The sequence below is a fragment of the Nonomuraea sp. NPDC050383 genome, from assembly GCF_044459125.1.
Taxonomy (GTDB): Bacteria; Actinomycetota; Actinomycetes; order Streptosporangiales; family Streptosporangiaceae; genus Nonomuraea.
Genome location: NZ_JBITIP010000023.1, coordinates 1994 through 56337 on the forward strand (window position 1 = coordinate 1994; position 54344 = coordinate 56337).

Annotated in this window: 57 protein-coding genes (1 of these 57 cut by a window edge); 29 read left to right on the forward strand and 28 right to left on the reverse strand. The window is 72.8% G+C overall.

The window, feature by feature from the left end; all coding sequences use genetic code 11:
* Positions 1-175: 175 nt before the first annotated feature.
* The 3 genes from ACIBG4_RS36850 to ACIBG4_RS36860 form a co-directional block, all read right to left on the reverse strand.
* Positions 176-688: an N-acetyltransferase gene (locus ACIBG4_RS36850; RefSeq protein ID WP_310713933.1), complete on the reverse strand. Its 513-nt coding sequence runs from the start codon at positions 686-688 to the stop codon at positions 176-178.
* 80 nt (positions 689-768) lie between these two features.
* The gene (gene rsgA / locus ACIBG4_RS36855; RefSeq protein WP_397206454.1) at positions 769-1863 is read right to left on the reverse strand and encodes a ribosome small subunit-dependent GTPase A; all 1095 of its coding nucleotides are present in this window, start codon (positions 1861-1863) and stop codon (positions 769-771) included.
* A gap of 207 nt (positions 1864-2070) precedes the next feature.
* Positions 2071-2520: a MarR family winged helix-turn-helix transcriptional regulator gene (locus ACIBG4_RS36860; RefSeq protein ID WP_397206456.1), complete on the reverse strand. Its 450-nt coding sequence runs from the start codon at positions 2518-2520 to the stop codon at positions 2071-2073.
* Positions 2521-2654: 134 nt separating this feature from the next.
* Here ACIBG4_RS36860 and ACIBG4_RS36865 point away from each other — a divergent pair, with 134 nt between their 5' ends.
* The 3 genes from ACIBG4_RS36865 (at position 2655) to ACIBG4_RS36875 (ending at position 5015) form a co-directional block, all read left to right on the forward strand.
* Positions 2655-3668 carry an MFS transporter gene (locus tag ACIBG4_RS36865; protein ID WP_397206458.1) on the forward strand — a complete coding sequence of 338 codons (1014 nt, stop codon included), beginning with the start codon at positions 2655-2657 and terminating at the stop codon, positions 3666-3668.
* A 17-nt stretch (positions 3669-3685) separates the two neighbouring features.
* A complete protein-coding gene (locus tag ACIBG4_RS36870) occupies positions 3686-4093 on the forward strand; it encodes a hypothetical protein (RefSeq protein ID WP_397206460.1) in 408 nt (135 codons plus the stop codon).
* A 130-nt stretch (positions 4094-4223) separates the two neighbouring features.
* Entirely contained in the window at positions 4224-5015 is a 792-nt protein-coding gene (locus ACIBG4_RS36875; protein WP_397206462.1) for a class I SAM-dependent methyltransferase, read from the forward strand.
* A gap of 68 nt (positions 5016-5083) precedes the next feature.
* On the opposite strand, the gene ACIBG4_RS36880 is transcribed toward ACIBG4_RS36875, so the two are convergent.
* Positions 5084-5950, reverse strand: coding sequence for an alpha/beta hydrolase (locus ACIBG4_RS36880; protein WP_310713913.1), 867 nt, complete (start codon positions 5948-5950; stop codon positions 5084-5086).
* Between the two features lie 431 nt (positions 5951-6381).
* Between ACIBG4_RS36880 and ACIBG4_RS36885 the strand changes: the two genes are divergently transcribed.
* From ACIBG4_RS36885 to ACIBG4_RS36900, 4 genes are all read left to right on the forward strand, one after another.
* Entirely contained in the window at positions 6382-7545 is a 1164-nt protein-coding gene (locus ACIBG4_RS36885; protein WP_397206464.1) for a methyltransferase, read from the forward strand.
* Between the two features lie 485 nt (positions 7546-8030).
* Positions 8031-9041, forward strand: a complete 1011-nt coding sequence (locus tag ACIBG4_RS36890; RefSeq protein ID WP_397206466.1) for an aldo/keto reductase — start codon at positions 8031-8033, stop codon at positions 9039-9041.
* A complete protein-coding gene (locus tag ACIBG4_RS36895) occupies positions 9041-9640 on the forward strand; it encodes a TetR family transcriptional regulator (RefSeq protein WP_397206468.1) in 600 nt (199 codons plus the stop codon). Before ACIBG4_RS36890 ends, ACIBG4_RS36895 begins: the two co-directional genes overlap by 1 nt.
* 98 nt (positions 9641-9738) lie before the next feature.
* Positions 9739-10674, forward strand: coding sequence for an NADP-dependent oxidoreductase (locus ACIBG4_RS36900; protein WP_397206470.1), 936 nt, complete (start codon positions 9739-9741; stop codon positions 10672-10674).
* Positions 10675-10842: 168 nt separating this feature from the next.
* Here the strand turns inward: ACIBG4_RS36900 and ACIBG4_RS36905 are convergent, their stop codons facing one another.
* The 4 genes from ACIBG4_RS36905 to ACIBG4_RS36920 form a co-directional block, all read right to left on the reverse strand.
* Complete coding sequence (locus ACIBG4_RS36905; RefSeq protein ID WP_397206472.1) at positions 10843-12078, reverse strand: RNA polymerase sigma factor; 1236 nt, start codon at positions 12076-12078, stop codon at positions 10843-10845.
* Positions 12075-12398, reverse strand: a complete 324-nt coding sequence (locus tag ACIBG4_RS36910) for a YciI family protein (protein WP_397206474.1) — start codon at positions 12396-12398, stop codon at positions 12075-12077. The genes ACIBG4_RS36905 and ACIBG4_RS36910 overlap by 4 nt, the downstream gene beginning before the upstream one ends.
* A 52-nt stretch (positions 12399-12450) precedes the next feature.
* A complete protein-coding gene (locus ACIBG4_RS36915; protein WP_397206476.1) occupies positions 12451-13068 on the reverse strand; it encodes a dihydrofolate reductase family protein in 618 nt (205 codons plus the stop codon).
* Between the two features lie 207 nt (positions 13069-13275).
* Positions 13276-13881 (reverse strand): TetR/AcrR family transcriptional regulator, encoded by a 606-nt coding sequence (locus tag ACIBG4_RS36920; RefSeq protein WP_397206478.1) that lies wholly within the window; start codon positions 13879-13881, stop codon positions 13276-13278.
* A gap of 67 nt (positions 13882-13948) precedes the next feature.
* Here ACIBG4_RS36920 and ACIBG4_RS36925 point away from each other — a divergent pair, with 67 nt between their 5' ends.
* A complete protein-coding gene (locus ACIBG4_RS36925; protein ID WP_397206480.1) occupies positions 13949-14875 on the forward strand; it encodes an NAD-dependent epimerase/dehydratase family protein in 927 nt (308 codons plus the stop codon).
* On the opposite strand, the gene ACIBG4_RS36930 is transcribed toward ACIBG4_RS36925, so the two are convergent.
* Entirely contained in the window at positions 14780-15430 is a 651-nt protein-coding gene (locus tag ACIBG4_RS36930; RefSeq protein WP_397206482.1) for a GNAT family N-acetyltransferase, read from the reverse strand. The genes ACIBG4_RS36925 and ACIBG4_RS36930 overlap by 96 nt on opposite strands.
* Positions 15427-16293 (reverse strand): hypothetical protein, encoded by an 867-nt coding sequence (locus ACIBG4_RS36935; protein WP_397206484.1) that lies wholly within the window; start codon positions 16291-16293, stop codon positions 15427-15429. Before ACIBG4_RS36935 ends, ACIBG4_RS36930 begins: the two co-directional genes overlap by 4 nt.
* A 32-nt stretch (positions 16294-16325) precedes the next feature.
* On the opposite strand from ACIBG4_RS36935, the gene ACIBG4_RS36940 reads away from it, so the two are divergent.
* Positions 16326-16925 (forward strand): CGNR zinc finger domain-containing protein, encoded by a 600-nt coding sequence (locus ACIBG4_RS36940; RefSeq protein ID WP_397206486.1) that lies wholly within the window; start codon positions 16326-16328, stop codon positions 16923-16925.
* Between the two features lie 32 nt (positions 16926-16957).
* On the opposite strand, the gene ACIBG4_RS36945 is transcribed toward ACIBG4_RS36940, so the two are convergent.
* Positions 16958-18145 (reverse strand): low temperature requirement protein A, encoded by a 1188-nt coding sequence (locus ACIBG4_RS36945; RefSeq protein ID WP_397206488.1) that lies wholly within the window; start codon positions 18143-18145, stop codon positions 16958-16960.
* Between the two features lie 194 nt (positions 18146-18339).
* On the opposite strand from ACIBG4_RS36945, the gene ACIBG4_RS36950 reads away from it, so the two are divergent.
* The 4 genes from ACIBG4_RS36950 (at position 18340) to ACIBG4_RS36965 (ending at position 21244) form a co-directional block, all read left to right on the forward strand.
* Positions 18340-19095: an SDR family oxidoreductase gene (locus ACIBG4_RS36950; RefSeq protein WP_397206490.1), complete on the forward strand. Its 756-nt coding sequence runs from the start codon at positions 18340-18342 to the stop codon at positions 19093-19095.
* A gap of 28 nt (positions 19096-19123) precedes the next feature.
* The gene (locus ACIBG4_RS36955; protein ID WP_355452465.1) at positions 19124-19546 is read left to right on the forward strand and encodes a cupin domain-containing protein; all 423 of its coding nucleotides are present in this window, start codon (positions 19124-19126) and stop codon (positions 19544-19546) included.
* 99 nt (positions 19547-19645) lie between these two features.
* On the forward strand, positions 19646-20545 hold the full coding sequence (locus ACIBG4_RS36960) for an RNA polymerase sigma-70 factor (RefSeq protein WP_397206492.1): 900 nt from the start codon (positions 19646-19648) through the stop codon (positions 20543-20545).
* A gap of 9 nt (positions 20546-20554) precedes the next feature.
* Complete coding sequence (locus ACIBG4_RS36965; protein WP_397206494.1) at positions 20555-21244, forward strand: hypothetical protein; 690 nt, start codon at positions 20555-20557, stop codon at positions 21242-21244.
* 78 nt (positions 21245-21322) lie between these two features.
* Here ACIBG4_RS36965 and ACIBG4_RS36970 read toward each other — a convergent pair whose 3' ends face one another.
* Positions 21323-21763, reverse strand: a complete 441-nt coding sequence (locus ACIBG4_RS36970; protein ID WP_397206671.1) for an SDR family NAD(P)-dependent oxidoreductase — start codon at positions 21761-21763, stop codon at positions 21323-21325.
* Here ACIBG4_RS36970 and ACIBG4_RS36975 point away from each other — a divergent pair.
* The gene (locus ACIBG4_RS36975) at positions 21757-22383 is read left to right on the forward strand and encodes a TetR/AcrR family transcriptional regulator C-terminal domain-containing protein (protein WP_397206496.1); all 627 of its coding nucleotides are present in this window, start codon (positions 21757-21759) and stop codon (positions 22381-22383) included. The two genes, ACIBG4_RS36970 and ACIBG4_RS36975, sit on opposite strands and share 7 nt — an antisense overlap.
* An 8-nt stretch (positions 22384-22391) precedes the next feature.
* Here ACIBG4_RS36975 and ACIBG4_RS36980 read toward each other — a convergent pair whose 3' ends face one another.
* Positions 22392-23645: an FAD-dependent monooxygenase gene (locus ACIBG4_RS36980; protein ID WP_397206498.1), complete on the reverse strand. Its 1254-nt coding sequence runs from the start codon at positions 23643-23645 to the stop codon at positions 22392-22394.
* A 285-nt stretch (positions 23646-23930) separates the two neighbouring features.
* On the opposite strand from ACIBG4_RS36980, the gene ACIBG4_RS36985 reads away from it, so the two are divergent.
* Positions 23931-24821, forward strand: a complete 891-nt coding sequence (locus ACIBG4_RS36985; RefSeq protein ID WP_397206500.1) for a helix-turn-helix domain-containing protein — start codon at positions 23931-23933, stop codon at positions 24819-24821.
* Between the two features lie 72 nt (positions 24822-24893).
* Here ACIBG4_RS36985 and ACIBG4_RS36990 read toward each other — a convergent pair whose 3' ends face one another.
* Positions 24894-25880 (reverse strand): aldo/keto reductase, encoded by a 987-nt coding sequence (locus tag ACIBG4_RS36990; RefSeq protein WP_397206502.1) that lies wholly within the window; start codon positions 25878-25880, stop codon positions 24894-24896.
* A 98-nt stretch (positions 25881-25978) separates the two neighbouring features.
* On the opposite strand from ACIBG4_RS36990, the gene ACIBG4_RS36995 reads away from it, so the two are divergent.
* From ACIBG4_RS36995 to ACIBG4_RS37005, 3 genes are read left to right on the forward strand one after another with little or no spacing between them, the layout of a single operon-like run.
* Positions 25979-26554 carry a TetR/AcrR family transcriptional regulator gene (locus ACIBG4_RS36995; RefSeq protein ID WP_397206504.1) on the forward strand — a complete coding sequence of 192 codons (576 nt, stop codon included), beginning with the start codon at positions 25979-25981 and terminating at the stop codon, positions 26552-26554.
* A 23-nt stretch (positions 26555-26577) separates the two neighbouring features.
* Complete coding sequence (locus ACIBG4_RS37000; protein ID WP_397206506.1) at positions 26578-26991, forward strand: tautomerase family protein; 414 nt, start codon at positions 26578-26580, stop codon at positions 26989-26991.
* A gap of 23 nt (positions 26992-27014) precedes the next feature.
* Positions 27015-27599 (forward strand): O-methyltransferase, encoded by a 585-nt coding sequence (locus ACIBG4_RS37005; RefSeq protein WP_397206508.1) that lies wholly within the window; start codon positions 27015-27017, stop codon positions 27597-27599.
* A gap of 11 nt (positions 27600-27610) precedes the next feature.
* Here the strand turns inward: ACIBG4_RS37005 and argG are convergent, their stop codons facing one another.
* Positions 27611-29059 (reverse strand): argininosuccinate synthase, encoded by a 1449-nt coding sequence (gene argG / locus ACIBG4_RS37010; protein WP_397206510.1) that lies wholly within the window; start codon positions 29057-29059, stop codon positions 27611-27613.
* A gap of 227 nt (positions 29060-29286) precedes the next feature.
* Here argG and ACIBG4_RS37015 point away from each other — a divergent pair, with 227 nt between their 5' ends.
* The 3 genes from ACIBG4_RS37015 to ACIBG4_RS37025 are packed head-to-tail and all read left to right on the forward strand — an operon-like array spanning position 29287 to position 32129.
* The gene (locus ACIBG4_RS37015) at positions 29287-30285 is read left to right on the forward strand and encodes a hypothetical protein (RefSeq protein WP_397206512.1); all 999 of its coding nucleotides are present in this window, start codon (positions 29287-29289) and stop codon (positions 30283-30285) included.
* Positions 30286-30344: 59 nt separating this feature from the next.
* Positions 30345-31334: an alpha/beta hydrolase fold domain-containing protein gene (locus ACIBG4_RS37020; protein WP_397206514.1), complete on the forward strand. Its 990-nt coding sequence runs from the start codon at positions 30345-30347 to the stop codon at positions 31332-31334.
* A gap of 12 nt (positions 31335-31346) precedes the next feature.
* Entirely contained in the window at positions 31347-32129 is a 783-nt protein-coding gene (locus tag ACIBG4_RS37025) for a helix-turn-helix transcriptional regulator (RefSeq protein ID WP_397206516.1), read from the forward strand.
* Positions 32130-32237: 108 nt separating this feature from the next.
* Here the strand turns inward: ACIBG4_RS37025 and ACIBG4_RS37030 are convergent, their stop codons facing one another.
* The 11 genes from ACIBG4_RS37030 to ACIBG4_RS37080 all read right to left on the reverse strand — a co-directional run bounded on the left by ACIBG4_RS37030 (position 32238) and on the right by ACIBG4_RS37080 (position 42693).
* Complete coding sequence (locus ACIBG4_RS37030) at positions 32238-32708, reverse strand: lamin tail domain-containing protein (RefSeq protein ID WP_397206518.1); 471 nt, start codon at positions 32706-32708, stop codon at positions 32238-32240.
* A gap of 132 nt (positions 32709-32840) precedes the next feature.
* Entirely contained in the window at positions 32841-33167 is a 327-nt protein-coding gene (locus ACIBG4_RS37035) for a hypothetical protein (protein ID WP_397206520.1), read from the reverse strand.
* Positions 33168-33488: 321 nt separating this feature from the next.
* Complete coding sequence (locus tag ACIBG4_RS37040; RefSeq protein ID WP_397206522.1) at positions 33489-35138, reverse strand: Na+/H+ antiporter; 1650 nt, start codon at positions 35136-35138, stop codon at positions 33489-33491.
* An 11-nt stretch (positions 35139-35149) separates the two neighbouring features.
* Entirely contained in the window at positions 35150-35866 is a 717-nt protein-coding gene (locus ACIBG4_RS37045) for a PQQ-dependent sugar dehydrogenase (protein WP_397206524.1), read from the reverse strand.
* 38 nt (positions 35867-35904) lie between these two features.
* The gene (locus ACIBG4_RS37050) at positions 35905-36225 is read right to left on the reverse strand and encodes an Atu4866 domain-containing protein (RefSeq protein ID WP_397206526.1); all 321 of its coding nucleotides are present in this window, start codon (positions 36223-36225) and stop codon (positions 35905-35907) included.
* Between the two features lie 118 nt (positions 36226-36343).
* Positions 36344-37717: an amidohydrolase family protein gene (locus tag ACIBG4_RS37055; protein WP_397206528.1), complete on the reverse strand. Its 1374-nt coding sequence runs from the start codon at positions 37715-37717 to the stop codon at positions 36344-36346.
* A 12-nt stretch (positions 37718-37729) separates the two neighbouring features.
* Complete coding sequence (locus ACIBG4_RS37060) at positions 37730-38299, reverse strand: flavin reductase family protein (protein WP_397206530.1); 570 nt, start codon at positions 38297-38299, stop codon at positions 37730-37732.
* A 60-nt stretch (positions 38300-38359) separates the two neighbouring features.
* A complete protein-coding gene (locus tag ACIBG4_RS37065; protein WP_397206532.1) occupies positions 38360-39139 on the reverse strand; it encodes an SDR family oxidoreductase in 780 nt (259 codons plus the stop codon).
* A 610-nt stretch (positions 39140-39749) separates the two neighbouring features.
* Complete coding sequence (locus ACIBG4_RS37070; protein WP_397206534.1) at positions 39750-40589, reverse strand: SDR family NAD(P)-dependent oxidoreductase; 840 nt, start codon at positions 40587-40589, stop codon at positions 39750-39752.
* 191 nt (positions 40590-40780) lie between these two features.
* Positions 40781-41653, reverse strand: coding sequence for a helix-turn-helix transcriptional regulator (locus ACIBG4_RS37075; RefSeq protein WP_397206536.1), 873 nt, complete (start codon positions 41651-41653; stop codon positions 40781-40783).
* Between the two features lie 107 nt (positions 41654-41760).
* On the reverse strand, positions 41761-42693 hold the full coding sequence (locus ACIBG4_RS37080) for an NADP-dependent oxidoreductase (RefSeq protein ID WP_397206538.1): 933 nt from the start codon (positions 42691-42693) through the stop codon (positions 41761-41763).
* A 272-nt stretch (positions 42694-42965) separates the two neighbouring features.
* Between ACIBG4_RS37080 and ACIBG4_RS37085 the strand changes: the two genes are divergently transcribed.
* The 5 genes from ACIBG4_RS37085 (at position 42966) to ACIBG4_RS37105 (ending at position 50989) form a co-directional block, all read left to right on the forward strand.
* The gene (locus ACIBG4_RS37085) at positions 42966-43937 is read left to right on the forward strand and encodes an NADP-dependent oxidoreductase (RefSeq protein WP_397206540.1); all 972 of its coding nucleotides are present in this window, start codon (positions 42966-42968) and stop codon (positions 43935-43937) included.
* A 72-nt stretch (positions 43938-44009) separates the two neighbouring features.
* Positions 44010-46733, forward strand: coding sequence for an AAA family ATPase (locus ACIBG4_RS37090; RefSeq protein ID WP_397206542.1), 2724 nt, complete (start codon positions 44010-44012; stop codon positions 46731-46733).
* Positions 46734-46760: 27 nt separating this feature from the next.
* Positions 46761-49493 carry a LuxR C-terminal-related transcriptional regulator gene (locus ACIBG4_RS37095; protein ID WP_397206544.1) on the forward strand — a complete coding sequence of 911 codons (2733 nt, stop codon included), beginning with the start codon at positions 46761-46763 and terminating at the stop codon, positions 49491-49493.
* Between the two features lie 78 nt (positions 49494-49571).
* Positions 49572-50402 (forward strand): helix-turn-helix domain-containing protein, encoded by an 831-nt coding sequence (locus tag ACIBG4_RS37100; RefSeq protein WP_397206546.1) that lies wholly within the window; start codon positions 49572-49574, stop codon positions 50400-50402.
* A 74-nt stretch (positions 50403-50476) separates the two neighbouring features.
* Complete coding sequence (locus tag ACIBG4_RS37105) at positions 50477-50989, forward strand: hypothetical protein (protein ID WP_397206548.1); 513 nt, start codon at positions 50477-50479, stop codon at positions 50987-50989.
* Positions 50990-51409: 420 nt separating this feature from the next.
* On the opposite strand, the gene ACIBG4_RS37110 is transcribed toward ACIBG4_RS37105, so the two are convergent.
* Positions 51410-51697, reverse strand: a complete 288-nt coding sequence (locus ACIBG4_RS37110) for a DUF1330 domain-containing protein (RefSeq protein ID WP_397206550.1) — start codon at positions 51695-51697, stop codon at positions 51410-51412.
* Positions 51698-51761: 64 nt separating this feature from the next.
* Here ACIBG4_RS37110 and ACIBG4_RS37115 point away from each other — a divergent pair, with 64 nt between their 5' ends.
* Entirely contained in the window at positions 51762-52175 is a 414-nt protein-coding gene (locus tag ACIBG4_RS37115; RefSeq protein WP_397206552.1) for a MarR family winged helix-turn-helix transcriptional regulator, read from the forward strand.
* 215 nt (positions 52176-52390) lie between these two features.
* The gene (locus ACIBG4_RS37120) at positions 52391-52513 is read left to right on the forward strand and encodes a hypothetical protein (protein WP_397206554.1); all 123 of its coding nucleotides are present in this window, start codon (positions 52391-52393) and stop codon (positions 52511-52513) included.
* A gap of 185 nt (positions 52514-52698) precedes the next feature.
* On the opposite strand, the gene ACIBG4_RS37125 is transcribed toward ACIBG4_RS37120, so the two are convergent.
* A complete protein-coding gene (locus ACIBG4_RS37125) occupies positions 52699-53271 on the reverse strand; it encodes an LD-carboxypeptidase (protein WP_397206556.1) in 573 nt (190 codons plus the stop codon).
* Positions 53272-53776: 505 nt separating this feature from the next.
* Here ACIBG4_RS37125 and ACIBG4_RS37130 point away from each other — a divergent pair.
* Positions 53777-54344, forward strand: the 5' portion of a protein-coding gene (locus ACIBG4_RS37130; protein ID WP_397206558.1) for a dienelactone hydrolase family protein. It continues 158 nt past the right edge of the window; only the first 568 of its 726 coding nucleotides appear in the window; the start codon lies at positions 53777-53779; its stop codon lies off the right edge, out of view.

Here is a 54344-nt window from a genome sequence, read left to right on the forward strand (position 1 = left end):
GGCCAACCCGGCGCGGGGGGGGGGGGGGGGCGGGCCCCCCCCCCGGGGGGGGGGGGGGGGGGGGGGGGGGGGGGGGGGGGGGGGGCGGGGGGGGGGGGGGGGCCGCGGGGGGGGGGGGGGGGGGGGGGGGGGGGGGGGGGGGCCCCCCCCCCCCCCCCCCGCCGTACGGCGGGAATCAGACGCCGAACGCGGCCGGGTAGCGGATGGTGCCGGCCGGCACGGGCCGGGCGGGGTCGAAGACGAGCGCCATCATGTACTTGTCCTCGACGTCGAAGGGCGGCCGGATGGCGTGGCCGGAGGCCGGGACGAAACCGAAGCGCGGGTAGTACTCGGCGTGGCCGAGCACGAGGACCAGATTCTCGTCAGCCTGCCGGGCGGCGTCCAGGGCGGCGCGGATGGCCGCCGAGCCGGCGCCGCGGCGCTGATGCTCGGGACGTACGGCGCACGGGCCCAGGGTGAGGGCGGGGACGCCGTCGACATGGCAGCGCGTGAGCAGCGCGAACCCGGCGATGGCGCCGCCGGGCTGCTGCGCGATCCATGACAGGCCGGGCAGCCAGGCCTCCCGGTCGGCGCGCAGCTCCTCCACCAGGTCGGCCTCGTGGGAGGTGGGGAAGGCGGCGAGGTTGACCTCACGGATCTGGTCAAGGTCCGCGTCGGTCTCGGGTCGGGTGATCCACGGGGTGGTCATGATGGTGCGGGGGTCCGTTTCTGTGGTCGTCACGAGGTGGCCGGTCGAGGAGCGGCCCGGGTCCGGGCTGTGGTGCGCGTTCACGCCTGCCGGTCCCGGAACCGGTAGGTGGCGCGGAGATGACTGGTGATGGATTTCTGCCGGTCGACGCGCTCGTCGCGCAGCCGGGCGTCGGTGCGCGAGGCCTGCCAGGCGGTCTCGCGCTGGAGTTTGCGGTAGCTGGCCAGGCGGCGTTCGGCCAGGTCGCCTGCCTGGATGGCGGCCCGCACCGCGCAGCCGGGCTCCCTGTCGTGGGCGCAGTCGCCGAAGCGGCACAGCTCGGCGAGCCGTTCGATCTCGGCGAAGACCTGCTCCAGGCCGCCGGCGGCGTCATGGAGACTGATCGCGCGCAGGCCCGGGGTGTCGATGAGCACCCCGCCGGTGGGCAGGGGGACCAGCTCGCGGTGGACGGTGGTGTGGCGGCCCTTGCCGTCCTGGGCCCGTACCGCGCCGGTGGCCAGCAGCTCCTCGCCCAGCAGGGCGTTGCCGAGCGTGGACTTGCCCGCGCCCGAGGGACCGAGCAGAACCGCAGTGCCCTCGCCCAGCAGCGCGGCCAGGACGTCGACGTTGTGCCCGGTGGCCGCGCTGGTGGGCACGATGGCGACGCCGGGCGCGAGCGCGTTGACCTCGTCGTGCGCCGCGGAGGCGTCGGCCGCCAGGTCGGCCTTGGTCAGGGCGATCACCGGCTGTGCGCCGCCGGCCCAGGCGAGGGCGAGGAAGCGTTCCAGCCGGGCGGCGTTCGGCGGGGCGGCCAGGGAGACCGCGACGACGGCGGTGTCGACGTTGGCGGCAAGCACCTGCCCGTGGGAGGTACGTGACGCCGACGAGCGCACGATCGCGCCGCGCCGCGGGAGCAGAGCCGTCAGTTCGGGCTCCCGGCCGGGGCGCAGGGCCCCCCAGTCGCCGGTGCACGGCGCGGCCAGGGGATCGGTGGCCTGATGTGCCGGCAGGGCGGCCCGGATCGGGCCGTGCTCGGTGATCGCGTCACACGAGCCGCGATGCACCCGCAGGATCCGCGCGGGCAGCAGACCGGCCCGGCGGTGGCCGGCGAACGCGTCGTCGAGGGCCGGCGTCCAGCCGTACCGGGACAGGTCCACACCGCCGGGGACGGAGGGATCGATGAAGGAGGAATTCAACGTGAGACACCTTGCGGGAAGGGACCCCGGCAGGACTCAGGCGTCACCCGTCCGACGAGCCGGACGGCTCGCGGCAGGAGGGCGGAAGTGGGTCAGACCGGGGCCCGGGACGTGAGGATGGTCCGGGCGCTGCGCGGGGCAGCGGTCTTCACCGCGATCATCAAACCTCACCTCCCTCTTCCGTATCCGACATCGATGGCCGAGATGCTAGCACCTTCCGCCTGAGCCTTCACCGCGTGCCGGCCGCCCGCACACCCGCCCGCCGACGCGCTCCACGTCGGCGTTGAACCGCCTGAGGCAGGCGGCGAACGCGGCGACCTCCTCGGCCGTCCAGCCCGCCAGAACCCGCTCCAGGCCGCTGACGTGCTTCGCGCGCTCCTCCTCCAGGTAGCGCTCCCCCGCCCGCGTGAGGCGGAACTTGCGGGCGATGCCGCCGTCCGGGTCGGGGACGCGCTCGGCCAGCCCGGTGCGCAGCAGGGCCGAGGTGTGCCGGTTCAGGGTGGAGACGTCCAGGCCGAACGCCTCGCTGAGCTGCCCGATCGACATCAGGCCCGCCGTCCGGATGCGGCTGAGCAGGATGTACGCGCTGCGATCGAGGTGACGGTGCCGGCCGAGCAGCATCGTCTCGTACTCGACCAGGTCCGTGGGCTTGTCCATGCCGGTCCTTCTCCCATGGCCGCGCGTCCGCTTTTCTCGCTGATAGATGTGTAACCCCCACATCGTTTGCATGTAACACATTATGTGTAGAGTGCACATCTCCTCCACTGTCGAGAAAAGAAAAGGGGACCCGCGTGGACGACCCCACATCCACCGGCCGGCCCAACGGCATCGTCACCGTGATGGCGGTGGCCGGCATCGTCGCCTCGCTCACCCAGACCCTGGTGGTCCCGCTGATCGGGCAGCTGCCGACCATCCTGAGCACCTCCGCGTCGAACGCGTCCTGGGTGATCACGGTCACGCTGCTGGCCGGAGCCGTCACCACGCCGGTGATGGGACGGCTCGGCGACCTGTACGGCAAGCGCCGCATGATGCTCATCTGCGCGATTCCGCTCATCCTGGGCTGCGTGGTGTGCGCGCTGGCCGGGTCCCTGACCCCCATGATCATCGGGCGGGGCCTGCAGGGGATGGGCATGGGCATGATCCCGCTGGGCATCAGCGCCCTGCGCGACCTGCTGCCGCCGGACCGGCTGGGCCCTTCCATCGCGCTGATGAGCTCCTCCATGGGCATCGGCGGCGCGCTCGGCCTGCCGATCGCCGCCGCGGTCGCCGAGTACGCGAGCTGGCGGGCGCTGTTCTGGAGCACGGCCGCGCTGAGCGTCGTGGTGGCGGCGCTGATCTGGCTGCTGGTGCCGGCCACGCCCGCCCGCGCCGCGGGACGGCTGGACGTCGCCGGCGCGCTCGGCCTGGGCACGGGGCTGGTGTGCCTGCTGCTGGGCGTCTCCAAGGGCGCCGACTGGGGCTGGTCGAGCGGCACCACCCTCGGCATGCTGGGGGCCGCGGTGCTCGTCCTGCTCGTGTGGGGCTGGTGGGAGCTGCGCAGCGGTGACCCGCTGGTGGACCTGCGCGTCACCGCCCGGCCTCAGGTGCTGCTGACCAACCTGGCCTCGATCGTGGTCGGCTTCTCCATGTACGCCCAGTCGCTGATCGTCATGCAGATCCTGCAGCTGCCCGCGGCCACCGGCTACGGCCTGGGTCAGTCGATGCTGGCCGCCGGCCTGTGGATGGCCCCCTCGGGGCTGATGATGATGATCGTCTCCCCGGTCGGCGCGCGCCTGTCGGCGGCCCGCAGCCCCAAGGCACGCTGATCGTCGGCAGCCTCACCATGGCCGCCGGCTACGGCTCCTCGATGGTCCTGATCGGGTCCACCTGGGGCCTGCTGATCGTCTCCTGCATCTGCACCATCGGCGTCGGTTTCGCCTACGGCGCGATGCCCGCCCTCATCATGGGAGCCGTCCCCCGCTCCGAGACCGCCGCCGCCAACAGCTTCAACACCCTCATGCGCTCCATCGGCACCACTGTGTCCGCCGCGGTGGTCGGGCTCGTCCTGGCCCAGATGACCACCCGGTTCGGCACCCACACGCTGCCGTCGGAGGCGGGTTTCCGCACCGGCATGCTCATCGGCTGCGGGGCCGCGCTCGTGGCCGCCGCCGTCACGGTGGCCCTGCCGTCGCGCCAGGCCAAGCACGCGGCCGCCCACGCCGAGTCCCCCGCCCCGGCCGCGCGTCACTAGGGGCGGCCCGTACCAGTGATCTCGACGCCGGGTGCCGCTGAGGTGCGGTCCGGGGGCATGACCCGCTGAGAGACTGGGCGTCCCGGTGGCGGCAGGCCACCGGACGCGGTGCGCGTGGCAGGAGGCGGATGTGACGGAGTCCGGGTTCGCACGGGGCGAGCAGCGATGGCGGGCCGGGCTGGGGACCCTGCGCCAGGTGGTCCGCCAGGAGCTGGTGACCCGGCAGCTCGCCGCGCACCTGCCGGACACGGCGCCTCGGCGGGTCCTGGACGTGGGGTGCGGCCAGGGCACGCAGCTCCTACGGCTGGCGCGGCGCGGGCACGCCATGACCGGGCTGGACTCCTCGGCGGCGCTCCTGGGCGATCTGCAGCGCGCCCTGGCGGACGAGCCGGCGCAGGTGCGGGAGCGGGTCCAGACGGTCCGGGGCGACGCGCGGGACATGGCCGCGCTGTTCGAGCCCGAGAGCTTCGACGCGGTGCTGTGCCACGGCGTCCTGATGTACTTCGACGATCCCGAGCCGCTGCTGGAGGACCTGGCGCGGCTGGCCGTCCCGGGCGGGGTCGTGTCGCTGCTGGTGCGCAACGGTGACGCCCTGGCGATGCGGCCGGGCCTGCTCGGCGACTGGGCGACGGCCGGGCGCGCGTTCGACGAGCCGGCGTACCGGAACCGGATCGGTGTGACGGCCCGCGCGGACCGCCTCGACACGCTGACGGACTCGCTCGCCGGCCGGCGGTTGGAGGTGCGCGCCTGGTACGGCGTGCGGGTGTTCACCGACACCGTGCCGTCGGACGCCGGGCTCCCCGGCGAGGCGGAGCTCGGCGCCCTGCTCGCCTGCGAGGAGCGCGCCGGCGCCACGGACCCGTACCGCCGGGTGGCGGCCCTGATCCACGTCATCGCCGAGCGGCGCGACGCAGGCCGCTGACCGCCCCGGCGTGCGGCACGTTCGCCGAGGCGGTGTCAGGCCCTGGCCGGCCGGCGCGGGCCCGGCGCCTACGCGGTCAGGACCTCGCGCAAGGTGGCGGCGAAGCCGTCCGGGTCGCCCTTCATGCCCATCGTGCCGTCGAGGAAGCCGCCGTGGTGGCTCGGGAACGTCACCGGCTTCGTGCCCAGCCGCTCGGCGACGGCGAGGCCCGCGCGGTGCGCCAGCTCGCCCTCCGACTCGGCCCCCACCCCGATGACGACGCGGGTCGGGGCCGCGCGCAGCGCCTCGAAGTCGGGCACGTGATGCGTGCACGGTACGAGGTTCTGCGCGAACAGCGGGTCGCCACGGGAACCGTCGTCCTCCGCCGGCAGCCCGAACTCGGCCGGGCTCGCGACCGGCCGCTCGGCGAAGTCGGCCGGGATCTCGCCGCGCAGGCTGCTCAGCGCGATGAACTTCACCATCGCCGGCCCGAAACCGTCCCGTTCGTACGTCCGGCGGATGTCCGCCACCGCGGCCAGCGCCTCCTCCCGGTCCGGCAGGGCCTGCGCGGCCGGAGGCTCGTGCGCGACCAGCGTGCGCACCTGCTCCGGGTGCCGGGCCACCAGCGCCAGCCCGTTGACGGCGCCGCCGCTGCTGGCGAAGATGTCCACCGGCCCCGCGCCCAGCGCGTCGATCAGCCGGTGCAGGTCCTCGGCGTGCAGCTCGGGCGTCGACTCGGTGGCGCCGTCGGTGCGCGGGCTGCGCCCGATGCCGCGCGGGTCGTAGGTCACCACCGTACGGTCCTGGAAGTGCCCGGTCAGGCCGCTGAACCCGGTGGCGTCCATCGGGGTTCCGATCATCAGCAGGGCCGGCGCGGTGCCGCCCTCGGCCTGGCGTACGTCGTAGTGCAGAACGGCGCCGGGCACCTCAAGCGTGCGGGTGACGGACTCGGTCATGGGGTCGCTCCTTCTCGAATGCTCGTGAGGGTGGACCGGCGCGGGCGGTGAAACTCATCGCGGGACGGGAGAACCGTCGCCGGACGCATTGTCCTACCCGACGAGCGCCTGGGTGCCGAGCACGGTGATCCGGAGCCGCGTTCGGTGTCCTCGGTGCCGGGCTCCGCCGCGTGGATCATGCTACGCGGATCGCCGCGGCGCCGGGACGGCGCTCGAAGCGTCGAGGGCGACGGGATTTGCCGGTGGACGGGGCGCTGTGCGAGGCTCGGGTGCCACCTGCTCCGAAAGGCTGATCGTGACGCTAGGCATGGTCCTCGGCGACGTCTCCTCTCGCGCTTCGACGCGGGAGCGGTAGCCCTTCCGGCTCCGATCACCGACGTCCGTGCGGCAGCACGGGCGATTTTCCGCTGCTCCTCGTCGAAGTGCTCTTCGTGCCCACCCGCACGTTCGACCACGAGGAGTACGTGGTGTCCACGATCCACTGGACCGAATCCCACACCGTCCGATCCGCCCGCTGGCATTCCGAGAGCGCGGCCCCGCCGCCCGAGCGGATCATCGTCGCGGACGACCGCATGAGAGCCGACACCGCCCACCGCCTCGCCGGCGAGGGTACGGCGTTGCTGTGGCGGGGCGACTTCCCCAACGCGTGTCAGCTTCTCCGGGCGATGAGTCGCCGCCTCGACCGGAACCCTTCCCGGCCGGGAAGCGACGCCCGCGAGTCCTTCCGTCTTCACCGCCGAGCCCGCGGTCACCGCGCCCGGGTCCTGGGCAGGCTCCTCGTCCTGCTGGACGACGGCCACGCCTTGGACCTGCGCAGGGCCCCGGACGTGCGGCAGGCGTGCACCGAGGCGTACGGCCCGCCGTACGCGCCGACGGCGGTCTCCCTCCAGGAGCTGCTGGGGGTGATCGGAGCGCACCAATGGCGCCTCAAGGGCGTCGAGGTGCCCGCCCTCGGCGCTCGCATCCATCCGCACTACGGCGTCTTCTCCCCCGTCAGAGGTGAGTACATCGACCTGGTCGCCCAGGCACCGCTCCCCCGCGCCGGCCGCGCCGCGTTCGACCTCGGCACGGGGACCGGGGTGCTCGCCGCCGTCCTGGCCCACCGGGGGTTCGCCCGCATCACGGCCACCGACATCAGTGCGCGCGCGCTGGCCTGCGCCCGCGACAACGTCCAGCGGCTGGGTCTGGCCGGCCGCGTCGACGTGACGGGTCCCGCCCTGTTCCCCGAAGGTCGCGCCGACCTCATCGTCTGCAACCCGCCCTGGATCCCCGCCCACCCCACCTCAGCCCTCGAACAGGGCGTCTACGATCCCGGCAGCACCATGCTCCGCGGCTTCCTCGACGGACTCGCCGCTCACCTCGAACCGGACGGCGAGGGCTGGCTCATCCTGTCCGACCTGGCCGAACACCTCGGACTCAGGACCCGCCACCAGCTGCTGACCTCGATCGGGACGGCGGGCCTCCGCGTGGCCGGCAAGATCGACACCAGGCCGCGGCACCCACGGGCGGCGGACGCCGCCGACTCCCTCCACGCGGCCCGCGCCGCGGAAGTCACCTCGCTGTGGCGTCTGACCAGCGAACGCCGGCGGGTGTGAAACGGCTGTTTCCCTTGATCGCGAGGCGCGTCGCACGGCCGGCACGGCAGGCGGTGTCATCGACATCGCCGGCCGTGCCGGGCGTGGACCGATGATCGCGGCCGCCCTGACACGACTGTTCCCGCTGTTCATGCCGCCAGGGACGCTCGCCGGAGCGCGACCGGTCGCCGCCGTGGCGTGGGCGGCGGGCTGCGGGACGCCCAGAGTCGTGGCGGTGTGCGTGCGGCGGGGAGCCGTCCTCCGCACGGTGCACATCTTCATGCACACGATCTGCACGTCGTGCCGGCCGTGGCACGGAACACGACACCCATGACCGCGGCGAGCTCGATGAGGGTGGTGCCCGAACTCAGCAACACACTCCGGTGGGCTGGAGAGCCGGGTGGACAACACGACCCGCCCGGCCGGCCGAACAAGCGGCGAGCTCAGATCTTGGTATCAAGTTACAGTCTTTGACATCTGTTACCAACCCGCATAGCGTTCCTCGCATGGAGCAGAGAACGCTCGGCGCCGACGTCTGTGTGGGGGCGGTCGGGCTCGGTTGTGCAGGCATGTCCGGCGCGTACGGACCCAGCCCCGTCGAGCAGAGCATCGCGACGCTTCGCAGTGCGCTCGACGCCGGGATCACGTTCATCGACACGGCCGACCACTACGGGATGGGGCACAACGAGACGCTCATCGGGCAGGCGCTGCGACCCGCCGATCGCGACCGCGCCGTGGTGAGCGTGAAGTTCGGCGCGCTGTTCGGTGTGGACGGCAGCGTGCGCGGCCTCAACGGCCGACCCGACGCGATACCGAACTTCCTGGGCTACTCGCTGCAGCGGCTGGGCACCGACTACGTGGACATCTATCGCCCGGCCCGGCTGGACCCCGCTGTCCCGATCGAGGAGACCGTCGGCGCCGTCGCCGAGATGGTGCGGAAGGGCTACGTGCGCGGCATCGGGCTGTCCGAGGTCGGCGCCGAGACGATCCGCCGCGCCCACGCCGTGCACCCGATCACCGACGTCCAGATCGAGTACTCGCTGTTCAGCCGCGGCGTCGAGGACGAGATCCTGCCAACCTGCCGCGAGCTGGGCATCGGCGTCACCGCCTACGGGGTGCTCGCCCAGGGAATGCTGACCGGGACGTGGCGACAGCCGGCCGGCGACGCACGGCATCGCGGGCACCTGCCCCGCTTCGCCGCCGGCAACATCGAGACCAACCTCGCGCTGGTCGAACGGCTGCGGGAGATCGCCACCTCCCGCGGCGCCACGGTCGCACAGCTCGCGATCGCGTGGGTGCTCGCGCAGGGGCGCGCGCACCGCGACGTCGTCGCGCTGGTCGGGGCCGGCCGACCGCACCGCATCACCGAGGCGGCGGACGCCGCCGGCCTGCGGCTGACCGAGGACGACCTGGACGCGATCGAGCAGGCCGTCCCCCGAGGGGCGGTCGCGGGAGAACGCTACACCCCCGCCCTGCTCTCGCTGCTGGACAGCGAGCGAACGGGCGGCAGGCGCTGATGCCCGCCCGAACCCCGCTGGACGCGAACGCCATCCTGGCGGCCACCGAGGAGATCCTGCGCCGCCACGGACCGGACAAGGCGACCGTCGTCGACGTCGCCCGGGCACTCGGGGTCAGCCACGCCGCCGTCTACAAGCACTTCCCCTCCAAGCAGGCGCTGCGCGAGGCCGTGACCCGGCGCTGGCTCGACCGCAACCGCGATGCCCTCGCCGTCATCGCCGCCGACCGCGCGGTCCCGCCGGCGCAGCGACTGCGTGCCTGGCTGCACGCCGTCCTGGCCGGGAAGCAGGCCAAGATTCGCGAGGACCCGGAGCTGTTCGCCGCCTATGGAATCCTCGCGGCCGCGCACAGCAGCGTCGCCACTGACCACGTCGCCGACCTCTTGGGCCAGCTCGCGGCCATCATCGCCGACGGCGCCGCCGACGGCAGCTTTCGCGCCGAGGACGCGGAGGCCACCGCCCGCGTGGTCTTCCACGCCACCGCCAAGTTCAACCACCTCGCCCATGCCGCCGAATGGCAGAACCCTGGCATCGGCACGGAGCTCGACGAGGTGTGCAGCCTGCTGCTCGAGGGTCTTCGGACCCCCACGTCGCCATAGCCGGATCGGGCTGAGCACACGTCGCGGCTGATGTCGGCGGCGCGGTCAGTCCTGCCCATCACCACCCCGCAGCAACGAACAAGGAGTGACGAACGACCATGGTTCAGGCAATCGGAGTGACGCAGCCGGGCGGACCGGACGCTCTCGGCGAGCTCGACCTGGCGGCCGAACCGATCGGTCCCGGTCAGGTCAGGATCCAGGTCACCAGCGCCACCGTGAACCCGACCGACGCGATGATCCGTTCACGTCCGCGACAGGACGAGGCGGACGCGGTGCGGGTGCCGGGCATGGAGGTAGCCGGCGTGATCACCGAGATCGGCCCCGCCGTCGACCGCGCGTTCGCGATCGGGGACGCCGTCATGGCCATCGTGGTGCCCTCGGGCGAGCACGGCGGCTACCGGGCAGACCTCGTCGTGCCGGCACGCTCGGTCGCGAAGATCCCGGCCGGGCTCTCGGACGTCCAGGCCGCCACCCTCCCGATGAACGGGCTCACCGCGCGGCTCGCGCTCGACACCCTGGCGCTGCCGGCCGGCGCGACGGTCGCCGTCACCGGCGCCGCCGGCACCGTCGGCGGATACTTCGTCCAGCTCGCCACGCTGGCTGGGCTGGTCGTCGTCGCCGACGCGGCCCGGCAGGACGAGACCTTCGTCCGCGACTGCGGAGCGGACGAGGTCGTCCTGCGGGGGGACGATTTCGCCGCGCAGGTCCGCCGCCACCACCCCGGCGGCGTCGACGGGCTCCTCGACGCCGCCGCGCTGGAGGTCGCCGCGCTCCCGGCCGTCAAGGACGGCGGCACCGTCGTCACCGTCCGCGGCTACCAGGGCGACGGGACCGGCCGGGTCCGCGTCGTCCCGATCTTCGTCCGCGACTACGTCGAGGCAGCGGCCGAGCTGGACCGGCTCGCCGAACTCGCCGGCGATGGACGGCTCACCGTCCGCGTGGCCGGCGAACTGCCCGCCTCCCGAGCCGCCGACGCGCATCACTCACTCGAACGGCGCGGCGTTCGCGGGCGGTTCGTCCTGCGGTTCGGCTGACAGTGATGTGGCACGCCTGCTCACCGTCGCAGCCCCACATCGGAGCCCATCGTCATGGGGCCTGCCCTTGGCGCTCCCCCATGTAGTCGTGCGCTGTTTCATCAGCGAGCACCCATGAGACAGCGCACGCGCCCGACCCACGCGAAACGCTCCGATCGAACGCGGGCGTTACCGCAGCTGGGCGCGGCGCCGGGTGAGGTAGGCGGTCTCGCCGGTGTTGCCGGCCAGCTCGATGGCCCGGTCGTAGGCCGCGCGTGACTGCTGGCTGCGGCCGAGCCGGCGCAGCAGGTCGGCGCGGGTGGCGTGGTAGGCGTGATAGCCGGCCAACGCCTCGGCAAGGCGGTCGACGATGGCCAGTGCCACCTCCGGCCCGTCGAGCTCGGCCACGGCGACGGCCCGGTTGAGGGCGATGATCGGCGAGGGGTCGAGGCGGACGAGCTGGTCGTAGAGGGCGAGGACCTGCGACCAGTCGGTGTCGCGGATGTCGCGGGCGGAGGTGTGCACCGCGTTGATCGCGGCGAGGATCTGATAGCGGCCCGGAGCCACCCCGGCAGCGGCAGCGGCCAGGCGCTCGCGCACCAGCCGATGACCTTCGGCGATCAGCTCCGCGTCCCAGGCCCCGCGGTCCTGCTCGTCGAGGGAGACCAGTTCGCCGCCGGCCGAGACCCGGGCGGTGCGGCGGGCCTCGGTGAGCAGCATCAGCGCCAGCAGGCCGGCCACCTCTCCGTCCTGCGGCAGGAGCACGCGGATCAGGCGGGTGAGCCGGATCGCCTCGGTGGTCAGGTCGTGTCGTACGGGGTCGGTGTCGGGGCCGCTGGCCAGGTAGCCCTCGTTGAAGATGAGGAACAGGACGGCCAGGACGCCGGAGACGCGTGCCGGCAGATCGTCGGCGGACGGCATCCGGTAGGGGATGCGAGCCGCCTTGATCTTGGCCTTCGCGCGGGTGATGCGCTGCTCCATGGTGGTCCCCTGCACCAGGAAGGCGCGGGCGATCTCGGGCACGGTCAGACCGCCGACCATGCGCAGCGTCAACGCCACGCGCGCTTCCACCGCCAGCGCCGGGTGACAGCAGGTGAAGATCAGCCGGAGCCGGTCGTCGTCGATGGCGCCCAGCGGCTCGGGCGGGGTGTCGTCGTGCAGCATCTGAGCCTCCTTGTGCTTGTCATCGCGTCTGTTCTCGCGCCGGATCCGGTCGATGGCCTTGCGGTTGGCGGTGGTGGTCAGCCACGCGCCCGGGTTGGGTGGCAGGCCGTCGGCCCGCCACCGCTCGACGGCGGTCGTGAACGCCTCGGCCGCTGCCTCCTCGGCGATGCCGAGGTCACCGAAGCGCCTGGTCAGGGCCGCCACCACCCGCGCCCACTCGTCGTGGTGGGCGCGGGTGATCGCCTTCTCGACGTCGCTCACTGGAACGGCCGCACCTCGATCTTCCGATCGCAGACCTTCGACGCCTCGGCGGCGAGCTTGAGCGCCACATCCAGATCGGGGGCCTCCCACACCCAGACGCCGGCGAGGTACTCCTTCGACTCCACGAACGGCCCGTCGCTGAACACCGCCTGCTCGCCCCGGTTGTCGACGACCGTGGCCGCGTCGGTGTCCGCGAGTCCGCCCGCGAAGACCCAGTAGCCCTCGGCGATCAGTCGTTCGTTGAACGCGCTGATGGCCGGCTGCCTGTCCGTGCTGCCGGGGTTGCTCTTGTCATCGATCACGGAAACCAGGTATCGCATCTGCAGATCATCTCCTGTGGTGTCGGGACAGCGTGGTTCGGTGGCAGGGACTTCAGGCCCCTGCATACCGCGGGCGTCCGGCCGTCCGGTAGACCTGGATCGTCACGCCCTTGGAGTCGGCGCGCGACTCGACCAGGTCGAGCGCGAGATCCGGACCGGTTTCCGGGAACAGTCTCGCGCCCTGGCCGACGATCACCGGGATCACGATCAGAATCATCTCGTCGACCAGATCGTTCTCCAGCAGCCACCGGGTCAGGATGCCACTGCCGTGCACCTGCAGCTCGCCCCCCGGCTTGGCCTTCAGCTCCCTGACGGCGGCCGCGACGTCTCCGGACAGGACGGTCGTGCCCGCCCACTCCGGATCGGTGAGCGTGGCCGAGGCGACGTACTTGGGCCGTGTGTTCAACGATTCCACGACGGACTCCCAGCCGGGGGCGTCCTGGACCGTCATGGAGCCCCAGCCGGTGAACAGCTCGTAGGTCCGCCGCCCGAACAGGAACGCATCGGCGCGCCGGTAGGTCTGGTTGATGAACGTCCTGGTCTCGTCGTCACCCGCCCCCCGGGCCCATCCGCCGCGCTCGAACCCGTTCCTGCGGTCCTCGTCCGACGCGCCGCCGTTTCCCTGCATCACTCCATCGATGGTGACCTGGGTCACGGTCGTCAGCTTCATGATCGCGGTTCCTCTGCCTTGGCGCCGCCCCTTGCGGGCGGCCTCATCCCTGCTACGAACGCCACCGCCCCGATCCGACACCGCCTCCCGGATTTCTTCGAGGAACTTTCCGGGACGCCGGTCGTCAGCGTTCCGGCGGCACGACCGTTTCACGGCGACAGCGCTCCACCTCTTCATCCTGACCAGTGGTGGCGGGCGTCGGACCGTTCAGGATGGATCATCCCCTGCCATTCCCCGCACCATCGCGCCGAAGGCGGCGTCCCAGTGGCGGCTCGCCTGCGCGGCGTCGCCGAGGGCGCCGCGCAGTTCGAGGCCGCACATCCCGTGCGCGAGGGCGTTGAGCCTGACGGCGAGGTCGTGCGGCTCGGCGGGGGCGAAGGCGCCCTCGTCCAGGCAGCGGGCGACGGCGGCGACCAGGGTGTCGAAGGTCGGCTGGATGAGCGCGGCGGTCTCGGCGTCGGGCTGGAACTCCGGGACCGGCCGCCCGAACATGAGCTCGTACAGGTGCGGGTTGGCCAGGGCGCTGGCGCGGTAGGCGCGGCCGAGCGCGAGCAGGTCGGCGACGGGATCGCCGGTGCGGGGAACGGCGGCGAAGGCCGCGGCGAGGCGCTCGAACCCGGCCAGGAACATCTCGCGGACCAGGCCGGCCTTGTCGCCGAACAGGTTGTAGACGGCCGTGGTGGACACCCCCGCCTGCTGCGCCACCCGGCGGGTGGTCAACGCGGACGGACCCTCGGCGGCCAGGAGCCGGCCGCCGGCGTCGACGAGTTCGCGGCGAAGCTCGGCGTAATCGCGGTTTCTGGGTCTTGCCATAACGACGAGAATACCATAACGTTGTTATATAACGACGTTTTGGAACATGGAATTCAGGAGCAACCACATGTCTGACCTGCACGTAGTCCTCGGCGCCACCGGCGCGATCGGCTCCGCCGTCGTGGCCGAGCTCACCGCCCGCGGCCACCAGGTCCGCGCCGTGAGCCGGGGCGCTGCCAGCGGCCCCGGCGAGCTGCGAGCCGATGTCACCACCACCGAGGGCGCCATCGCCGCCTGCCAGGACGCCGCGGTCGTCTACCAGTGCGCCCAGCCGAAGTACGAGCGCTGGGCCGAGGAGTTCCCCGGCCTCATCCGCACGATCCTGACCGGAGTGGAGGCCGCCGGGGCAAAGCTGGTCATGGCCGACAACCTTTACGTCTACGGGCCCGTCGACGGCCCCATGACCGAAGACCTGCCGCACGCCGCCGCCTACCCCAAGGGCCGGGCCCGCGCCGAGGTGGACCAGCTCATCCTCGACGCCCACCGAACCGGACGGATCCGCGCGACCCTGGGGCGGGCCTCCGACTACTACGGCCCCGGCGGCGTCAACACCACCATCGGCCCCACCGTCTTCGCCGCCGCCCTGGCCGGGAAGACCGCCCGCTGGGTCGGCGACCTCGACCAGCCGCACACCGTCTCCTACCTGCCCGACATCGCCGCCGCACTGGTCACCCTCGGCGAACGCGCCGAGGCCGACGGCCGCGCATGGCACCTGCCCGCCGCCGAGCCCGTCACCGGCCGCCAGTTCCTCAACCTCGTACGGGCCGCGGCGGGAGGCGAGCCGAAGGTCGCCGGACTCGGCCGGGGCGCACAGCGCCTCATCGGACTGTTCAACCCGGTCGTGCGCGAGCTCGGCGAGACCTGGTACCAGCGCGACCGCCCGTTCGTCGCCGACGACTCAGCCTTCCGCAAGGCGTTCGGCCCGGTCGAGGTCACTCCGCACGCCGAGGGCGTCGCCGCGACCCTCGACTGGTACCGGCACCACGCGGCTTGAACGCGTCGGCCCGGCGGCTTCGCGGCAGCCGCCGCCGGCGGATCCCGCCGTTGCGAACACCACGATGCCGGCCTCGGGGGCGGTCAGGCGCCGCCAGCCGAGCCGCTCGTAGAGCCTGATCGCGTCGACCGCTCGCGGAGCGGTGAGCAGCCAGCAGGCGTCGTCGCCGTCGCGCAGCAGGTCGAGGATGCGTCCGGCCAGGCCCTGACCGCGCGCGTGCGGGCTCACCGCCAGCTCGTCCACCTCCAGCGCTCCCACCAGGCGGGTCTCCACCGCGTCGCCGAGCGCGGCGCGGACGAGGTCGTAGGAGCGGCCCACGGGGAAGGGGCTCCCGGTGCGCCATGCCGTCCCGAAACCCGCGGGCTCGCCGTGGTCGTGCGCCAGGACCGCCGTGAACCCCGGGCGGCGGACGTCCGTGGTCAGCCGCTCGGCGAAGGCGTCGGCGGCGCGCCCGTCCTCGCACCAGGGCGGCTCGCCGAACGCGGACCGGTAGATCCGCACCAGGTGGGCGGCACGGGCGAGCGCGTCCTGGCCGGTGAGGCGTTCGAGGTTCACGCGGGCACCCGCACCTTGCCGATGCCCAGGGTGCTCGTCATCGGCAGCAGACCGGCCTCGAACACGGCACCCAGCAGGGGACGGTTGAGCTCGGCCAGGCGCTCGGCTCCCGCCTCGCCGAGAGTCTGCCACGGTCCGGCGGCCAGCTCGTCGGTGAGCCGCTCCACCTGGTCGCGCAGGGCGTGCCCGGCCGGGGTGGCGGTGCCGTCCGCGTCGACGAGGCCGCGGGCCGCCAGCCGTTCCCGCGCGGCGGCCCACTCCTCGGCGCTCCAGCCCCGTCCGGCGAAGCCGGCGTCCGGGGCGGCCCCGACGGAGGCGAAGGAGACCAGCGCCTCGCAGGCGTCCAGGCCGGCGGCGCGCAGGGCGGTCAGGTGCCCGTCGCCGCGGTGCTCGCGCAGCACCGTGTACGCCTGCCACAGGGCCAGGTGCGGCTCGTCCGGCCAGGGCAGGTCGAGGTTGGCCGCGGCCAGCGGCCGGTGAGCGAGCTCGGCGCTCCGCGCCGCCTTGACCGCCAGTTCGGCCGCCTCCTCCAGCGCGCCCGCCTGTGCGTACAGCGCGCGGAGCGTGCGGTCCACCGCCCGCCGCCGGGCGTCGAGCACCTGCCGCGGTTTCGCGACGGCCCAGACGGCGGGCACGTACTCGGCGATCATCGACGGGCTGAAGCTGTAGAAGGTGGCGGCCACCAGTCTCGGGCCGGCGGCTCCCATCGGGGCCGTACGCCAGGCGAAGTAGCTCGGCCAGCGCGATCCGACGTCGTAGCCGAGCGCCGCCGCCTCCTCGAACGCCTGGGGGCTGAAGTAGAGCGTCGCGTGCACCGGCTCGATCTGATGCCACATGTGGCGCGCGAGCGATCTGGACGTCATCAAAGTCCTCACTGTCTATATACGCTATGACAGTGACGATAGATCCATGGCGCATCACTGGTCAACTCGAAATAGACAGTTATGTCGGCAGGTGGGTGGAGCTCGCGGTCCTCCTGGTGAACTGTCTGGCCGTCACCACGGCGCACGGCCGGGCCGTCTCCCCGCCGCGATCGGGCGCGGAACGGCTCACCGCGCTCACCGCCCGGCTGCCCGCTTCCGCCACGCTCACCGGCGCCGACGCCGACGGGCTGGCGGAGGTCGCCGCCGAGCTGCGCCCGGTGTTCGGCGCGGACGACGGCATCCACGGCGCCGCCACGCGGCTCAACGACCTCCTGATCCGGCACCGGGCCGTGCCCAACCTGCACGGCCACCCCGATCAGCCGCCCGTGCTCGCCTTCCACCCGGCTGACGCGACGCTCGTCGACGCGTGGGCCGCGGACATGGGCACGGCACTGGCCATGGTCATCGGCGTGGGTCAGTCGGCCCGGCTCGGCGCCTGCCAGGCCGGCACATGCTCGCTGGTGTTCTTCGACACCACACGCAACGCCTCACGCCGCTTCTGCGACCTGTCGTGCCAGAACCGCGCCAAAGCCAGCGCCTACCGGGCCAGGAGGGCAGGCCGTACGCCCTGACACGGGCGCCCGGCATGACGCCCGCCCCTCCCCTACTCGCCGCCGCCTCCCGCGCCGACACTGAGGACGGTCAGCACGACGCAGGCGGCCGCGATCGCCGCGACCACGGCGGGCACCCCCGCCTGCGCCGCAGCCAGCGGCAGGAGCAGGATGACGACGGCGCAGCCCAGGGCCGCGACGGGACGGGGCACCGGCTTGTCCGCGATGGGAGCGTGGACCACCCCCAGCAGGACGAGGAACACCGCGGTCGGGATCGCGACGGCGTAGCAGATGGCGAGGGGGGACGCCTTGACGTCGTGCCCCGTCTGCTCGGCCGCGACCTCGAGTCCGGCGCCGAGGGCGGCCAGGGCCGCGAAGAGACCGTAGTGGCCGTACCCCCACAGGTAGGACCGATGGCGGCGGTCGCCGAGACCCTCGCCGGCCGGGGTGAGGAAGTACAGCCACCAGAGCGCGAACAGCAGGACGAGCCCGGACACGGCCATGACGACGAGGGGAGTGCTCGTACGGGCCGCTTCGAGCGCCCCTTCGACACCTCGCGTCGCGGCGAGGACGCTCTCGCCGAGCAGGATGATCGTGAACAGGCCGTAGCGCTCGGCGATGTGGTGCGGATGCCAGGTGGTCGGTCTGGTCCGTTCCGCCCAGAGCGGCACCGCGAGCTCCAGGACGACCAGCACGGCGAAGAACGGCAGCGCGGCCGGCGACGGCAACGCACCCGTCTCGGCCAGGACCAGGCGCAGTACCCAGCCCGCCTGCATGACGGTGATCCCCACGGCGTACCGCAGCGCGGTACGGCGGCCGGCCGCATCCTCGACGCCGGCCCGCACCCATTGGGCGACCAGCGCGATCCTCATGATCAGGTAACCGATCGTGACGGCGCGGAAGTCGGAGTGCACGGCCGCGGCCGGCACCCCGGCGGCCAGGACGAGCACGCCGCCCATCTGCACCATCGTCAGCAGCCGGTAGGGGACGTCGTCGGTGTCGTACGACGAGGCGAACCAGGTGAAGTTCATCCACGCCCACCAGATCGCGAAGAACACCTGCAGGAACAGCACCAGCCGGGCCAGGCCGTGACCGTCGGCGACGTCATGGGCCAGCTGGGCGGTGGCGGCGGCGACCGCCACCACGAAGGTGAGGTCGAACAGCAGCTCCAGCGGGCTTGAGGCGCGGTGGGGCTCGTCGATCGCCCGTGCGCTCATCCGCACCCGGATCGCTGGTGGCACGGTCTTGCTCCTGTCTGTCCATGGCAGTCCGGTCAACCGGCAAGACAGCGCCGCATTCCGGTCTGTGACACCTCGGTGCCGGGATCAGCGACTTTATAAGACCTTTCATCGAAGCTGTCACAGGCCGGAGTGCTGTCCGGTCTTAGCTGGTGACCGGACGGCAATCGAGGCCCCGGCTTACAGGAAGGCTTCTCATGAAGATCGTGGTGATCGGCGGCACCGGCCTGATCGGGTCGAAGCTCGTGACGAGACTCGGCGAGCACGGCCACGAGGCGGTGGCCGCGGCGCCCGGCACCGGCGTCAACACCCTCACCGGCGAAGGACTGGCCGAGGCCCTTACCGGCGCCTCCGTGGTGATCGACGTATCCAACTCCCCGTCCTTCGAGGACCGTGCGGTGATGGAGTTCTTCGAGACCTCCACGGGCAACCTGCTCGCCGCCGAGGCGGCGGCGGGTGTCGGGCATCATGTCGCGCTGTCGGTCGTGGGAACCGAACGGCACCCCGAGATCGGCTACTTCCGGGCGAAGATCGCTCAGGAGCGGCTGATCGAGAAGTCGTCGATCCCGTTCTCGCTCGTGCACGCGACGCAGTTCTTCGAGTTCGTCCGGAGCATCGCCGACACCGCCGCGGACGGTGACACGGTGCGGATCGCGTCGGTGCTCTTCCAGCCCATCGCGGGCGACGACGTCGCCCGGCAGGTCGGCAGGATCGCGGTGGGGACGCCGTTGAACGGCAGGGTCGAGATCGCCGGGCCGCAGCGGTTCCGGATGGACGAGTTCTTCCGCGACGCCCTGGCCGCCATGGGCGATCCGCGTGAGGTGGTCACCGACCCGCACGCGCGTTACTTCGGGGCCGAGCTGACCGAGCGGACCCTGGTGCCGGGCGACGGCGCCGTTCTCGGCGAGATCACGTACGCCGACTGGCTGGGCCGGACCTCGGCCGGCGGCTGACGCGTCAGATTCCTCAAGGAGGCACATCATGTCCGGCTCCGAGCCCACGTCCCGATCGACCGCGTGGCAGACGGCGCTCACCGTGCTGCAGGAGGCCGAGCCGCCGTTCATCCCGGCGGGAGCGCACGCGATGACCGTGGTCGTCGAGTTCCCGCCCGGTGACCCCGGCACACCGCCGCACCGGCACTCCGGCCCGGCGTTCGGCTACGTGGTGGAAGGCGAGATGCTGCTGGAGATAGAAGGCCGGCCGGAGAGGGTCGTACGCGCCGGCGAGGCGTTCTGGGAGCCGGGTGGCGACGTCATCCACTACCAGGACGGCAACAACCGCGACGACGTCCCGCTCCGTTTCACCGTCACGATGCTGTGCGAGCCCGGCATGCCGATGCTCACCCTGGTCGGTGACGAAGAGCTCGCGCAGCGTCGCGAGCGCCGCGCCCCTCGCCCGTCCTGACCCGCGGCGACGCAGGCCGCGCCGCCGGTGGCGATGCAGGCCGCCGGACGGGCACGTGAAAGGCTGGGCAGGTCCATCCGGCGGACAGGGGTGATCACCATGGGGGATTCCGGACCGGCGGCGAACCACTCCGGTGAGCCGGGCGGCCTCGACCAGGCCGCAGGCGTCTTCGCCGGCGTGCGGCCGCGCCTGTTCGGGATCGCGTACCGGATGCTGAGCAGCTCCACCGAGGCCGAGGACCTGGTCCAGGAGGTCTGGCTGCGCTGGCAGACGTGCGACCGCGACACCGTGGCCGACCCGGCGGCGTTCCTGGCCACGGTGACCACGCGGCTGGCCATCAACGCTCTGCAGTCGGCCCGGGTCCGCCGCGAGACGTACATCGGCCCGTGGCTGCCCGAGCCGGTCGACACCAGCGCCGACCCGTACCTCGGCGCCGAGCGGGGTGAAGCCCTCGGCTTCGCGGTCCTGCTCCTGCTGGAGCGGCTCACGCCGACCGAACGGGCGGCGTACGTGCTGCGCGAGGCGTTCGACTACCCCTATCGGCAGATCGCCGACATCATCCAGGTCAGCGAGGTGGCAACCCGGCAGCTCGTCAGCAGGGCCCGCAAGCACCTGCTCTCCGGGCGCCGCGCGCCGGTGACCGGGGCCGAGCAGCGCAGGTTGCTCGCCGCCTTCGTCGCCGCCGCCCGTTCCGGCGACCTCGCCACGCTGGAGGAGCTCCTCGCGGCGGACGCGATCAGCTACTCCGACGGCGGCGGCGCCGTCCGGGCCTCTCGCATCCCCGTCGTGGGCGGGCTGCGCGTGGCCAAGTACGTCAGAGCGTTCGCGGACCGCTTCTGGGCCGGGGTCGAGGTGGAGTGGGGCAGCGTGAACGGCCAGTCGGCCGCCGTGCTGAGCCGCGACGGCCAGGTGTTCACGGTGCTCACGGTCAACGCCTCCGGCGAGGGCATCGACCAGGTGCTGTGGATGATGAACCCCGCCAAGATCAGCGCCCGCTGAGGCCCGGCCATGACCGACCCGGGCGCCGTCTCCCTGGTGGAGATGCTGGAGGAACGGCAGCACCTGCTGGACATCGCGGCGCGGATGTCGGGCTCCGCCGCCATGGCCGACCGCGTCGTCCGCGAGACCTACCGCCGCTGGTACGCCCTCGGCGACGACGAACGCTCCGGCATCGCGGTGCCGCGTGCCTGGCTGACCCGGGTGGCGCAGGGCATCTGCCTGAGCTCGCTCGCCTCCGGCGTCCCGGAACCCCGCTCGGCGGCGCCGCCCGTGACCGGCGTCCCCGCTCGCCGGCCCGACCCTGTCGCCGGCCCGGCACCACGCGACCCCGGCATGGTGGAGAGCCACGACCGCGTCGCGCGCCGTTTCGCCGCGGCATGCGGCGCGGGAGACGCAGGCGCGCTGAAGGCGGTGCTGGCCGCCGGCGCGGTGGCGGTGAGCGATGGCGGCGGCCGGGTGCGCGCCGCCGCGCACCCGACCCACGGCGCGGCCGCGGTCGCCCGCTTCGTCACGGCCCTGCTGGCCGGCCGCCCGGGGCCCGCCGTGGCCGTCGAGTCCGTGAACGGCCGGACGGGTCTGGTGCTGCGCCGGGACGGCCGGACGGTGGGGGCGGTCAGCGTGAGCGTCGACGGTACCGAGGTCACCGCCGTGTGGATCGTGCTGAACCCCGACAAGCTGCACAGCTGGCACCACCCGTGACCAGCGCGCGGATGGGGTCGGGCGGCATGCTCATGGAGCCCGACGGCGCCGCCGGGAGCCGATGCGCGGCAGCGGAGGCTACATCGTCGTCCCGCCTGAGACGTCCAGCCGGTGTCCGGTGATGTAGCGGCTGTCGTCGGAGGCCAGGAAGGCGACGGTGTCGGCCACGTCCTCGGGCGTGCCCAGCCGCCCGAGGGGCGTCTGCGACGACAGCCAGGCCAGGGCCTCGCCGACCAGGCGTCCTTGGTGCATGTCGGTGTCGATGACGCCGGGGGCCACGAGGTTGACCGTGATGCCGCGTGGCCCGAGCTGCTTGGCCAGGGCGGTGGTCATGACGTCGAGTGCGGCCTTGGACATGGCGTAGTCGATCGCCCTGGGCATGGCCGCGCCCCGGGTCAGCATCGTGCCCACGGTGACGATCCGCCCGCCGTCGCGCAGCCGCGGCAGGGCGAGCTGGGTGATGAAGAACGGGGCCGCGGTTGACCGCGAACAGGCGCTGGAAGCCCTCCCGGGTGACAGCGTCGATCTCGCTAGCCGCCACGACGCGGCGGATCGCGTGCGAGCTGGGCACCGGCGCCATGTCGCTCTACCGCTACGTGCCCCGGCGCGACGACCTGTCCGACCTCATGATCGACTTGGTGATGGGCGAGATCGAGCTGCCCGACGGCCCCTCCGGTGACTGGCGGTCCGATCTGACGCTGCTGGCCTGGCAGATCCGCGCCGCGGGTCTACGCCATCCCTGGCTGATCGGGCTGCTCACCGGCCGGCCGACGCTGAGCCCCCAGCTGCTGCGCGTGCACGAGTTCGCGCTCGGCGCCTTCGACCGGATGGGACTCGACATCGACGACATCACCGGATTCGTCGGCATGGTCGACGACTACATCCACAGCGCGATCCGCGGCGAGATCGGCTGGCTGGAGGAGGCCAGCCGTACCGGCCTGGACCCCGAACGCTGGAAGCGGGACTACATGGGACCGTACGTGCGCCAGGTCGTCGAATCCGGCGCCTTCCCGCTGTTCAGCCGATCGGTTGTCGAGTCCCGCACCGCCCACCTCACCCCCGACGAGCGCTTCCGGCACGGGCTCGACCGCATCCTCGACGCCGTCGCCGCGCTCGTCCCGACGCTCCGCTCCCGCTGAACAGGAAGTCACGGGTACAGCTTCCGCCCATCAGCCCCGGCCCGGCCTCCTGCTGCGGTGAGCACGGGTGAGTAGTCGTCGACGGTCATGGCGTTGTGGAGGCGTGCGCTCCTGGTGGTGAGGCGGAGGAGAGCGCGGCTGGGCCCCGCGGGCAGGGCGGAGATCAGGCGGGCGCCCTGGGCCAGTCCCTGAACGCCGAGGCGGGACGTGGGGATCAGGGTCTTCGCCGCGCTCAGCGCGGCGGCGCGGCTGCCGCGCACGTGCTCGGCCATCGCGCGCTCGTAGGCGGGGAAGGCGCGCTCGTGGTCACCGCCCGCCCGCGCCAGCTCTCCGGCCAGGACGTACGCGCCGACGACCGCCAGGCTGGTGCTGCCGCCCACGGCCGGGCCGGGGCAGTACCCCGCGTCGCCGACGAGCGTCACCCGCCCCCGCGACCAGGTGTCCATGCGCAGCTGGGTGATCGAGTCGAAGTAGAACGCCGGGGTGCGGTCGAGCTCGTCCAGCCAGCGGTCCACCTCAGGGTGCATGCCGCCGAACGCACCGCGCAGCAGCTCCTTCTGCCGGGGCACGTCGCGGTGGTGGTGGCCGAGCTCGCGCTCGCTCCGGAACAGGAACAACGCCCGCGCGTCGCCGAGGTGCCGCGCGCCGTACATGCCGGCGGTGCGGCCGACGCCGACGTGCATGAGGAGCTCGCCGTCGAGGCCGGAGGCGTTGGGCAGGGTCAGCACCCCGAGGTAGGCCCCGACGAAGGCGCTGAAACGGGACTCCTCGCCGAAGACGAGGCGGCGCACGTTGGAGTGCAGCCCGTCCGCGCCGACGACGAGGTCGAAACAGCGCGGCGCGCAGTTCTCGAACCGCACCTCGCCATCGGGCGAGATCGCGGTGATCGAGTCGCCGAAGATGTACTCGACGTCGTCGCGCGCGGCGTCGTGGAAGATCTCGCTCAGGTCGTCGCGCATGATCTCGACGTGCCGGCCGGAGGTGGCGCTGAAGATCTTGGAGAGGTCCACCCGGACGGGACGCCGAGCGCCCTCCCGGTGGACGGTCATCCGGTTCGCTCCGGTGGCCCGCTCCTCCACGCGCGGGAGCACCCCCATCTTCTCCGAGATGTTCATCGCCGGCCGGAACAGGTCGACCGCGTGGCCGCCGGTCCTGCGCAGAGCCGGCGCGCGCTCGACGACGGTGACGGAGAAGCCGTACCTGGTGAGCCAGTACGCCAGCACCGGACCCGCGACGCTGGCGCCGGAGATGAGAATCCGCATGGCATCCCTCCTTGTCGTTCAGTCCGCCCGTACGGCGTGGCGCACGCCGCCGTTCACGTACGGACCGCCGTCGGAAACAGTCGTGAGCCCACTGTCGCCGCCGGTGCCCGCCGGTGGATTGGACGAATGTTCCCTCCGCCGGCTCGTTCGGAGCGGGCCGATGGGAACGCGGAACTCGTGCGCGGGGACCTGGGCGAGGCCGTTCAGCGGCTCAGGCGGGAGCCGGGCAAGGAGCTGGGCGGTAGCCATCGGGCTGTTCACGCGACATGCCACTAGCATGAGACGGTGCGGACGTTCATGCACGGTACGGCTGTGTGGGGCGTCGCGTGCCCGCGGCGGCCCAGCCGGGTCGCCGGGGTCACCATGGCCGGGTTCCGTGTCCATGACCTGGACGCGCTCCGGATGGTCCCGCACCCGGCCGTGACGCTGCTGCTGGACTTCGGCGCCGGTTCGCCCGTCGTGGACGATGCCGCCGGGCGGCAGCAGCGGGGAAGCATCGTCGCCGGGCCCGGGATCGGATCCGGCGGCGCGGTCTGGGCGCGCGGTGAGAACGTCGAGTGCTTGCAGGTGCGCCTGTCCCCGGTGATCGCCCGTGCGGTCCTGGGCGCCTCCCCCGCCGACCTCGACGGCGCCCTCGTGTCCCTGGGCGACCTGTGGGGCCGGGAGGCGTCACGGATCCGCGAGCGGCTGGGCGATGTCCCGTCGTGGCAGGATCGCTTCGCGTTGACGGACGCGCTGCTCGCCCGCCGGTACGCGGCGGGGCCGCCGGTGGACCCGGAGGTGGCCTGGGCCTGGCACCGGATCGTCGGCAGCCGTGGCCTGGCCCGGGTCGACGGACTCGCGGCCGAGATCGGATGGAGCCGCAAGCGGCTGTGGTCCCGGTTCCGCTCGCAGCTCGGCCTGCCGCCCAAGCGCGCGGTGAAGCTGGTCCGCTTCGACCATGCCGCCCACCGCCTGGTCGCGGGTGAAGGCGCGGCCCGGGTCGCGGCCGACTCCGGCTACGCCGACCAGTCCCACCTGCATCGCGACGTCATGGCGTTCACCGGGGCGACCCCCGCGACGGTGGCCGGCGAGCCGTTTCTCGCCGTCGACGACATCGCATGGCCCAGCCGCGGAGCACCCGCCGAGCCTCCCGTCTCCGGGGATCTCTCCGGCTCGGTCACCGGCCGGAGGTGAGACGGCCACCGCTGTGAACCTCGCCGCGGCCACCTGCGCGGGCCAGGTCCGGGGTGGAGCGGCGCGGCGGGCTCAGCCGTTGACGAAGGTGAGGCTCGTCGCGTCGTAGCGGGTGCCCGCGACCTGCTCGGGCGGGGCGGCGGCCTCGATGGCGGCGAGGTCCCCGGCCGACAGCTCGATGTCCAGGGCCGCGAGGTTCTCCTCCAGGTACCGCTGCCGCCGGGTGCCGGGGATCGGCACCACGTCGTCGCCCCGGTGCTGCACCCACGCCAGGGCGAGCTGGCCGGCGGTGACTCCCCTCGCCGCGGCCAGCTCGTTCAGCTTCGCGACGATCGCCAGGTTGCGTTCGAGGTTGCCGTCGGCGAACCGCGGCTGGCTGCGCCGCACGTCGCTCTCCGCCAGCCCCTCGACCGAGCTGTACCGGCCGGTCAGGAAGCCGCGCCCGAGCGGCGAGAACGGGACCAGGCCGATGCCGAGCTCGCGGCAGACCGGGGCGATCTCCGCCTCCAGGTCGCGGGTCCACAGCGACCACTCGCTCTGCAGCGCGGCGATCGGATGCACCGCGTGCGCCCGCCGGATGGTGCTCGCGCCGGCCTCGGACAGCCCGAGGTGGCGGACCTTCCCGGCCGCTACCAGCTCGGCCATGGCGCCGACCGTCTCCTCGATCGGCACCTCCGGGTCGACCCGGTGCTGGTAGTAGAGGTCGATGTGGTCGACCCCGAGCCGGCGCAGCGACGCCTCGCACGCCTGCCGCACGTAGGCGGCGTCACCGCGGATCCGGGTGGGCTCGCCCAGACGGTTGGCGAAGCCGAACTTCGTGGCCAGCACCACCTCGTCCCGGCGCCCCGCGATGGCCCGTCCGATCAGCTGCTCGTTGTGGCCGACGCCGTAGAAGTCGGAGGTGTCCAGGAAGGTCACCCCGAGGTCGAGGGCGTGGCGCAGCGTCGCGATCGACTGCGCGTCGTCCGCGGCGCCGTAGCCGTGACTCATGCCCATGCATCCCAGGCCCTGCGCGGGGACCGCCAGTTCGCCCAGGTACCGGGTGGGGACGTCGATCATGCTGCTGCCTCCAGGGCTCGGAACCGTGTGCCCATGACGCTAGACGTTGGAGCGCGCTCGAAGGCAAATGCTCGCGTCTGTACCTACTAGTATGTACGATGACGATCGTGGACACGAGAGAACGGCTCATCGAGAGCACCCGCGAGCTGCTGTGGGAGCGCGGCTACGTGGGCACCTCCCCCAAGGCCATCCAGCAGCGGTCCGGAGCCGGCCAGGGCAGCATGTACCACCACTTCCGCGACAAGCCCCACCTTGCGCTGGCCGCGATCAGCCGCAGCGCCGAGGAGTTGCGCACCCGGGCCGAGACGGTGCTCGACGGCCCGGGGACCCCGCTGGAGCGGATCACCGCCTACCTGCGCCGAGAGCGCGAAGCCCTGCGGGGCTGCCCGGTCGGCCGCCTCACCCAGGACCCCGACGTGATGGCCGATCCCGCGCTGCGCCGCCCGGTCGAGGAGACGTTCGCCTGGCTGCGCACCCGTCTGGCCGGAGTCCTCGCGGAAGGACGGTCCACGGGCGAGCTGGACGCCGCCCTCGACCCCGCGACCACCGCCACCGCGCTCGTCGCGGTCCTGCAGGGCGGCTACGTCGTGGCCCGCGCCGCGGGCGACGCGGAGGTGTACGCGCAGGCCGTCGACGGCGCGCTCGGCCTGCTCGCCGGGCACGCCCGCCACTGACCGCACCCCTGGAGAGGACGAACATGCCCTTCGTACGCATTGACGCGATCCGTGCCGACGACAAGCGGCTGGAGGCCCTGGGCCGGGCCGTGCACGACGCCCTGGTCGAGGCCATCGGCATTCCCGCGGACGACCTGTTCCAGGTGCTGACCGGCCACGACGGCACGCGGAGCATGATCCGCTACGGCGCCGAGTACCTCGGCGTACACCGGGACGACGACGTCGTGTTCGTCGCCGTCACCATGCGCTCCGGCCGCACCGCGGAGCAGAAGCAGGCCCTCTACCGCAAGATCGCCGAGCTGGCCGAGGAGTACGCGGGCACCGAGCCGCGGAACGTCCTGGTCAAGATCACCGAGAACGAGTCGATCGACTGGTCGTTCGGCGACGGCGTGGCCCAGTACGCGCGGGCCGATCTCCGCGGTGGCGGCATCTCGTAGGGAGGCGGGGCAGAATCCAGCCCATGGATGTCACGCTGCGAAAGACGATCGCCGAGCTGAACGAGGCCGCCGCCCGGCACGACGCCGCCCGGCAGGACCGGCTGGAGCGGTGGCGGGTGCTGGAGCCCGACGCCGGGGAGTTCCTGTGGTTCCTGGCCCAGAGCACCGGGGCCAGGATCATCGTGGAGGTCGGCACGTCGCGCGGCGTGTCGACGTTGTGGCTGGCCGACGCCGCGCGAGCGGTCGGCGGGCACGTCCTCAGCCTCGACATCGACGCCGACGCCCAGGGGCACGCCCGCCGCGCGGTGACCGACGCGGGGCTGGCCGACCACGTCGACTTCCGCGTCGAGGACGGCGGCACCGCGCTCGCCCGCATGCCGGACGGCGCGGTGGACCTGCTCTTCCTCGACGCCGAACGCACCGAGTACGCCTCCTGGTGGCCGCACCCCTACCGGGTACTGCGCCAGGGCGGCGTGCTCGTGGCCGACAACGCCCTGTCCCATCCCGAGGAGATCGCCCCGCTGCACGACCTCCTCCTGCGGCAGCCGCACGTGACCGTCACCACGATCAACGTCGGCAAGGGCGAGCTGGTCGCGCTCCGACGCTGACCGGGTGCGGGTCAGTCCGTCCCGGACTCCATCGCGGCGTGGTCGAGCAGCTCGTCGTCCTCGGGGCCCTCCCCGCGGGAGGCGATCGCCTCGGCCCCGCCCTCGGGCATCGCGCCGATCAGCCCGGTCGTGGCCGCCGGCGGGGTGCCGATCAGCGTCGTCTGCGGGCTGCCGACCATGCCGAGCCTGGCGTACTGCTCCAGCTTGGCGCGCGAGTCGGCGATGTCGAGGTTGCGCATGGTGAGCTGGCCGATGCGGTCGACCGGCCCGAAGGCGGAGTCCTCGGTCCGCTCCATGGACAGCTTGTCCGGGTGGTAGCTGAACGCCGGGCCGGAGGTGTCCAGGACGGAGTAGTCCTCGCCGCGGCGCAGCCGCAGCGTCACCTCGCCGGTGATCGCCGTCCCGACCCAGCGCTGCAGTGACTCGCGCACCATCAGCGCCTGCGGGTCCAGCCAGCGGCCCTCGTACATCAGCCGGCCCAGCCGCCGGCCCTCGATGTGGTAGCTGGCGAGGGTGTCCTCGTTGTGGATCGCGTTGACCAGCCGCTCGTACGCCGCGTGCAGCAGGGCCATGCCCGGCGCCTCGTAGATGCCGCGGCTCTTGGCCTCGATGATCCGGTTCTCGATCTGGTCGGACATGCCCATGCCGTGCCGGCCGCCGATGGCGTTGGCCTCCAGCACCAGGTCGACGGCGGAGGAGAACTCCTTGCCGTTGATCGTCACCGGCCGGCCCTGCTCGAAGCCGATCGTCACGTCCTCGGCGGCGATCTCGACCTCGGGGTCCCAGAACCGCACGCCCATGATCGGCTCGACGATCTCGATGCCGGCGTCGAGGTGCTCCAGCGCCTTGGCCTCGTGGGTGGCGCCCCAGATGTTGGCGTCGGTGGAGTAGGCCTTCTCCGTGCTGTCCCGGTACGGCAGGGCGCGGGCGAGCAGCCACTCGGACATCTCCTTGCGGCCGCCCAGCTCGCTGACGAAGTCAGCGTCCAGCCAGGGCTTGTAGATCCGCAGGGAGGGGTTGGCGAGCAGGCCGTAACGGTAGAACCGCTCGATGTCGTTGCCCTTGAAGGTGGAGCCGTCGCCCCAGATCAACACGTCGTCCTCGAGCATCGCGCGTACCAGCAGGGTGCCGGTGACGGCCCGCCCGAGCGGGGTGGTGTTGAAGTAGGTGCGGCCGCCGGAGCGGATGTGGAAGGCCCCGCAGGCCAGCGCCGCGAGCCCCTCTTCGACGAGGGCCGCGCGGCAGTCGACCAGCCGGGCGATCTCGGCCCCGTAGGCGGTGGCGCGACCGGGCACCGAGGCGATGTCGGGCTCGTCGTACTGGCCGATGTCGGCGGTGTAGGTGCAGGGCACTGCACCGTTCTCGCGCATCCACGCGACCGCTACCGACGTGTCGAGGCCGCCGGAGAAGGCGATGCCGACACGTTCACCGACAGGCAGGGAGGTGAGTACCTTGGACACGAGCAGAAGTATATACACACCAATGCATGTCCATGCAAAGCAGCGCCCGCCGGATCACGGAACGACGGCGGCCGCCGTCGCGGGAGGCTGGTGAGCGAAGAGCGCGGCGGCGTGCGCACGAACGCGCCGCTGTCGGAGGCGCACCCTGGTCACGTGCGGTGGTGTGCTCATGGCCTCTTCCGGTCGCCGGACCACGGCGGTCGCCGCCCCATGAGAAGATCAACATCATGACTGGTCTCCCCGACCTGGGCCGCCGCGATCTTGAAGAGCTCCGGACGACGACCGACCCCGTGGCCGGGGCTCCCAGCATCGGGCAGATCGCCGGATTACGGCCGCGCCGCCGGCCCGGTGACGGCGGCGAGGTGAGCCATGCCGACGTAGATCTGCTGGACGCGCTGGACCCGTGCGACCGGCGTACCGTGGCGGGCTGGCTCGAGGCCGGGTCCTCCCCCGGCACGCGCCGTGTCCGCCTGCGGGAGATGGCCTCGTTCCTGCGCTGGCTGCGCGTCGCCGAGCCGGACGCCGACCTGCTCGCCGTCACCGGGCCACAGGTGGACCGTTACTGCGACGCGGCGCTCGACGGCCGCCTGCCCGGAGGCGAGGCCGGGCCGGGCAGGTCCCTGGCGGACGCGACGGTGGCCAGGAAACGCGCCGTCCTGACGTCCTTCTACGTCTTCGCCTGGCGATGCGGCGCGACGCGGGCCGGCGGCCCCCCGGGAGCCAGCACGGCCGAGGGCCGCGGCGGGGACGGGACGGCGGCGCTCACCCGTGACGAGCGGCGGCTGCTGCGCCGTGGCATCGAGCGGCTGGCCGGCGAGGGCCGCGCGGCCGAGGCGGCCGCGGTGGCCCTGCTGGACGCGACGGGCGCGCCCGTGGAGGCGCTGGCCGGGGTGACCGCGCAGGACCTTCGCACCGTGGCCGGCGTCGAGGGGGGCGACGGGGGCGAGCGGGCCGCGGTCGTCGTGGTGCGCGCCGGACGCGACGACGTGGCCGCCTTCCCGCTGCCTCCGCTGGCGTGCCGGCTGCTGCGCGAGCTGTACCCGGGACGGTCCGGAGCGGAGCCGCTGCTTCGCCGGGACGACGACGAACCCGTCGACTCCGCCTGGCTCAGCGCCGCCCTCACCAGCGCCGCCCTCGCCGGCGGCATCCCGCGGCGGCGGGCGGCCGCGCTGCATCCGCGCATGATGCTCGCCGCCCCGGCCGGTTCGTGGCGCTCAGCAGTGTGAGCCACACCACTCGGCAACAGTGACACAACGGTGTCGCGGCACGGGCACACGATGGGCGCATGAACGTACCGACCCTGCACCTGATCGGCCTCGACCCGGACGAGCTGGCCGAGACCCGAGCCGTCAACGACCACATGGAGAAGCTGCTCGACTCCCTCGTGCCGCTGCACGTCCAGGACGACCCCGTGGCCGCTCGTGAGTTCCAGCGCGCGGGCGGCGGCGGATTCCCCACCCTGGCGCCGGTTCCCGAGGCGAGCTGGCGCGCCGTGACCACGTCCGGCGGCGGCCGGCTCCGGCTCCGGGCCTTCCTCCCGCCGGACGGGCGGGCGCCGGAGGGGGTGTTCCTGCACTTCCACGGCGGCGGCGGGGTGTTCGGCTCGGCCGACGGGCAGGACCCGCGCCTGCGCGACCTGGCCGCCGGCTGCGGCGTCGCAGTGCTCAGCGTCGAGTACCGGCTCGCGCCCGAGCACCCCTACCCTGCCGGGAACGACGACGCCGAGCAGGCGGCGCTCTGGCTGCTGGCCAACGCCGCCTCCGAGTTCGGCACGGAGCGGCTGCTCATCGGCGGCGAGTCCGCCGGGGCGCGGCTGGCCGTCACCACGCTCCTGCGGCTGCGTGACCGGCATGCCGTGGCGCCCGCCGAGGCGTTCCTGGCCGCGCAGCTCTCCTTCGGCGGCTACGACCTGGGCCACGGCACACCGAGCAGCCGCGCATCGGGCGACCGGAACCGGCTGATCAACAGGCCGACCCTGGAATGGTTCCGGAGCAAGTACCTTCCGGGACTGCCGCCCGACGAACGCCTTGATCCCGACATCTCCCCTCTCTACGCCGACCTGCGCGGTCTGCCCCTCGCGCGGTTCACCGTGGGAACGGCCGATCCCGTGCTCGACGACACCCTGTTCATGGCGGCCCGCTGGTCCGCGGCCGGCAACGCGGCCGAGCTGGTGGTGGCCGAGGAGGGCTGGCACGGGTTCACGCTGCACCCCACGGCGCTGGCCCGGCGGGAGCTGGCCGCCCAGGAGGAGTTCGTCCGCCGGTGCCTGGCCTAGCCTGATGACGCGATGAACCGTACCGAACGCCTCTACGCCCTGGTCGACGAGCTGCGGGCCGCCGCACCCCGGCCGCGTACCGTGGAGTGGCTGGCCGGCCGGTACGGCGTGTCGCGGCGTACCGTGCAGCGCGACCTTCAGGCGCTGATGGAGGCGGGGGTGCCGGTGCGCGTGGAGGCGGGCCGGCACGGGGGCTGGTTCATCGACCGCGACACCGCCCTGCCGCCCATCAACCTCACCGCGGCGGAGGCACTGGCGGTGGCGGCGGCGCTGGCCGGGGCCGAGCAGACGACACCGTTCTCGGCGGCCGGCCCGACCGCGATGCGCAAGCTGGCCGCCGCGCTGAGCGAGTCCGCCGCGGAGGAGGTGCGCGCCCTGACCGAGCGCATCCACGTGCTGCCCGCCCGCACCACGCCCGGCGTCCTGCCGATCGTCGAGCGGGCGGTGGCGCTGCAACGCGTCCTGTGGATCCGGTACGCCGACGCGGCGGGGCAGGAGAGCGAGCGCGAGGTCGAGCCGGGCGGGCTGCTGACCGCCTCGGGGTCCTGGTACCTGATCGGCTGGTGCCGCAGCCGCCGGGCGGGCCGCGGGTTCCGCCTGGACCGTGTCCTGGCCGCCGAGCTGCGCGACGAGCCCTGCCCGGCCCGTACGGTGCCGCTGCTGGACCGAGCCCTGGCCGAGCGGGTCCGCCGGGCGGAGACCCTGCGGTCCCTCAGCCTGGACCGGCGACCTGCCGACACCGCTGGACCGCCTGGTGCCGCCGCACGTCCAGGACGATCCCGTGGCGGCTCGTGAGTTCCGGCATGCGGGCGGAGGCGGATTGCCCACCCTGGTGCCGGTTCCGAGGCGAGTCGGCAAGCGGGAGGGGGCCGCACCACGACGGTGCGGCCCCCTCCCACCGCATCAGCAGTTCTTGTAGTCGGCGCGGGCGCTGTTGTACGAGCACGAGTGGACGAGCTGGCCTCGGGCGTTGCGGAGGTAGCCGGTGTCCGTGCTCTGGTTCCAGATGTAGGCGTAGGTGCCGCCGCTCCTGCCCCAGTACAGGGTGGTGGAGGTGTCGCGGCCCTTACCGGTCCGCAGGGTCACCGCCTTCCCGCCCCCGAGCGTGAACGTGCCGAAGGTGTAGACGTGGTCCGCTCGGCTCGTCTTGTCGCGGACGGTCCAGCCGCTGAGGTTCATCGCGCTCCGACCGGTGTTCTTGATCTGCACGTACTCGCCGTTGAGGTTGCTGTTCGCGCCGGAGTCCGGCGAGCCGGGCGAGTCGTACCAGATCCGGGAGATCTTCACCGTGGGAGCGGCGGCCTGAGCGGGAGCCGCCGGCGTGAGAGCGGCGGCGGTGGCCACCATGGCGGCGACAGAAGCGGCAAGGCGCACTTGTGGTCCTTCTGGGAGTGGGGTGTGTGGGCCGTGTGTATGACGCCCCATGAGGGGCCGGCGTTCACACCTTCTTGGCGGGTCGGAGATTTAGCGCGCCGCCCTGCCTGAACATCCCCGTGACGTCTGCCGTCAGTGACGGAGGAGGGTGAGGCTCGCCTGGGCGTCGGTGACGGGGAGCCGGGCCTGGCCGCCGACCGGAAAGGTGGCCAAGGGGTAGGTGTGGCCGACGTCGACGCCGGCCACGACGGGGATGGCGCCCAGTGCCGGCTGGGCATCGACGATCTGTTCCAGCAAGGGGCGGGTCAGCCGGCTCGCGCGCTGGAACCGTCCGATCGCCAGTCCCCGAATGCCCGAAGCGCCGGGAACCTGTAGCAGCGAGGTCAGGTCACGGGCGAAGGTGGCCGGGCTCGACTCCAGGTCGTCCCTCGGGGCGGACGACAGCTTGCGGACCTCCACGTGGTCGTCGACCAGCGAACTGCGGCATGTTCCGGGCTGGGTCCGGCATCGCCTGTCGGCGTGGCTGGACGGGGGCGGCGGCTTGGGCCGCGCAGCGGGCGGAGCAGGCAGCGCGTAGGCGTGAATGGGAGGCGAGGGCGGCCGCGGCTGGCGTCGAGCTGACGCCTGGACCCCGGCTCAGCCGCGAGAAGGCTCTGGCGCTTGCGGCCGCGCTGGCCGTCACGAGCGGCGTCACCGGGGTCGCGATGATGCCCGTTCCCTGGCCGCTGGCGGGCAGCATGGTGGCAGGTGTGCTGCTGGCGACCGGGGCAGCGAACGTGCTCACGACTCGTGCGGTCCTGCGTCCCGCCCTGGTGTCGCTGCTGAGAACCCGCGACTGACGCTGCCGCCACGCACTTCGGCCGGCGCGGCCTGAGCGTCGTCCTGTTCTTCGTCGAGGCGGAGTTGTTCGGCGTCCAGCCGGGTTTGCAGGCGGCGCAGGACGATGTCGTCGATGTGGCGGCGATCGCGAAGCTGGATCAGGGCGGCGCGCTGCACCTGGAGCAGGGCGATCCGCAGCCGCCGGGCGTGCTCGGCCGCTTCCGCCTGGCCGTACCGTCCGGGACCGGCGAGGTCGCGGGCGAGCACGTCGGCGATGGGGGCGGGGGTGCCGAGGCGGGCGGCCTGCTCGGGCAGGGCGGTCAGGGCCGCGCGGGTGATCTCGCGGACGGCCAGGCGCTCCTCCTGGGCCTGGGTGGGGTCGGCGGGCAGGCGGGCCCAGCGGATGAGGGCGGGCAGCGGCGGTCCGAGCAGGACCAGGCTGGTCAGGATGACGATGGTGGTGATGAACACGATGGCGTCGCGGTCCTGGACGGGCAATCCTTGCGCGGTGAGGGCGGGCACGGACAGGGCTGCGGCCAGGGAGACGGCGCCGCGCATGCCTGCCCAGGCGAGCGGCAGCCGGTGCCGGGCCGCGATACGCCGTTCCCGCTGGCTGGGCCGCCGGTCGAGGAGCCTCACCAGGTAGGGGACGGTGTAGAACCACAGCAGCCGCACGCCGATGACGACGGCGCTCATCGCCAGAGCGAGCAGCAGCGCCTGCGGCAGCGCGAAGGACGACAGGCCGCGCACCGCGGCCGGGAGCTGCATGCCGACCAGGACGAACAGCGCTCCGTTGAGCAGGAACGTGGTGACCTCCCAGAAGGAGACGGCCTGCAGCCGGGCGGTCGGCGGGATGAGCCGGGGGCCTGCCTGGCTGAGGGCGAGGCCGCAGGTGACGACGGCCAGGACGCCGGAGGCGTGGAGGAGTTCGGCGGGCAGGAAGGCGACGTAGGGGGTCAGGACGCTCAGGCCGCTGTTGAGCACGGGGTCGCGCCAGCGGCGGCGGATGAGGACGATGACCGCGGCGACGGCGAGCCCGGTGGCGATGCCGCCGGCGTAGGAGACGGTGACGCGCAGCGTGGTGCCGCTCCAGGAGAACGGCACGCCCTCCACGGCCGCTTCGAGTGCGACCGCGAGCAGCACCAGCGCGGTGGCGTCGTTGATCAGGGATTCGGCGCGCAGCATGGTGACGGTGCGGCGGGGCAGGCCGCGGGCCACCGCCGCGACGGCCACCGCGTCGGTGGGGCCGAGCACGGCGCCCAGCACGAAGGCCAGGGGCCAGGACAGCCCGGCGGCGTGGGCCAGGATGGCCACCGCCGCGGTGGTGAGCACGACCAGGCCGGTGGCCTGCAGGGTGATGGAGCGCAGGTTGGCGCGAATCTCGCGCAGCGAGGTCGTCAAGGACTCGTAGTACAGCAGAGCCGGCAGGAACAGGAACAGGACGACCTCGGGGGGCAGCGGGATGTCGCCGAAGCGGGGCAGCAGCCCGATCAGGGCCCCGCCGGCCAGCAGCAGCATGGGCTCGCTGAGTCGGAATCTCCTGGCGAGCCAGGTCAGGGCCAGCACGGCCGTCACCACGACGACCACGATCTCGATGCTTCGGTGGCTCATCGGGGGTTTCCTCAAAGGGTCGTCACTGGAGGGGCACAAGGCGGATGAGGCGGCCGGATCTCGCTCTGCCGCAGGGCGCCGTCCGGGGCGTGGGCCAGGCCGTAGCCTGTGCGGTGGCCCCTGGTCCAGATCTGGCCGCGTATGCCGCCTGCTGCGGCGTCGGGGTTGTCGGCGGGCGTGGAGCCGTCGAAGTTGAGGCGCAGCACCTTGCCCGGGGAACGGTCGCCCTCCTGCCGCCAGATGATGTCGATCTCGGCGAGGCGGGCGGTGGCGCCGCTCTCGTCCAGCCGGGCGCGGGCCAGGCGCAGGCCGCCGTCGGGGTCGGGGGCGGAGTAGGTGAAGTAGATGAGGCGGTCGGTGGTGTGGCCGGGCGAGGCGGCGATGTCGAGCGGGCCGTTCTGGGTTCCGGTGGAGACGGGCGGGACCCCGTCGACTGATTGGACGGAGCCGCCGGTGGTGATCAGGAGGAGTCTGCCGGCCTTTTCGGTGACCAGGACGCGGCAGTCGGGCAGGAAGGCGAGGGCCCAGGGCGTGTTCAGGGTGGCGAGGGTGACCGGTTCGAACGGGCGGCTCTGGCCGGCGGTGTCCTGATCGGTGGTGCGCCCGTCGGAGGCGGCGGTGGGGGTCGTAGCAGCGGGGCCGGCGGGTGCCGCGGTGATGGTGCATCCGCCTGTCACGATGAGCGCCAGGGCCGTACATGCCAGGATGGCCGGCACGGTGCGTGGCATGGCTTGTCCCTTCTACGGATGGTGCGGGTCGGGCGCGGTCAGGTTTCGCGGTAGAGCACCAAGTGCTCGTGGTAGAGCACGCCGTCTCGAACGTCGCCGGTGGCTGTGAAGCCCAGGTCGTCGTGGTAGTCGAGGTGGGTGCCGCTGACGGTGTACCGGCCGGTGTAGGCGCGCTTGCGGCCGTCGCGTTCCTCCTCGTAGCGGCCGTTGGCGAGGAGTTCCTGGCGGATGCGCCCGTCCGCGGTGACCCACATGCCGACGTACGGGTGAGGGGCGGGCTCCGGGCGGCCGGCGCGCGGAGCGGCGCAGGCGAGCAGCGTGGTGAACAGTCCGAGCAGGCGCAGGGTATTTCTGAGCATGGACGGGCTCCATGGGGTTGGCAGGTGATGGGCAAGGACGGCCCGGCCGGGGCTAATGTCCGGGCGATGGCCGGGCCGGCCTTGCTGGTCGTGTCGGCACCGGCGACGGTGCGGCCGGTCAGACGCGGCTGTCGGCGTGACCGGAGGCGTGCAAGACGCGGTCGCGGGAGGCGCGCACGTCCTCGCGCAGGGTGGTGAGGTCGACGTCGAGGACGGCGCCGGCCCACTTGCGGACCTGACCGGCGATGAAGACAGCGTCGATGTTGCGGGCGTCGGAGCCCAGGACGAGGGTGCCGATAGGGTCGTTGAGCGGCATGTTGTTGAGGTCCTCGGCGCGTACGACGAGCACGTCGGCCTGCTTGCCGGGAGTGAGGGAGCCGGTGACGTCGCCCAGGCCGATACTTTTGGCGCCCTGCAGGGTGGCGAAATCGAGCACGTCGGCCACGCCGATGCGGGCGGGCTGCTCGCCGGTGCCGTAGGCGGCGTTGACGGCGCGCATGCGCTGGATGGCGTGCAGGGCGCGCATCTGCGTGAACATGTCGCTGGCGAGGGCGACTTCGACGTCGATGCTGAGGCCGGGCCGGATGCCGGCGGCGAGCGCCTCGTCGATGGCCGGGACCGCGCTCTCCAGGCCGATCTGGGCGTCGGAGGTGGGGGCGAGCGCGACGCCGGCGCCCGCCTCGGCCATCGCCTGCCACGCCTGCGGGGTCAGGCCGGTGCAGTGGATGAGTGAGACGTCCGGGCCGAGCAGGCCCTGCTTGGCCCAGCCGAGGATGGCCTCGGAGGAGGAGGGGCCGAAGACGGCGTCGATGCTGACGCCGATGCCAAGGTCGCGGGCGGCGCGGGCGAGGTGCTCGCCGTAGGCGAGATCGGGACCGGCGACCTCGTCGGTGGCCAGGGCGGCCAGGCGCAGGGTGAGCAGGGGGTTGCCGACGACGTGGGTGTCGTGCAGGCGGGTCAGGTCGGCGGGCCACTGGCCGTCCCAGTCGCCGAAGTGGGGGCGCATGGAGGCGTGCACGCCGCGGATGCCGGTGTCGGCCAGCGCGCGGACTGCGGCGTCGGAGTGGGCGGCGGTGCGGGAGTTGTGGGAGAAGTCGAGCATGGTGGTGATGCCGCTGTCGATGGCGGTCAGCGCGGCTAGCCGGGTGCCGACGTACATGTCCTGCGGCTGGTAGGCGGGGGCGATGCCGGCCAGGGTGGAGGTGACGTACTCGCCGAGGTCGTTGACGTCCGGCATGATGCGGCGCAGTTGCGCCTCCCAGGCGTGGCGGTGGGTGTCGACGAAGCCGGGGGCCAGGACGGCGCCGGTGACGTCGATGACCAGCGCGTCGCCGGCGGGCAGGTCCACGCCGACGGCGGCGATCCGGTCGCCGTCGATGAGCAGGTCGGCGCGGGGCAGGACGCCGAGCTCCGGGTCCATGGTGACGACGGCGGCTCCGGTGAGCAGGATGCGGCGGCCGGGGCGGCGCAGCTCGTCCAGGGTGGGGCTCATGGTGTTGTCTCCTCAGGGCTGGGTGAGGTACTGCCACTTGGTCATGCGGTGGCGCAGGTCCACCGTGGTGGCGTTGGCGGAGAAGGTGCCGTCGCCGCGGTGGTGGAACTCGCCCGCGCCGCGTCGGCCCAGGTCGATCCAGGCCCGCTCCGCGCGCAGGATCCACAGATGGTGGTTGTCGGCGAGCCGGTCGTCGGCCACCGTGCACTCGAGGTTGGCGAAGCACTCGGCCACCAGCGGCGCGTCCACGGTGGCGGCGGGCACGGGCGTGAAGCCGAAACGGCTCCACTTGTCGGTGTCGCGGCCGGAGGTGTTGCCGACGTCGACCACCTGCTCGGCCAGGTCGACGGACGGGATCGCCAGCACGCACTGCCCGCTCTCGCGCAGGGCGGCGTGACTGTGGTCCCACGGGCCGACGATGAGGCCGATGAGCGGCGGCTCGTGGGAGACGGGCATGTTGAAGCCGTTGGTCATCAGGTTGGCCCGCTGGCCGTCGAAGGTGGACACGAGCAGGACGGGCCCGGGTTCGATGAGCCGGTGCACCTGCTCCAGCGGGTAGGGGGTGAATCCGGCGGGATCCATGATGTGCTCCTTGGCCAGGCCCGGCCCGGCTCCTCGGGGGGAGCCGGGCGGGAGGCCGGGTCAGACCGCCTGCGCGGTGGGCAGGATGGTGATCTCGGTGAGGTTGACGTGGCGGGGTGAGGCGGCAATGAAGGCGATGGTCTCGGCCACGTCCGCCGACCGCAGCGGCTCGATCTCGGTCAGCAGTCCCTCCATGAGCGCGCTGGCGTCGGGGTCGGTGACGTGGCTGGGCAGCTCGGTGTCGACCATGCCGGGCTCGATCGTGGCCACCCGGATGTTCTTGGGACCGAGCTCGACGCGCAGCAGCCGGGTGAGGTGGCTGATGTAGGCCTTGGTGCCGGAATAGACGGAGAACTTCTCCAGGATGCGGGTCGCCGCGATGGAGGAGGTAGTGATCAGGTCGGCAGGCCGGCCGGCCTCGGCGGCGGCCGTCAGGTGCGGCAGGAAGGCGCCGAGGACGTTCATGACGCCCGTGATGTTCAGATCGATCTGGCGCTGCCAGTCCTCCTGCTTCAAGTCGGTGATCGGCGAGATGAGCTGGACGCCGGCGTTGTTGACGACCAGGTCGGCGGTGCCGAGCCGCTTCGCCACCTCGGCGGCGGCGTCTTGGACGGCTTCCCGGCCGGTGACGTCCACGGGCAGGGCGATCGCGGTACCGCCGGCGGCGCCAATGGCGGCGCTCAGGTCGTCCAGTTTGTCCTTGCGGCGGGCCAGCACGGCGACGCTCGCGCCGAGCTCGGCCAGGCGCAGGGCGGTGGCGGCGCCGATGCCGCTGGAGGCGCCCGAGACGACGGCCACGCGGCCGGCCAGCGGGGTTCCGGTGAGCAGAGTCGAGGTCATGACAAAGATCTCCTTGAGGATGAGTACGGTCAGTTGTGCTGGTGGCAACACCGGCTGGCGGCCGCCGCCTATCGGTCTGCGGGAAAGTCGGCTGCGCGGGGGTGGCCTCCCACACTTCGAACTCCGCGCGCAGGGCCGCGAGCTTGGCCATCGCGGTGTCGTACGCCTCGTTGCCGAGCAGCAGGTGCAGCGGCGGTCTGGGCGAGTGCACGGCGGCCACCACAGCGCGGGCCGCACGCTCGGGGTCGCCCGCTTGGCGGCCGACCGAGGCGTGATACGCCTCCTGGGAGGAGCCGGCCTTCGGTGCGGAAGGCGCCGGGCTCGACGAGCATGACCCTGATGCCCAGGGGTTCGAACTCGCGCCAGGCTCTCAGAAAGCCCTTCCACGGCGAACTTTGTGGCCGAGTGGTAGCCGACCGCGGTGAACCCGGCCGGCCCACCGATGGAGGCCAGGTTGACGATGAACCTCACTGATCTGGCCGGTGTCCCGGGCGGCCACCGCCACGCGGTGACCGGTGTCGAGAAGCCGCTCGGCCAGGCTACGGCCGACTCCGGTCGAGCAGCCCGTGACGAGCCAGGTGTCGTAGCCCCTGCTCATGTCTTGTCCCGCTCAGGCGGCATCGTCGTGGGCGGTGGCGGCGGACTTGTCCCGCCACGGGGCCAAATCCTGCTCGATCTGGTCGAGCTTGACCCGCAGCCGCTCCAGAGTGTCCGGGCCCAGGTACAGGTGCGTGGGCAGGCTGTCCTGGCAGGTGACCTCGTAGATCAGTGCCGCGCCCTTGACCGGGTCGCCGAGCTGAGTGTGGTTGGCGGTGCCCGCCCAATCGAGGGTCACGTGGGCCGGGGTGCCGTCGTAGGCGGCGATCCGGTCAGCGGCGACGGACAGGGAGCTGGCGTCGAGGAAGTCGGTGCGCAGCACGCCCGGCTCGACCACCATCGACTGGATGCCGAACGGCGCCAGCTCCTGCGCCAACGCCTCGCTGATGCCCGCCACGGCGAACTTCGAGGCGGAATACATGCTCACCCCGGGCTCGCCCTCGAAGCCCGACCGCGAGCCGATGTGCACGAGCTTGCCGGAGCCTTGCCGCCGCATGACGGGCAGCACGGCACGGGTCATGTCGATGAGGGCGAAGACGTTCAGGTCGAACAGGGAGCGGGCCTCGGCGTCGCTGATCTCCTCCAGCGCGCCGAGCAGCCCGCGGCCGGCGTTGTTGACCAGGACATCGATCCGGCCGAATCGATCGACGGCGGCCTGCACGGCAGCCGGGATGGCGGCGCTGTCGGTGACGTCTAGGGCGACGGTGAGCACGTTGCCGTCCTTGGCGAGGTCGTCCGGCACGCGGGCCGGGTTGCGGACCGCGATGACGACGTTGTCGCCCTGCGCGACGGCGGTGCGGGCGATCTCCGCGCCGAGCCCGCGGGATGCTCCGGTGATGAACCAGGTGGCCATGACGGTGTCCTTCGCTTCCGTTCCGTTTGGCTGACATCTGCGAGTTTGCCCAGGTCAGCGAGGTGGAAGAAGGTCGCGAGTTTCCTGGGAGTGTCATACCTAGGAACCGGGCCGCGCGGCGGACCGGCCGCGCATCGAAAAGAGGCCGGGGCATGGCCCCGGCCTCTCGTGTCGTGTGTGGCGGTGGTTGGTCAGTCGGCTCGTGCGGTCAGCGCCTCGTCGGCGTCCCGCAGCGCCTTGGACAGGGCGTCGTCGGCGCGGGCGCGCAGCCGTTCGAACGCCTGCGCGGTGGGTGTGGCGGGGTCGGCCTGGTAGACGACGAGCTGCTGGTGCGGTGCCCCGTTGACGGTGAACGCCGAGAACAGGATGTGCAGGTCGCCCACGACCGGATGGCGCAGGTGCTTGCCTTCCTGGGTCTTGGGCTTGACGTCATGGCGGCCCCACAGATCAGCGAACTCGTCACTGATGGCCGACAGGTCCGCCACGACCTCGGCGATGCGCGGATTGTCGGGGTCGTGGCCGTAGGCGGCGCGCAGCTCCGCCACGCATGAGTGCGCCGCCCGCTCCCACTCCTGATAGAACTCCCGCCCGGCCGGGTCCGCGAACACCATGCGGGCCAGGTTGTCGGGCGGATCGAAGCCCTCGTGCAGCGCCGCGGCCATGGCGTTGCAGGCCAGGATGTCCAGCGCGGGACCGAGAGCGAAGGCGGGCGAGACGGACCAGCCGTCCATCAACTGCAGCAGTTGCGGGCTGACGGTGGCGTCCTGGGCACGCCGCCAGGTGCGGGACTCCGGCGGCTGCACCAGCCGCCACAGGTGCTCGGTGGCGGCGGCGTCCAGGCGCAGCGCCCGCGCCACCGCGTCCACCACCTGCGGCGAAGGGCTGGACTCGCGGCCCTGCTCCAGCCGGACGTAGTAGTCGCTGCTCATGCCCGCCAGCATCGCCACCTCCTCGCGACGCAGGCCCTTGACCCGGCGGCGGCCGTACTCCGGAAGGCCGACATCTTGCGGCTTGAGCGCTTCACGACGGGCGCGCAGGAAGTCGCCCAGCGGGGTCCCGGTCACGTCGCGTCCCCGGCCTTGATCGGGCCCTTGATCGGCGCGGCCTGCCTGACCGTACCGAGCGGGCTCGTGCGGGCTGTCATATCCGTCCTTTCAACGTGCGGAACCGTTCAGAAAGTGATGATCACTTTCCCCTGGCCGTGCTGCGTGGCCAAGTCGATGAGCGCCCGGCGGGCGTCGGCGAACGCGTAGGTGGCGCCGATCACCACTCGCAGGGCACCGCGTGCCGCCTGATCGGCGAGCGCGTCCAAACGCCCCGGCACGGGAACGGTGCCGGTGTAGATGGCGTGCACGCCGCCGGCGAAGCCGGGCGGGCCGCCGAGCGGAGAAACCAGCCGGCCACCCGTCCTGGCGGCGGTCGCACTGCGTTCGAGCCGGGGCCCGGCGTTGGCGAGGTCGATCACGACGTCGGCGCCGTCCGGCAGCAGGTTCAGCAGTTGCGGCGCGACCTCCCCCGCGGTGTGGTCGATCACCGCGTCGGCGCCGAGGCCGTGCAGAAAAGCGAGCTGCGTGGTGCGGCCGGTGGCGATGACGCGGGCTCCGGCCTGCGTGGCCAGCTGGACGGCGAAGGAGCCGAGGCCGCCGGCGGCGCCGACGATGAGCACGGTCATGCCGGGCCTGAGCGCGGCAGCCTCGATGAGAGCCGCGGCCGTGAGTGCACCCGTCGGCAGCGCCGCCGCCCGCTGCCGGTCGAGGCCATCGGGCCGTCGCGCGCCGGCGGGCCCGGCGTCGACGACGACGTATTCGGCCAGCGCGCCGGAGCGGACGCCGTTCCAGGCCAGGACGGGCTCGCCGACCGCGAACCGGGTGACCCCCTCCCCCACCCGGGTCACCACGCCCGTGATGTCGACGCCTGGCACGAACGGGTGCGTGACCGGGATGGTCTCACGCATCGCGCCCGTGACCAGCTTGACGTCGATCGGATTCAGCGCCGCGGCCTCGGCGCGGATGAGTACCTGTCCCGGCCCCGGCACGGGAACGGGCACGTCGGCGACGGACAGTTCCTCCAGGGGCCCGTACGCGCGGGACACCAGTGCCCTCATCCGCTTCCCCCATCTCTCGCCATCACCGCTACAGCCTTGCTGACCAGGGACGATACTGGCATCGGCGAGAATTACTCATACAGACACGAACACCGCATTCGTTGAGTAACTTCCGCCGAGGCGGGCGGCGAGCGCGCCCTGCCATCCTCATCTCGCGATCCACCCCTGTCGTTGGGAGCTCAACCATGTCCGCTGATGCCGGCCCGGCCCTTCGCGGCGCGACCGGCGGGCGCGTCACGCCCCGATGGCGGCGCCCGGCGAGAGGACCCATCATGATGAACGGAGACGTGCGCGTGCCCCGAGCCGTCAGATTCAGCCGCTACGGCGGCCCGGAGGTGCTGGAGGTCGTCCAGGTGCCCCGGCCGTCGCCGGGCCCCGGCCAGGTGCTGGTCAAGGTGATCGTCGCCCCCGTCAACCCCGGCGAGATCGGCATCCGCGAGGGCGTCTTCGCCGACCTGTGGCCGGCGGCCTTCCCAGAAGGGCAGGGTAACGACCTGGCCGGCCAGGTCGTGGAGGTGGGCCAGGACGTGATGGGCTTCGCGCCGGGCGACGAGGTGGTCGGTTACGCCCCGCGCCGCGCGCAGGCCGACTACGTGGTCCACGACGCCGCCACCCTGGCCCGCAAGCCCCCGGTGCTGTGCTGGGAGGAGGCGGCCCCGCTCTCGGCGGTGGGCGTGACCGCCTGGGCCGGGGTCGAAGCCGTGCTGCCCCGGCCGGGGGAGACCGTGGTGGTCTCGGCCGCGGCGGGCGGTGTCGGTGTGCTGGCCGCCCAGCTGGCCCGCCTGCGCGGCGCCACCGTTGTCGGCACGGTGGGCCCGCACAATCTCGACTTCGCGCGCTCGCTGGGCATCACGCCGGTGCTGCACGGCCCCGGCCTTGCCGAACGGCTGCGCGCGGCGGCCCCGAACGGGGTGGACGCCTTCATCGATACCTTCGGCGCGGGGAATGTGCAGGCCGCCATCGACCTCGGCGTGCCGCCGCGGCGCATCAACACCATCGCCGACGGCGCGGCCGTGCGCCGCTACGGCGTGCGCAGTCAGGCCCAGGAGGACGCCTTCTCGCCCGAGCTGGTGGAACGGCTCGCGGCCCTGGTCGGCGAGCGGCGGCTCAGCGTGCCGATCCATGCCGTCTATCCCCTGGAACGGGTCCGCGACGCCTACGTCGAGCTGGCCCGGCGGCACACGCGCGGCAAGATCGTCCTTAGTCTCGTCCTGTCCCCGGACGACGGCCCCCAGGCCGGCTGATCTGCTCACTTCACGTGCACGACACACGTAGGTGACAAGGGTGGGCGAACCTCGCGGGTAGGGTCGGCCTCGATGGACGACCCGAGCCCCACCCGTGCCGCGCCGGTGCTGTACGGACGCCGGCCAGAGATTGAGGATCTCGACCGGCTGCTGGAGCATGCCCGCGCGGGCCGTGGGGGCGCGGTCTTGCTGCACGGGGTCGCCGGGGTCGGCAAGAGCGCACTGCTGGAGCACCTGCGGGCCCGGGCCGAGAGCTTTCGTGTCCTGCGGGCCGCCGGTACCGAGTCCGAGAGCCGCCTGCGTTTCGCCGCGGTCCATCAGCTGTTCGCCCCGCTGCTGAGCGACCTTGGCCGGATGCCGCCGTACCTGCGTACCACCGTCGAGGCCGCCTTCGCCGTCGGCGACGGCGACGGCGACGGCGACGGCGAGCCCGCCTGGTTCACGATGGGGCTCGCCCTGCGCTCGCTGGCGCAACAGAGCGCTGCGGACCGGCCACTGCTGTGCCTGGTGGACGACGCTCACTGGCTCGACCGGCCCTCCGCCCGGGCCCTCGACCTGATGGTACGAGGACTGTCATCGGCCGGTGTCGCCGTGGCGCTCGCGCTGCGCGACCCGGCGGCTCGGCCCGAGATCGAGGAACTGCCCCGGCTGCGCCTCGGCCCCCTGGCCGAGGACGCGGCAGGTGCGCTGTTCGACGCCCGCACGCTCATACCCGTCGATGGGCGGGTGCGCCGCAGGATCCTCGCCGAGGCCAGGGGCATCCCCCGCGCGCTGCTCCAGGCCCCGTCCCCGGCGGTCACGGCGGGCGCTTTCCTGCCCGTCGCTCACCCGGCCTCGGGGAAGGACTGCGACTTGCCCGCCGTCGTCGCGGCGCTGAGCGCCGCCGGCCGCATGCTGTTGCTGGTCGCGGCGGCCGACCCTACCGGGGATCGGGCGATGCTGTGGCGCGCCGCCGCCGGGCTGGGCCTGAATGCGGCCGACGGCCGAAGGGTGCAGGAGACGGGACTGGTGGAGCTGTCTGACCCGGTGCGTTTCGCGGACCCGGCCCTGCGCGCAGCGGTCTATCGCGGCGCGGGCGCGCCGGCCAGGCGCCGGGCGCATCTCGCACTCGCCGAGGCCACCGATGCCCGCGCGCACGCCGACCGCCGGGCCTGGCACCGCGCCCTGGCCGCGCTCGGCCCTGACGAACACGTCGCCACAGAACTGGAGGCCAGCGCCGGGCAGGCCGGGCGCAACGGCGGCGCGGCGGCCACCGCCGCGTTCCTGGGCCTGTCCGCCTCGCTCACCGCCGCCCCACGCCGCCGCGCCGGACGCGCGCTGGCCGCCGCCGAGGCCAAGCGGGAGATCGGCGCCGACGACGCGGCGCTGACGCTGGTGAGCCTGCTGGACGCGGATCCGGCGCAGCGGATCCGGGCCGCGACCGTGCGCGCCCGGATCAGATATGCGGCCGATCGGGACGAGGCCGCCCTCGACGCGCTCTTGAGCGCCATTGCCGCCGACCCGCCCCAGGCGCGCGCCTGCCTGCTCGAAGCTCTCGCCGTGACGATCGCGGCCGGCCACGACGCCTCCGCGGATCAGCGTCGGATCATGGCCGAGGCCGTCGCGGCGCTGCCCGAGCCGCCGCAGCCCGCCGACGGCCTGCTGACCGCGATCGCCGCCCTGCTCGTGGCCGGTCCCGGCCAGACCATGCCCCTGCTGCGGCGAGCGCTGGACTCCGGCCCGGCACCACGGGGCCCGCTGCCGGCGATCGCGGCCATGGCGGTCTGGGATTTCCCTCGCTGGCAGCAGATCGCCGGGGCCCGGGTGCGCGCCGCCGTCGGCAGCGGTGCGCTGGCCGAGCTGCGCTGGGCGCTGGACGACCTCGCGGTGGCCCGTCTCCACGCCGGCGACCTGGCCGCCGCAGAGCAGCGCGTGCGCGACGGTCAGGTCATCGCCGCCGGCATCAGCACGGGTGTCGGCGCTTCGTTGGTCACGCCGGGAGCGCTGATGTGTGCCGCGTGGCGCGGGGACGAGCCCGCCCTGACGGACCTGCGACGACGCGCCTTGGCCGAGGACGTCCCGGCCAAGGACGGCAGGCGGGCCGTGTTCGCCGAACTCGCGCAGGCCGTGCTGCTGAACGGCCGAGGCCACTACGACACGGCGTGTCAGGTACTGCTCGCGGCCATCGAGCAGACCGAGCCGGGTATGTGGCCGCTGGCGGCGATGGAGTTCGTGGAGGCGGCCGCCCGGTCCGGCCGGCCGGACCTGGCGGCCGCCGCAGCCAGGCGCGTGGACGAGCAGGCCGCTGCGGCGGGCACCGGCTGGGCGGCCGGGCTGGCGTCGTGGTGCCAGGCGTTGCTGAGCGACGGCTCCACCGCCGAGCGCTTCCACCGGGAAGCCGTCCGGTTGATGTCGGCCGAGGAGCCGCAGCCGTCCGCCTTCCTGGCCCGCGCGCACTTGTCCTATGGCGAATGGCTGCGCAGGCAAGGCCGCAGGACCGACGCGGGCGAGCAGTTGCGCACCGCTCATGCCCTGTTCGCCGAGATGGGCGCCGCGGGCTTCGCCGGGCGCGCGGAACGCGAGCTGGCCGCAGGCGGCGCTGCCCCGCCGGGGCACGGACCCGTCCTGCTGACGCCACAGGAGGAGAGCATCGCCCGGCTGGCCGCCGCGGGCACCACGTCGAAGGAGATCGGCCAGCGGCTGTTCCTCAGCCCGCGCACCGTGGACGCCCACCTGCGCAGCGTCTTCGCCAAGCTGGACATCACCTCCCGCAGGCAGCTGCGGGAGGTGGAGTTCGGGACCCCACACCAGCAGTGATTCAATATTGAACTACTATCGGCTTCGATGAGCGAGCACCTCACGCGAACCGGCCCTGACCTGCCCCTCTCTCGCCTGGCGCGCCGCGAGCTGCCGCGTCTGGCCTGGCTGCTGGAGCGGGCGCGGCAAGGCGCCGGCGCGGCGACGGTCGTCCATGGGCAGGCCGGGCTGGGCAAGTCCGTCCTGCTGGACAGCGCGGTGTCGGCCTCCGGGCCGGGCGATACGATCCTGCGTGCCGCCGGCGCCGAGTTCGAGCAGGAGCTTGCCTTCACCGCGCTGCATCAGCTCTGCTTGCCCCTGCTCCACCTGGCCGACCGGCTGCCCGCGCCGCAGCGCCTGGCGCTGAAGACGGCGTTCGATCTGGAGGAGGGGGCAGCGCCGGATCTGCTCGTCATCGGGCTCGCCGTCCTCGGCCTGCTGGCGGAGGCAGGCACGAGCGGGCCGGTGGTCTGCGTCGTGGACGACGCCCAGTGGATGGACGCGGGCTCGGCCCAGGTGCTGGCTTTCGTGGCACGCCGGATACAGGCCGAGCCCGTCGCTCTGCTGTTCGCCATGCGCGACCCGGATGCCGTGCCCGCCCTGGCCGCCCTTCCCCGTCTGCCGCTGTCCCCGCTCACCGACCAGGAGGCCGGCTCGCTGCTGGCTTCGATGCCGCACGCCCCGCTGGATGCGGAGATCCGCCGCCAGCTCATCGCCGAAGCGCGCGGCAACCCGCTCGCCCTGCTGGAGCTGCCCCGCGGCCTGGGTCCCGCCGGCTACCCCAGCCACCTCGGTCTGCCGGTGACCGACCTGGTCGAGCAGAGCTTCCAGCGCCGCTTCTGCGCGCTGCCCGAGCGCACCAGACGGCTGCTGGTGCTGGCCGCCGCCGAGCCTCTCGGCGACACCGGGGTGCTGCGGCGCGCCGCGGAGTCGGAGGGGCTCACCCTCTCCGACGTCGAACCCGCCGAGAGCGCCGAGCTGGTGCAGGTCGATGTGTGCGTCCGCTTCCGCCACCCGCTGGTCCGATCGGCGATCTACCGGCTGGCCGACGAGGCTCAGCGCCGCCGTGCCCACCACGCGCTGGCCCGCGCGTTCGATCCCGAGCACCGCCCCGACCGGCGCGTCTGGCATCAGGCCCAGGCCGCGGACCAGCCACGGGAGCACCTGGCCGGCGAGCTGGAGCGTCTGGCCGGCCGGGCCCGGCGCCGCGGCGGGGTGGCGGCTGCCGCCGCGTTCCTCGAACGCGCCACCGAACTGACCCCCGACCCCGCGCTCAGGGCCGAGCGCGCGCTGGCCGCCGCCCAGGCCAAACACGAGGCAGGAGCCTCCGAGCAGGCCGGCGCCCTTCTCACGGCCGCCGACGCCGGGCCGCTCACCGGCGCCGGGCGGGCCCGCGTGATGCGGCTGCGCGGGCAGATCGCCTTCTCGCTGCGCCGCGACGACGACGCCCCCGTACTGCTGCTGGAGGCGGCCAAACAGATGGCGCCGCTGGACGCGGCCCTGGCCAGGCAGACCGCGCTCGAGGCTCTGTGGGCCGCCACCGGCGCCGAACGCAACGGCGACGCGCACGGCATCAAGGCCGTCGCCGCCGCCGTGCTGCGCGGCCCCGCCGCACCGCGTGCGCCGCAACCCGCCGATCTGCTGCTTGACGGCCTGGCCACGCTGTTCACCCAGGGCCAGAGCGCCGCCGCGCCGCTGCTGCGCGCAGCCGTCGACGGCTTCCGCCAGGCCGACGATCCCAGCTGGCTGCCCGTCGCCTGCCGCGCCGCCTGGGACCTCTGGGACGAAGTCGCGCTGGAGGAGCTCGCCACGCGCTGCGTCGAACTCGCGCGAGAGGCGGGAGCGCTGACGTTCCTGCCGCTGGCGCTCAACTTCCAGGCCGTTGCCGCCACCTACGCCGGCCGCTTCACCGCCGCCTCGGCCATGACCGAGCAGGCCCACGCCCTCACCGAGGCCATCGCCGGGGCCTTCGTCCCCTATGCGGCCATCGTACTGGCCGCCCACCAGGGCAACCGGGGCCAAGCCCGCGCGCTGTTCGGCCAGAGCCTGCGCGCCGCCGCCGACGGCGCGGGCGGATTTGTCACGATCGTCGAGTACGCCACCTCCGTCCTGCACAACGGGCTGGGCGAGCACGAGGCCGCACTCGCGCCCGCCCGCCAGGCCGCCGGCCGCACCCACCTGTTCTGGAGCGCCGCCGCGCTGCCCGAACTGATCGAGGCCGGTGCCCGCACCGGACGGCTCGACCTGGCCCAGCCCGCTTTGGACGAACTCGCCGAGCTCACCGAGGCCGCCGGCACCGGCTGGGGGCTCGGCGTGCTGGCCCGCTGCTGCGCCCTGCTCAGCGACACCCCGGACCAGCTGTACGAGGAGGCCATCGACCGCCTCGCCGGCACCCGCGTCACCGTCCAGCTGGCCCGTACCCACCTCCTGCACGGCGAGTGGCTCTTTCGTTCCGGCGCACGAGCGCAGGCACGCGCGAGCCTGCGTGAGGCCCACCGCATGTTCGACCGCATGGGCGCCGCCGCGTTCGCAACCCGCGCCGCCCGAGGGCTGCGCGAGCTCGGGGACCGGCCGGCCAGCTCCGCCACCTCGGTCCTGGACGCCCTGACCTCCCAGGAAGCCAACATCGCCCGCCTCGTGGCCACCGGCAGGACCTCCCGCGAAGTGGCCGCTGACCTGTTCCTGAGCCCGCGCACGATCGACAACCACCTGCGCAACATCTACCGCAAGCTCGGCCTCAGCTCGCGCCGCCAACTGCGGGAGCTCGACCTCGGCGGATGACCCGCGTGGTTGCGATCAGCCAACCTGGGAGTAACGCACCCAGGCAGCCGGACCCGCGTTTGCCTAACCTCGGATGTCATGGACAGTGAACGCAACGACCTGCTGGGGAGGTTCCTGCGAGAGCGCCGCGCACTCGTGCGGCCCGAGCAGGCCGGGCTGCCCCCGGACGGCCGCCGCCAGGTTCCCGGGCTGCGCCGCGACGAGGTCGCCCACCTGGCCGGCCTCAGCACCGGCTACTACGCCCGGCTCGAACAGGGCCGCGAGCGCCCCACCCGCCAGACCGTGGAAAGCCTGGCCCGAGCGCTGCGCCTGGACGAGCACGCCCGGGTGGAGCTGTACCGGCTGGCCCGGCCCACCGCCCGGCGCCGCCGTCCCGGCCGCGTCGAGCGGGTCGCGCCCGAGGTGCTGGCCCTGCTCCACGACTGGACGGTGGCCCCGGCGTACGTCCTGGGCTGGTCGGGCGACGTGCTGGTCCGCAATCCGCTGGCGAACGTGCTGCACGACCGCTTTGTCTTCGGCGACAACCTGCCGCGCATGATCTTCCTCGATCCGGCGGGACGGCAGTTCTACCGCGACTGGACCAACACCGCCCGGGCCGCCGTGCACGACCTGCGCCACGTGGCCCGTCAGAGCCCGGACGAGCACCACCTGCGCGAACTCGTCGGCGAGCTGGCGATCGCCAGCCACGACTTCCGCCGGTTGTGGGCCGCCCCCGAGCCGCGCGGCCCGCTCAAGCCCGGCAGCAACTTCTACCACCCCGACGTCGGCGACCTGCATCTGCGCACCGAGATCTTCCCCATCGCCAGCGGGCCCGGCCTGCGGCTCGTCACCCACCCGGCCGAGCCGAACTCGCCCTCCGCCCAAGCCCTGGCCCTCCTCGGGACGCTGGCCACCCAACCTGCGGAGTAGCCCACATCAATGACCAGTGATTGACGTATGCCTGCTCTGGCTGCTGACGTGCCATCGCGCCGAACATACCGGTCATGACCATCCATGACCATGACCTCAACCTGGTCGGCACCACCGACTTAAAGGCAGACGCCCGCGCCCGCCACGTCGCACTACGCGCCCAGGGCCCCATCCACCGAGTGCGCTCGGCCGACGGCACCACCTCCTGGCTGGTCATCGACTACGAACTGGGCCGCCAAACTCCCGCCCACCCTCAATTGAGCAAGAACCCCGAACCGTCCACCGAGCAACTGCGCGCCTCGGGACGGCACATACTGCTCGCTGGTTCCGGCTTCTGCGGCAACATGCTGATGGCCGACCCGCCGGAGCACACCCGGCTGCGCCGCCTGGCGTCCAAGGCGTTCACCCGCACCGTCATCGAGCGGCTGGCGCCCGGCGTCGAACAGCTCGCGCACGAGCTCATCGACGCCATCGCCCCGGCCGGCATCGCGGACCTGGTCGCCGCCTTCACCGGGCCCCTGCCCATGGCCGTCATGTGCGACCTGCACGGCGTGCCCGAGCAGCACCGTGACGACCTGCAGCGGTGAACCCGGCGCGGCATGGGCAACCCCTCGCCCGCCCAGCGCGAGGCAGGCCCTGCTCGCCCTGAACACCTACCTGCGGGATCTGCTGGAAGCCGCACGCGCCGCCCCCGCCGACGACCTGCTCCCACCTGATCAGCGTGCACGACGACGACCACGGCCGCCTGTCCACCACCGAACTGCTCGGCGCCACCGAGGACCTCCTCCTCCGCGGCCGCCGCATCAGACGCGGCGAGCCCGTCACCGTGGCCCTCACCTCCGCCAGCCGTGCGGCGGGCCCCGCCGAGGCGGCCGACCGCCTCGACGTGACCCGTCCCGACGCGCGTCACCTGGCCTGGGCTGACCCGTCGGCGCAGCGCCACTGGCTGCCTGCCGGCATCACCCGCGGACCGGTGACGCTGCCCGCGCGCTTCACCCCCGCCGGCGTCACAGCCCCTCGACGACCAGGGCATGAGCATCGGCGAAGGTCTGCCGGAACGCCTTCAACGGCGCGTAATCCTCGGAGTGGTAGAACGCCTCGGCCGCCTGCTTGCTGTCGAAGCGCAAGATGACGGCCAGCGCCGGGTTGGCATCGCTCTCCCAGACCAGCGGCTGCGCGTCGCGGGCGACCGGCAGGCCCCCGTAGCGGCCGACGACCTCCAGCGTGGCGGCTTCGTACTGGCGGAACTTCTCTTCATCGTCAGGGGTGACGCTGATGACCATGTATGCACTCATGCCGCCAATATAACGCACAAGAATCTTGTGCACAAAATATAAGTGCGGCTGATAGATTGGATTCATGCGGCTTGACGACCAGATCTGCTTCTCCTTGGCGACCGCCTCTCGGTCGGTAGCGGCGCTTTACCGGCCCCTGCTGGAGGATGCGGGACTGACCCAGCCGCAGTACATGGTGATGCTCGCGTTGTGGGAACGGAGCCCTGCCACCATCAAGCAGATCGCGGCCGCCGTCCGGCTCGACCACGGCACCCTGACACCCCTGCTCAAACGCCTGGAAGCGGCAGGCCACCTCGTCCGCCGCCGCCGCACCGACGACGAACGCAGCGTCGAAGTCGATCTGACTCCCCAAGGCCGGGCGCTGCGTCAACGGGTCGAGGCCATCCCAGGCAAGATCAGCGAGGCCCTCCCGCTGACGCCCGAGGAAAGCCGTCACCTGCGCGAACTGCTCGCCAAGCTCGGCGGTGAACCCCTCTGAGGTGCCCCAAGCGGCGATGCAGCGGTGCGGTCGGCGGGACTGTCGCTGGATCGCTACGTTCTGTCCAGGTCACCGGTCACCAGGGCTGACCCGGCGGCGAGGCCCGCAGCTCGCCGAACAAGAGAATCTGGCCCGGGATTGCCTCAGCCGGCCTAGGCGCCGGAACGCACGGGTAAGCGGGGTCACGGGTTGAGCAGGAAGGGCAGGCCTGCGTCATGAACACCGTCGCGGGGATCGGCGTCGCCGCGGGCAACCTCATGGTAGGCGCTCTGACCGGCAGCGCCGTGGTCTGGATCACGCTGACCGCCCTCGGGGCTCGTGCTGCGTGCTCGCCGTAGCGCTGCTTGACCGCGAAGGAGTGCTGGCAGCCGACTCCAGCCAGGTCTTGAACATGGGCGCCGTGTGCCGATACAGCACGCGGCGTCCATCCGCAGGGAGGGCGGCGTCGTCGAGGTAGAAGAACGACTAAAGATCTGCCTACGACACCGAGGCGCCTTAGCTGCCATAGGCGGCTGCTTCCTGATCACTGAGGAACTCGGCCGGCATGGCCCGCACCATAGGACCCAAGTGCCACGGGCCGGACTGCTGGAGTGCGTCGAACCAGGCCTTCTCGGGCGGGATGTGCTCCAGCGGCAGGATCAGCCGCCAGGCGATCGGCTTGTGCCGCGCGGCGGTGGCGAGCGACTTCTCGATCTGCCGCTTCCGCGAGGAGGTGAGGCGCGTGGTGAACGACTTGACCTCGAAGATGACGGGCCCGTGCTCGGTCCGCAGCCAGCTGTCGACGCCGTCCTTGGTCGAGGAACCAGAGATCGTCGCTCCAGTGCGACGCCGGGGTCAGGGTGACCGGAGCGGTGTCGAACATCACCGAGGTGAACCAGCGCAGGGTCTGCTCGAAGTGGTCGCGCATCCCGAACGTCGACCAGTGCGGACCGGAGTAGGTGGCCAACCCGGCTCTGGCCAGGATGGCGTTCTGCAGTGCGGTGATGTCGGAGTATCCGCAGAGGATCTTCGGGTGGGCGCGGATCAGCTCCCAGTCCAGGAACGGCAGCAGCTCGTTGCTGTTGTACCCGCCGATGACCGTCAGGACGGCCGCCACGGACGGGTCCGAAGGCCTCGTGCAGGTCGGTGACCCGGGAGGCGACGCTGGAGGAGCCGAACGCGTCGCGCTCATCGACGTGGCGGCCGTAGAGGGCTCGCGGGTTTCGGACCCGGGGCGATGGCGCAGGGGGATCGCGCCGCGGGCGTCCGGCCCGGCCATCATCAACTGGCGTTCCTGGGCGTCGAAGCGCTGGTCCCACAGCCCCGGTTGGGGCAGCCGGCCATGTACGGCATGCGTGGGTCTCTCCATGCCGTGCGGCGTGTCGCGGCCGCTGCACGATCTGCGCGACCCCTCCACCGGCCGCCGGGTGCTGCACCAGAAGAACATCGCCGCCGAGCCGGGCGTGAGGGTCCCCGTGGGTGCGGGGGAACGGGGTTTGTGACGTATCTTGTGAGCCATGGCCGCAGGTCAGAGGCACACTCGGACTGTTCTGCCAGGGGTGAACTCTGCCAGCGGTGAACACCGGCCCGACAAAAGTCGACGGTCACTACAGTCCAGGCTCATGACGACGATTACTACGCGCACGGTTGAGTACCCGGCCGACGGCCTGACGATGATCGGGCACCTCGCGCTCCCGGCCGGTGTCGACCGCCGGCCCGCGGTCCTGGTCGGGCCCGAGGGGCCGGGGCTCAGCGACGTGGAGCGCCGCCGAGCCGACGCGCTCGCCGAGCTGGGATACGTGGCGCTGGCCTTCGACATCCACGGCGGGCGCTACTTCGCCGACCCCGAGGAGATGCTGGCCCGTTGCATGCCGCTGCTCGCCGACCCCGACCGGATGCGGGACATCGGCCACGCGGCGCTCGACGTGTTGCGAGCCGAACCGCGGACCGACCCTGACCGGATCGCCGCCGTCGGCTACGGCACCGGGGGCGCCATCGGGCTGGAGCTCGGGCGCGACGGCGTCAACCTGCGCGCGATCGGGACCGTCAACGCACTGACCACGGGCCGGCCGGGCGAGGCGGCGCACATTCGCTGCCCGGTGTGGGCCGGGGTCGGCTCGGAAGACCCGATCATGCCGGCCGCGCAACGGGACGCGTTCACCGCCGAGATGCAGGCCGCGGGCGTCGACT

Bases quoted from the DNA above. Each gene is read 5' to 3' on its own strand.
- ACIBG4_RS36850 (WP_310713933.1), bottom strand. From the start codon at position 688: ATGACCACCCCGTGGATCACCCGACCCGAGACCGACGCGGACCTTGAC.
- ACIBG4_RS36860 (WP_397206456.1), bottom strand. From the start codon at position 2,520: ATGGACAAGCCCACGGACCTGGTCGAGTACGAGACGATGCTGCTCGGC.
- ACIBG4_RS36870 (WP_397206460.1), top strand. From the start codon at position 3,686: ATGGCCGCCGGCTACGGCTCCTCGATGGTCCTGATCGGGTCCACCTGG.
- ACIBG4_RS36880 (WP_310713913.1), bottom strand. From the start codon at position 5,950: ATGACCGAGTCCGTCACCCGCACGCTTGAGGTGCCCGGCGCCGTTCTG.
- ACIBG4_RS36890 (WP_397206466.1), top strand. From the start codon at position 8,031: ATGGAGCAGAGAACGCTCGGCGCCGACGTCTGTGTGGGGGCGGTCGGG.
- ACIBG4_RS36895 (WP_397206468.1), top strand. From the start codon at position 9,041: ATGCCCGCCCGAACCCCGCTGGACGCGAACGCCATCCTGGCGGCCACC.
- ACIBG4_RS36900 (WP_397206470.1), top strand. From the start codon at position 9,739: ATGGTTCAGGCAATCGGAGTGACGCAGCCGGGCGGACCGGACGCTCTC.
- ACIBG4_RS36910 (WP_397206474.1), bottom strand. From the start codon at position 12,398: ATGCGATACCTGGTTTCCGTGATCGATGACAAGAGCAACCCCGGCAGC.
- ACIBG4_RS36915 (WP_397206476.1), bottom strand. From the start codon at position 13,068: ATGAAGCTGACGACCGTGACCCAGGTCACCATCGATGGAGTGATGCAG.
- ACIBG4_RS36920 (WP_397206478.1), bottom strand. From the start codon at position 13,881: ATGGCAAGACCCAGAAACCGCGATTACGCCGAGCTTCGCCGCGAACTC.
- ACIBG4_RS36925 (WP_397206480.1), top strand. From the start codon at position 13,949: ATGTCTGACCTGCACGTAGTCCTCGGCGCCACCGGCGCGATCGGCTCC.
- ACIBG4_RS36935 (WP_397206484.1), bottom strand. From the start codon at position 16,293: ATGACGTCCAGATCGCTCGCGCGCCACATGTGGCATCAGATCGAGCCG.
- ACIBG4_RS36950 (WP_397206490.1), top strand. From the start codon at position 18,340: ATGAAGATCGTGGTGATCGGCGGCACCGGCCTGATCGGGTCGAAGCTC.
- ACIBG4_RS36955 (WP_355452465.1), top strand. From the start codon at position 19,124: ATGTCCGGCTCCGAGCCCACGTCCCGATCGACCGCGTGGCAGACGGCG.
- ACIBG4_RS36960 (WP_397206492.1), top strand. From the start codon at position 19,646: ATGGGGGATTCCGGACCGGCGGCGAACCACTCCGGTGAGCCGGGCGGC.
- ACIBG4_RS36965 (WP_397206494.1), top strand. From the start codon at position 20,555: ATGACCGACCCGGGCGCCGTCTCCCTGGTGGAGATGCTGGAGGAACGG.
- ACIBG4_RS36980 (WP_397206498.1), bottom strand. From the start codon at position 23,645: ATGCGGATTCTCATCTCCGGCGCCAGCGTCGCGGGTCCGGTGCTGGCG.
- ACIBG4_RS36990 (WP_397206502.1), bottom strand. From the start codon at position 25,880: ATGATCGACGTCCCCACCCGGTACCTGGGCGAACTGGCGGTCCCCGCG.
- ACIBG4_RS36995 (WP_397206504.1), top strand. From the start codon at position 25,979: ATGACGATCGTGGACACGAGAGAACGGCTCATCGAGAGCACCCGCGAG.
- ACIBG4_RS37000 (WP_397206506.1), top strand. From the start codon at position 26,578: ATGCCCTTCGTACGCATTGACGCGATCCGTGCCGACGACAAGCGGCTG.
- ACIBG4_RS37005 (WP_397206508.1), top strand. From the start codon at position 27,015: ATGGATGTCACGCTGCGAAAGACGATCGCCGAGCTGAACGAGGCCGCC.
- ACIBG4_RS37015 (WP_397206512.1), top strand. From the start codon at position 29,287: ATGACTGGTCTCCCCGACCTGGGCCGCCGCGATCTTGAAGAGCTCCGG.
- ACIBG4_RS37020 (WP_397206514.1), top strand. From the start codon at position 30,345: ATGAACGTACCGACCCTGCACCTGATCGGCCTCGACCCGGACGAGCTG.
- ACIBG4_RS37025 (WP_397206516.1), top strand. From the start codon at position 31,347: ATGAACCGTACCGAACGCCTCTACGCCCTGGTCGACGAGCTGCGGGCC.
- ACIBG4_RS37040 (WP_397206522.1), bottom strand. From the start codon at position 35,138: ATGAGCCACCGAAGCATCGAGATCGTGGTCGTCGTGGTGACGGCCGTG.
- ACIBG4_RS37045 (WP_397206524.1), bottom strand. From the start codon at position 35,866: ATGCCACGCACCGTGCCGGCCATCCTGGCATGTACGGCCCTGGCGCTC.
- ACIBG4_RS37050 (WP_397206526.1), bottom strand. From the start codon at position 36,225: ATGCTCAGAAATACCCTGCGCCTGCTCGGACTGTTCACCACGCTGCTC.
- ACIBG4_RS37055 (WP_397206528.1), bottom strand. From the start codon at position 37,717: ATGAGCCCCACCCTGGACGAGCTGCGCCGCCCCGGCCGCCGCATCCTG.
- ACIBG4_RS37060 (WP_397206530.1), bottom strand. From the start codon at position 38,299: ATGGATCCCGCCGGATTCACCCCCTACCCGCTGGAGCAGGTGCACCGG.
- ACIBG4_RS37065 (WP_397206532.1), bottom strand. From the start codon at position 39,139: ATGACCTCGACTCTGCTCACCGGAACCCCGCTGGCCGGCCGCGTGGCC.
- ACIBG4_RS37070 (WP_397206534.1), bottom strand. From the start codon at position 40,589: ATGGCCACCTGGTTCATCACCGGAGCATCCCGCGGGCTCGGCGCGGAG.
- ACIBG4_RS37080 (WP_397206538.1), bottom strand. From the start codon at position 42,693: ATGAGGGCACTGGTGTCCCGCGCGTACGGGCCCCTGGAGGAACTGTCC.
- ACIBG4_RS37085 (WP_397206540.1), top strand. From the start codon at position 42,966: ATGATGAACGGAGACGTGCGCGTGCCCCGAGCCGTCAGATTCAGCCGC.
- ACIBG4_RS37090 (WP_397206542.1), top strand. From the start codon at position 44,010: ATGGACGACCCGAGCCCCACCCGTGCCGCGCCGGTGCTGTACGGACGC.
- ACIBG4_RS37095 (WP_397206544.1), top strand. From the start codon at position 46,761: ATGAGCGAGCACCTCACGCGAACCGGCCCTGACCTGCCCCTCTCTCGC.
- ACIBG4_RS37100 (WP_397206546.1), top strand. From the start codon at position 49,572: ATGGACAGTGAACGCAACGACCTGCTGGGGAGGTTCCTGCGAGAGCGC.
- ACIBG4_RS37105 (WP_397206548.1), top strand. From the start codon at position 50,477: ATGACCATCCATGACCATGACCTCAACCTGGTCGGCACCACCGACTTA.
- ACIBG4_RS37110 (WP_397206550.1), bottom strand. From the start codon at position 51,697: ATGAGTGCATACATGGTCATCAGCGTCACCCCTGACGATGAAGAGAAG.
- ACIBG4_RS37115 (WP_397206552.1), top strand. From the start codon at position 51,762: ATGCGGCTTGACGACCAGATCTGCTTCTCCTTGGCGACCGCCTCTCGG.
- ACIBG4_RS37120 (WP_397206554.1), top strand. From the start codon at position 52,391: ATGAACACCGTCGCGGGGATCGGCGTCGCCGCGGGCAACCTCATGGTA.